This is a genomic window from Sphaerisporangium sp. TRM90804 (genome assembly GCF_029846175.1).
In the GTDB taxonomy this organism is placed as follows: domain Bacteria; phylum Actinomycetota; class Actinomycetes; order Streptosporangiales; family Streptosporangiaceae; genus Sphaerisporangium.
This window is the reverse complement of record NZ_JARWAC010000023.1, coordinates 115,344-166,046: the sequence shown is the minus strand read 5'-3', so window position 1 is coordinate 166,046 and position 50,703 is coordinate 115,344. Positions and strand designations below refer to the sequence as shown.

The following is a 50,703-nucleotide window of genomic DNA, read 5'->3' as shown; positions in this document are numbered from 1 at the left end:
ACTCGCTGCTGCAGATCCTGGAGGACGGTCGCCTGACCGACGCCCAGGGCCGCGTGGTCGACTTCAAGAACACCGTCGTCATCATGACCACCAACCTGGGCAGCCGGGGCATCTCCAAGGGCCCCGGTCTCGGCTTCGCGACGGCCGCCGGCGCCGGGGACGGGCACGCGCGGATGAGGGCCCAGGTGCAGGAGGAGCTCAAGCGGCACTTCCGGCCCGAGTTCCTCAACCGGATCGACGACATCGTGGTGTTCCACCAGCTCGCGCCCGAGGAGATCATCCAGATCGTCGACCTGATGCTCGCCCAGATCGCGCTGCGCATGAAGGACCGCGACATGGACCTGGAGGTGGCGCCGGAGGCCCGCCGCCTGCTCGGCGAGCACGGCTACGACCCGGTGCTCGGCGCCCGCCCGCTGCGCCGCACCATCCAGCGCGAGCTGGAGGACACCCTGTCGGAGAAGATCCTCTACGGCGAGCTGCGCCCCGGCCACGTCGTCAGCGTCGCCGTCGAGAACGGCGCGCTCACCGTCACCGGCGCCGACCGCCCCCTCATGGCCGGGCTCGACCGCGTGGAGCTCTCCCTCGACGCCCTGCTGACCGGCGACCGCCCACCCCCGCCCCCCAACGCCGAACGGATGCGGAGCTGACCGATGACCAAGCTCATCGCCCCCGGCCCCCGCACCGCCCCGGGCCTCACCTACCCCGGACGCACGTCCCACCGGAGGGAGCGGCCCCGGCCGATGGACGGCCTCGCCGGCACCCTCGGCCCGGGGCGCCGCGGCCGGACGTCCCCCCAGAGCGGGCGGGGCTGAGCCGTGGACGTGCTCGTCGTCGGCTGCGGCATCGGCGGACTCTGCACCGCGCTCGGGCTGGCCCGCCGCGGGCACCGTGTGCGGGTCTTCGACCAGAGCGACCCGTTCGAGCACACCGGGTCCGGCCTGGTGCTGTCGCCCAACGGGATCCGCGCGCTGGACCGCCTGGCCCCGGAGGCCGGGCGACGGGTGCGCGAGGAGGCCGTGCCGGGGCCGCACACGTTCAACTACGTCTCACACACCGGGCAGGTCAAGGTCCGCATCCCGCCCACCGACCTGGTGGCCCGGTGGAAGGCCCCCATGGTGGCCATGCGCCGCAGCCTGCTGCACCGCATCCTGCTGGACGCCCTGCCGAAGGGCGCGCTGAGGATCGGCAGCCGCTTCCTGCTCGCCACCGAGACCCCCGACACCGTCACCGCCACCTTCGCCGACGGCACCACCGCCCACGGCGACCTGCTCGTCGGGGCGGACGGCGTGTGGTCCATGGCCCGCAAGCACGTGGGCGCCAAGCGGCGCCCGCGCTTCCTCGGCATCAGCTCCATGCGCGGCATCACCCCGGCCCCCGAGCACTCCTACCCGGGCGGCTTCTTCTCCCAGGGCCCCGGCCTGCAGATCTTCGCCAACCCGCTGCGCGGCGGCGAGCTGTACTGGGCGGCCACGCTCAACGCCACCGAGTACGAGTGGCCGCAGCTCCACCCGGAGTACGCGCGCGAACGGCTCGCGGCCCTCGTCCGCGACTGGCACGCCCCCATCCCCGACCTGGTCGCCCACACCCCCGTGGACCAGCTCGTCGTCACCGACATCCACGACATGCCCACCCTCCCCCGCTGGACCACCCCCCGCGTCGCCCTGCTCGGCGACGCCGCCCACCCGATGGCCCCCTTCCTCGGCCAGGGCGCCAACGCCGCCATCGAGGACGCCGCCGTCTTCTGCCGCCTCGTCGAGGAGACCCTCGCCCACGACGACACCCCACCCGGCCGCCGCCGGGCCATGCGCGCCTACGAGGCCGCCCGCGTCTCCCGCGCCACGCGCATCTCCCGCATGTCCCGCAGGATCGGCATGGCCGGCCAGTGGGAGAACCGGGCCGCCATAGCCGCGCGGGACACCGCCATGAGACTCGCCTTCAAGTACGGCGGCGATGGCCCCGACACCTGGCTCTACGGCTACGAGACCTGAGGGCGTTCGGGGCTGCGGGCGGGGCGGTGGGGTGGCGGCGCTGGTAAATGGGTTTATCGCCGGGTGCCGGGTCCGGGAGGATGGCGGGGTGGACGTTCCTGTCGTTGACTTGCGGTTGCCGTGGCGTGATGTGCCCGAGGGGGTTCGGCGGGCGGTCGAGGCGCGTCTGGGGGCGCTGGTGGTGGAGGCGGTGACGCGGGTCGGGGGGTTCTCGCCCGGCGCCGCCGTCCGGCTGACGCTGGCCGATGGGCGCAGGGCGTTCGCCAAGGCCGTCGGGCCCGAGCCCAACGCGGAGAGCGCCGACATCTACCGGGCCGAGGCCCGCATCGCCGCCGCGCTCCCCGCGGGGGTGCCCTCGCCGCGGCTGCTGGCGTCGTTCGACTCGGGTGGATGGGTCGCGTTGCTGTTCGACTACGTGGAGGGCCACCCGCCCGCCGACCCGTGGCGGGCCGACGAGCTGGAGCGGGTGCTGGACGCCCTCGACCGGCTGAGCGTCACGCTCACCCCGTCCCCGATCTCCGCGCCGCCCCCCGAGGAAAGGTTCGGCGAGGCGTTCCGCGGTTGGCGGCTCCTGGTCGAGGCCCGCGACACGGGGACGGACGACCTGACCGGCCTCGACACGTGGGCCGCGCGCCACCTGGACGAGCTGGCCGGCCTGGAGGCGGGCTGGCCCGATGCCGTCAAGGGCGAGACGCTGGTGCACGGCGACATCCGCGCCGACAACCTCCTGCTCACGGCCGACGACGTGATGGTCGTCGACTGGCCGTGGGCGTTCCTCGGCGCCCCGTGGTTCGACCTGCTCCAGATGCTCCCCAGCGTCCGCATGCAGGGCGGCCCCCACCCCGAGAAGATCTTCACCGCCCACCCCGTGGCCCGCGACGCCGACCCGACAGCCGTGACCACCGCCCTGGCCGCCCTCACCGGCTACTTCGTCCGCCAGTCACGCCAGCCCCCACCCCCCGGCCTCCCCACCCTCCGAGCCTTCCAGTCCGCCCAGGCCACCCCCGCCCTCGAATGGCTACGCCTGCGAACCTCCTGGGCCTAGATCGTTCACGGGTCGGGAGGGGTGCGTCCGGGGGGTGTGGGGGTGGTCAGAGGTCGCCGGACTCTATGGCCTGCTTCAGGGCTGTCTGGGTCTGCTGGTGGGAGGCGGTGCCGTTGGTGACGACGAAGTCGATCAGGGTGGTGTCGGCGTCGAAGGTGAGGTGTTCGGTGACCCTGGTCCTGCCGCCGGGGAGCTTGGTGAAGACGATCTTCTGGTGGGAGACCACGTTCGGCTCCGACCAGGTGTCGGTCTCGTAGTAGAGCTTGTCGGGGTGCAGGCGCTGCTGGGCGTGCGTCTTGCTCGTGACGATGGCGCCCTCGTACGGGATCTCCTCGATGGCGGTGAAGTCGACGTACCGCGTGTCGTGGCGGCAGTAGTCCGCGTGGGTGACCACCCGCTTCAGGAACGAGTGCCGGCCGATGTGGTTATCGATGTCGGAGTACGCCGCGAACACCCGCTTGGCGGGCGCGGCGATCTCGATCGAGATGCTGCTGGTGGCCCGGCTGCGTCCCGAGCCCGGAGCCGGGGGCGTGGTGTCGGTGAACCGGTGCGTGTCCCACGCGACCTGCCACTCCTGAGCGAGCTCGGCGTCGCTCGGAGGGGTGTCGGCGCGGGCCGCGCCGGACAGGGCGGTGAGAACGAACGTCGCGGCGAACAGCTGTGCCGCGAGAACCTGGAGCAGTTTCTTCACGTGGACCTCGAGATGCGACAGTAGGTACAAATGATCTTCTACCGCATCCGGTACGCGATCTACGACAATTCTCCATAAATGGTCTTGTTTCTGCCAGATACGCGTGGCCGTGAAGGTCACCGGGACGGGCCAGCGCGTCGGGCGCCAGGCCGAGGTCGCGCCGACGGCGGCGGCGGCGGCGGCGATCAGACGTTCGAGTTCGTAGTAGCTCGCGCGGCCGCGGCCGCGCACCGTCGCACGCGGCGCGGCACGTGTGGGCCTACGTCGTGACGCGGTCGCCGGCCGCGCGCATCTGGGTGATCGCGGTGTCCAGGGCGGCTTCCAGGTGGGTGGAGCGGCCGGTGGAGAGCATGATGGCGACGCCGCCCTGGATGCCGGCCAGGAGGGCGGCGGAGGCCTGGTCGGGGTCGAAGTCCGGGGGGAGGTGGCCGGCGTCGCGCATCGCCCGCATGCCGGCGGCCAGTTCCCGCTGCCAGCGCTCCATGAGGGTGACCACGATGGCCCGCGCGCCGGGGGTGGTGCGGCCTGTCTGCAGGAGGAGGGCGCCCAGCGGGCAGGTGTCGCCCTGGGCGCGGTAGCGCTCGACGACGACGTCGCGCCAGCGCCGCCAGGCGTCCCAGGAGGTGAGGCAGCTCAGGTGCGGCTGCTGGTCGTCCAGCACCCGATCGGCCTCGTACTGGGCGACGGCCAGCAGCAGCTCGTCCTTCCCGCGGGGGAAGTAGTGGAACAACTGGCTCTTACTGGTGCCCGTCTGCCGGCGGATGTCGTCCAGCGTCGCATCCACCACGCTGCTCTCGCGCAGCACCTCCGCGGCTCCCTCGACGATGCGCTTGCGCGTCGCCGCGCCCTTCGGCGTCAGCGGCCGATCCATGGTCTCGCCCCTCGGAATGGACTGTCCGGTTCAGTTTAGGAGCGCCCGGAACCGGCGGCGCGCCCCGGGGCACGCGAAAGCCCGCCGGCGCGGCCGGCGGGCTTCCCGAGGGGTCAGGCCTTGCGCTGGATGAGGAAGAACTCGTTGCCGTCGGGGTCGACGAACGCGGAGTGCCAGGCCCACGACTGGTCCTCCGGCGGGGTGGTGAAGTGGACGCCCTGTGCGGTGAGCTTCTCGTGGGCGGCCTTGATGTCGTCGGTGACGAACTGGATGTCGGTGAAGATGCCGATCTTCTCCTCGCTGCCCACCGGGTAGTCGGCGGTGGCGATGACGATCGTGGTCTGGGCACCGGGCGGGGCCACCTCGATCCAGCGCATGGGGCCCATGGAGTCGTCTCTGCGCAGCTCGAAACCGAGCTTGCCGACGTAGAAGTCGAGCGCGGCGTCCTGGTCGCGGACGAAGACGTCGACGGTTCCGATATGACTGATCATGGACTCTCCCGGATCTCGGGCGGGCACGGAACGTACTGCCCGCGGTTCTATCAGTGACCGGCCCCGCCTGCCAGCCGAACGCGGAACGCGTCGCCGGGACGGCGAAGCCGGCCGTCCGCGCGAGGGGCGCGGGCGGCCGGCGGGCCGGACGGTCGTGGGGGTCAGCGGAACGCCTCCAGGTGGTCGGCGAGCCACTGGTCGAACGAGCGCGCCGGACGGCCGGTGAGCTGCTCGACCGTCGGGTAGACCCGCGCCCAGCGTCCGCTGTCGTCGGCGAGCACCGACTGGACGGCGTCGATCAGCTCCTCAGGGGCGCCGAGCATGACCCAGTTGTCCCGGGCCTGCTGCGGGGTGAGCTGGGCGAACTCGATCGGGCGGCCGAGCGCCGCCGAGATCTTGGCGACCCGCTCCTTCGGGGTGAGCGCCTCGGGCCCGGTCAGCGGGTACGACTTGCCTTCGTGGCCCTCGGTGGTGAGCACGACGGCGGCGACCGAGCCGATGTCGCGCGGGTCGACGAGCGCCTGCCTGGTGTCGCCGTGCGGCTCGCGGACGACGCCCTCGCCCTTGATGCCGTACGTCCAGTAGAAGGTGTTGGACATGAACTCGCCCGGCTGCAGGATCGTCCAGGCGATGCCCGACTCCTTCACCGCCCGCTCACCTTCCAGGTGCCAGCGGGTGATGGCGTCGGGGGCGTCGTCGATGGTGCCGAGGCCCGAGATCTTCACCAGGTGGCGGACCCCGGCCGCCTGGGCGGCCTTGACGATGTTGGCGTCGTGGGCGGGGGCGTGGTGGCTGGGGGCCAGCATGAAGACACGCTCGACGCCCTCCAGCGCCGGGGGCAGCGTCTCGGGCTTGTCCACGTCGGCGATCGCCACGTCGACCTGCGGGTCGAACCGCGCCTTGCCGGGGCTGCGGGTCAACGCGCGCACCTTGGCCCCGGCCTCGACGAGCTGGGCGACCACGTGGTTGCCGACGGCGCCCGTCGCCCCGGTTACGAGAATCATGGAATAGGTCTCCGATTTCGTCCGACGACCGGCCTCAGCCGGCGTCCGTCCAGTTCACGGGCAGGGAGGTCACGCAGCGCAGCACCGGGATGGGCAGGTAGAACTCCGGCTCGTAGCCCTCGTCCAGCCGCAGGCCGGGGAAGCGGTCGAGCAGCACCTCGATGCCCACCCGCAGCGCCATGCGCGACCAGCCGGCGCCGACGCAGTAGTGCGCGCCGCGGCCGAAGGCCACGTGCCGGCTGAGGCCGTGCCGCTTCGGGTCGTACCGCTCGGGGCCGGGGAAGGCCTCGGGGTCGCGGTTGGCGGCCTGTAAGGTGACGGCCACCGTGGCGCCCTTGGGGATGCGGACCCCGCTCAGCTCGATGTCGTCCGCGGCGGTCCTGGGCAGCCACTGGGTGGGGCCCTCCAGGCGCAGGCCCTCCTCGATGGCGCCGGGCAGCAGCTCGCGGTCGTCCCGGACGGCGTTCCAGCGCTCCTGATCGCTCAGCAGCACCAGCAGCACGTTGGCCAGGCCGTCCACCGTGTTGGCGGCGCCCGCGGAGATGAGTTCCATGGTGCACCAGGCGATCTCGGCCATGCTCAGCCGCTCGCCGCCGTCGGTCTCGGCGAGCGCGAGCCGGGTGAGCATGTCCTCGCGCGGGTCGGCGCGGCGCTCCTCCACGGCCTTGACGTAGTACTGCTGGTACTCCACGATCTTCGACGCGGCGCGGATCTGGTCCTCCGGCGGCAGGCCGGGGATGAAGAGCCGCTCCCACATCTCGTTCCACTCCAGCACCCGCGCCTGGTCGTCCCGGGGGATGCCCAGGTAGTCCAGCAGTGCCAGGTTGGCCAGCGGGCGCACGTACTCGTCCAGCAGCTCGGCCGTGCCGCCGGTGAGCCGGGAGGCGAGCTCCTCGGCCGTGGCCCGGGTCAGCGGCGCGTTCGCCGCCACCCGCTGCGGCGACAGGCCGGACCCGACGAGCGTGCGCAGCCGGGTGTGCTCGGGCGGGTCGGTGTTGTAGAGGGTGGTGCTCAGCGGCAGCCCCTTGGACAGCTCGGCCAGCACCTCCGGCGGGATGCCGGGCCCGTTCTTGTCCTCGCCGGAGGTGAACCTGTCGGGGTGCTCCAGGATGTAGGTGATGTCCTCGTGCCTGGTCACGACGTAGACGGCGCCGGCGTCGTCGGCGTCGTCCACCATCCACTCGTCCGACCCGAACGAGCTGCGGTAGACAGGGCACTCGCCGCGCAGCTGGTCCCAGATGGGGTACGGGTCCTTGGTCTGCTCGGGGTCGAACGGGCTGTAGGAGAGGTCGGAGCTCATCGGCCGTCCACCACCTCGGCCTCGACGAGCTGGTCGCCCGCCGAGGTCGGCGTGACGCGGGTCAGCCGCAGCCCCGCCTTCTCGAACAGCCGGGCGAAGTCCAGCTCGCTGCGGGCGCGCCCGCCGCCGACCGCCAGCATGTGCAGGTCGAGCAGCGCGACGTACTGCCCGTCGGGCCCCTCGGTGACGAGCTGCTCGATGGCGACGACGCGGGCGCCGGGGGCGGCGCTGGCGGCGACGTTGCGCAGGATCCGCGCGGCCCCCTCGTCGTCCCACATGTGCAGGACGTGGCGGAACAGGTAGAGGTCGGCCGTGACGGGCACGCTCTCGCGGCAGTCGCCGGCGATCAGCTCGGTGCGGGACGACAGCTCGCCGTCGCGCAGCTCGGCGTGGGCGTCGCCGAGCGCGGGCTCGATGTCGAACACGACCCCCGACAGGCCGGGGTTGCGCTGCAGGATCGCGCGGACGACGCTGCCCTGCCCGCCGCCGACGTCGACCACCTTGCGCACGCCCGTGACGTCGAGGGCGTCGACGATCGGCCCCACGGCCGACTCGCTGATGGCGGTCATGGCGCGGTCGAAGACCTGGCCGGCCTCGGGCTCGTCCTCCATGAAGTAAGAGAACAGGTCCTTGCCGTAGATCTCAGGGAACAGCGGCTTGCCGGTGCGGACCGGCTCGGCCAGCCGGCTGGAGAGCTTCCACCCCCACTCGGCGCCTTCGAGCAGGATCATGTCCAGCAGCCGCTCGGGGGCGTCGGAACGCAGGCCCGCCGACAGCTCGGTGTGGGCGAAGCTGCGCTCGCCGGACGCGCGGAACAGCCCGAGAGTGGTCAGCGCGCGCATGAGACGGAACAGGGCGTCGGGGTCGGCTCCGACCTTCGTCGCCAGCTCCTCGACGGGCACCGGCTCGTCGCCGATCGCGTCGGCCAGCCGGAGCTCGGCGGCCGCCACCACGGCGCCGCTGATCTCCTTGCCGGTCAGGAACTGCATGATCTGGCTGGTTATCGGTTGCTGGTCATTACTGGTGGTCAATTCGCCACCCCATTCGGCAGATCGGCGTGGAGGGCCCGGACAGCGCTTTGCCGCAGCGTATGAGGGGCCGGACGTCGCCTTCTTCTCATGGATTGCCTACGCGGACGGGCAATCCGTGAGAAGGAAACGCCCGTGACGCGCGGATACGTTCGCATCGAACGAGCGCGAAGGACGCGAAGGAGCTGCCGAGATGACGACCACGACCAATGAGCAGGCCGGAGTGGCGGAGCGCAACAAGGCGTTCGTCGAGGCCTTCCAGGCGGAGATCATGAAGGAGAACTGGGAGGAGGCGAAGAAGTACCTGCACCCGGAGGTGAAGGTGCACTTCCCGATCCCCGGGGCGTCGGTCGTGCCGCACGACCCCGACGGCGTGATCACGATGTTCAAGGACTCCGCCGCCTGGTTCAGCTTCCTCAAGGCCGAGCCGAAGGTGTGGCTCGCCGACGAGAACCACCTGTTCGAGGTGGTCGAGCTGTCGTTCGAGCACACCGGCGAGTTCTTCGGCGTGCCGCCGACGGGCAAGCGGTTCTCCATCAACGGCATGGGCGCCTGGCGGTTCCAGGACGGCCTCATCCACGACCACTGGGGCCAGTACGACATGGCCAGCATCCCCGAGAAGCTCGGCCTGGAGTTCCCGGCCGCGGCGCTTCCCATCCCTTCGGCCGACGACTGACCCGCACGGCCGGCACAGGACCACCCGGAAGGCCGGCCCGCCCCAGGGCCGGCCGCCGGCCTCGCACCCATCGGATGGCGAAGCGTTGATGTCTGCACCGCACCCTCCCGCACCCGCGGGCGTCCCCCTGCTCGGGAACGGGCCGGCCTTCCTCCGCGACGCCATGGGCACGCTGTGGCGCGCGCAGGCCCAGCTCGGCCCGGTGTTCGCGCTGCGGCTCGGCCCCAAGCGCATGGTCGTCGTGACCGGGCCGGCCGACGCCCTGGACGTCGTGAACCTCCCGGAGTCGACGCTGTCGCTGCGCCCGGTGTACCGCTGGGTGATCCCCATGTTCGGCGAGGTGCTGCAGGCCGCCGAGTACGAGGGCTACGTCGACCAGCGCGAGATGATGCTCCCGGCCCTGCGCTCCCGCAACCTGCCGAACTACCTGAAGTGCATGGTGAAGGAGGCCGGCGACTGGCTGGGGTCGCTCGGCGAGTTCGGGGTCTTCGACGCCACCAGGGGCCTGGAGCGGCTGTCGATGTCCATCGCGGTGCGGGCGTTCCTCGGCGAGGACTTCCTGCTCCGCTCCGGCGAGTACTTCTGGCGGCAGTACGTCGACCTGGCGGAGGGGATGGAGATCCTGCTGCCGCCCAGGCTGCCGCTCCCCCGCCTCATCCGGCGCGACCGCGCGCGCGACCGGCTGTTCACGCTGCTGGCGCCGAAGACGGCCGAGGCCAGGCTCGACCCCGACCCCGAGCGGCACGGCTTCCTCGCCACCCTGGTCGGCGGCCGGTACTCCGACGGGACGCCGGTCTCCGACGAGGAGGTGATCGGCCTGCTCCTGTCGCTGGTGTTCGCCGCCTACGAGACGACCGCCGCCCAGCTCGCGTGGTCGCTGGTGCTGCTGCTGCAGCACCCCGACCAGCTCAAGCTGGTGGTGGAGGAGGCCGACGGCGCGCCCGAGGAGCCGACCCCGGGCAGCCTGCACGCCATGCGGCGGCTGCACTGGAACCTGCGCGAGGCCGAGCGGCTGCGCCCGATCACCACCATGCTGTGGCGCTACACCGAGAAGCCGTACACGGTGGGCGGGTACACGGTGCCGGCGGGCTGGTTCACCGTGCTCTGCCCGCCGATCACCCACCGGTCCCCGGAGGTCTTCGACTCCCCCGGCGAGTACGACCCCGACCGGTTCTCCCCCGCCCGCGACCCCGGCGGGCGGGCGGCGGCCACGCTGATCAACCTGGGCGGGGGCCAGCACCGCTGCCTCGGCGCCCGGTTCGCCGAGTCGGAGATGAAGGTGGTGCTGAGCATGCTGCTGCGCTCCTACAGGCTGAGCCTGGTCGAGCCCGATCCTCCGCCGTCCAAGAAGATGGGGATCTCCAGGCCCGCCTCGCCCTGCCTCATCGCCTACCAGCGGCGCGGACCCGGGCCCGGCCGGGCGGGAACGGAGGTCCGGCCGTGACGGAGCCGATGATCCAGGTCGAGGGCCTGCGCAAGTCGTTCGGCAAGCGGGCCGCCGTGGACGGCGTGTCGTTCGGCGTCCCGGCCGGCAGCGTCATGGGCCTGCTCGGGCCGAACGGCGCCGGCAAGACGACCGTCATCAACTGCCTGACGACGTTGCTGCGCCCCGACGCCGGCCGCGTGTCGGTCGCCGGCTTCGACGTGGAGCGCGACCCGGCGGGCGTGCGCGCCTCGATCGCGCTCACCGGCCAGTTCGCCGCCGTCGACCAACTGCTCACCGGACGGCAGAACCTCGTGCTGTTCGGCCGGCTGCTGCGCATGAGCAGGCGCGCGGCGGGCGAGCGCGCCACCGAGCTGCTGGCCCGGTTCGACCTGGCCGAGTCCGGCGACCGGGGCGTCAGGGAGTACTCGGGCGGCATGCGCCGCCGGTTGGACCTCGCGGCGGCGCTCATGGTGCCGCGCCCGGTGCTGGTGCTGGACGAGCCGACGACCGGCCTGGACCCGCGCAGCCGCCACGCCATGTGGCGGGTGGTGCGCGAGCTGCGGTCGGCCGGGACGACCGTCCTGCTCACCACCCAGTACCTGGAGGAGGCCGACCGCCTGGCCGACGGCATCGTCGTCGTCGCGCGCGGGAAGGTGATCGCGACCGGCACGCCCGAGGAGCTGAAGGGCAAGGTCGGCGTCTCGGTGTGCGAGGTGCGGATCGACGACGAGCGGGCCCGGCGCGACGCGCTCGTGGTGCTGCTGGACCGCTGGCCGGACGTCACCGAGGGCGACGGCTCCATCGTGGTGCCCGGCGGCGACGCCCGGACGCTGGCCGAGATCGTGCGGCGGCTCACCGAGGCCGGGGTCGAGACGGACAACGTCGCGATCCGCCGCCCGAGCCTGGACGACGCGTTCTTCGCCCTCACCGGCCACGGCGCGCTGGGGCACCACGACGGCTCGCCCGCGGCCTCGAACGGGCGGGCCGGGGCGGGGGCCGGACGGTGAGCGGCGCGGCGGGGTTCGCCCCGGCGGTCGCGGTCGCCGAGGGCGGGCCGGTGAACCTGGTCAGGCAGTCGGCGCTGCTGGCCGGGCGCAACCTGCGCGTGTCCCTCGGCGCCGCCGCCGTCGCCGGGATGGTGATCACGCCGCTGCTGTTCTTCTTCGGGTTCCTCGCGGTGTTCCGCCAGATGTTCGCCGCGCACGGCATCGACTTCGCCCAGTACCTGCCGCCCGCGATCGTGGTCATGTGGGTGACGTTCACCGCGATCTCGGCGGCGGTGCTGTTCGCCCGCGACCGGCGCACGGGCATGCTGGCCCGCCTGCGGTCGATGCCGGTCAACAGCGGCGCCGTGGTCGCGGGCCGGCTGGCCTCCGACGGCGTCCGCGGGTTGATCAGCATCTGCGCCGTGATCGCGGCGGCGCACGTCACCGGCTTCCGGTTCGCCACGGGCGTGGCCGGGGCGGCGGCCTTCGTGCTGCTCGCCCTGACCGTGCTGCTGGTGCTCTCGGTCGGCACGGGCGCGGCGGGGCTGGCCTCCACCGAGCCCGAAGCGGTCGGCGCCACGCTGCACATGCCGGCGATGCCGCTGCTCATGCTGTCCACCGCCTTCGCGCCGGTCGGCGGCTTCCCGTCCTGGCTGCGGCCGGTGGTGGAGTACTCGCCGGTGTCGGCGGTGGTCGACGCGCTGCGCGCCGTCGCCGAGGGCACCGACCTCGCTCCGCTGGGACGCGCCGCCGCCTGGCTGCTGGTGCTGCTGGTGGTCTTCTCGCGCGCGGCGACCAGGGCGTACCGGAGGGCGACGTGAGAGGCGGCGCGCCCGCGGCCGGGCGGGAGGGGCCGGCGGCGACGGCGGCCGAGACGCTGCTGCTGGCCGGGCGCGGCGTCCGGCGGTACCTGCGCAGCCCGCAGCAGCTCGTGAACACCGTGGTCATGCCGCTGGTCCTGCTGTTCATGATGCTCGCCGTCTTCGGGGGCATCGTGGGCGGCGCCGGCGGCGGGCCGTACGTGGAGCGGCTGGCGCCGGCGGTGGTGCTGTTCGCGGCGGCGTCGGGCGCGGTGGTGACCGGGGTCGGCTTCCACCTCGACCTGCACACCGGGCTCGCCGACCGGCTGCGGACCATGCCGATCAGCCGGGCGTCCCCGCTGCTGGGGCGGATGGCCGCGGACCTGGCCCGCGTGCTGATCACCGCCGTCGCCTCGTCGGCCGCGGCCCACGTCGCGGGCTTCCGCTTCACGCAGGGGCCGCTGGCCGCGCTGGGGTTCTTCGCCGTGGTGCTCGCCTTCGGCTCGATCTTCATGTGGGTGGCGCTGGTGATCGCCCTGGCGGCCAGGAGCGTGCAGGCCGTCAACACCGCGCTGACCATGCCGGCGACGTTCCTGCTGTTCTTCTCCTCCGGCTTCGCGCCGGTCGACGCGTTCCCGGGCTTCCTGCGGCCGCTGGTCGGCGCGAACCCGCTCTCGTCGGCGACCGACGCCGCCATCGGGCTGTCCTCGGGTGGTGGGCCGGTCGCCGTGCCGGTGCTCCAGACCCTCGCGTGGGCGCTCGCCGTCACGGCCGTGGCCGCGCCGCTGGCCGTGCGCCTCTACCGGCGGCGCGACGTCGTCGTGGCCGCGTGAGAGCCGGGAGGGGCCCCGATGAAGGCAATCCATGAGAAGGCCGCGCTTGGACCGATGCGTAGCTTTCGACGTGTGATGCCCCCCGTCACGACGGGTCACACCCCGCAACCAGAGGGAGACAGAATGCTCGCGTACATCAACACCTTCGTCATCAAGGGCGACGACCGCGTGTTCGAGGAGCTCATGGCGGCGCACGAGGAGTACCTGCGCACGCAGCCCGGCTTCGGCGGGTTCGAGCTCAACCGGTCCGACACCCGCCCGGGTGAGTACGTCAACATCGTGCAGTGGTCGGACGAGGACTCCCACGCGCGGCTGAGGTCGACCAAGACGTTCCAGGTGCAGGTCACCAACATGCTGGGCATCGCGGACGTCAGCTGTAGCGAGGTCGTGGTGGCCGGCGCGGACGCGGACGTGCAGTCGTCGGCGCAGAGCGTCTGACGGCCCGGCCGCCTAGGCGAGCGGGCGTGGGACAGACATGATCGCGTTCATCAATACGTTCACGCTCAGGGGCGACCGGTCGCTGTTCGAACGGCAGGTCAAGGAGCACGAGGACTTCCTCCGGGGTCAACCCGGGTTCGGCGGCTTCGAGCTCACGCGGTCGGACCTGCGGCCAGACGAGTACATCATCGTCATCCAGTGGAGGGACGCCGCCTCCCACCGCCGTCTCATGTCCGTCAGGGAGTTCCAGATCCAGGTCACCGGCCTGCTCATGATCGCCGACGTGTCCTGTAGCCCTGTGGACCCTAATGTCGCGAAGGCCGACCTCGCTCGCGTGGTCTGACCTTCCCTGGCAGGGCCGCCGCCGAGCCTTAGACGGCGGCGGCCCTGGCTTGGGTGTACAGCATGACGGCTGGCTGTAGCAAGGCACGGGATGGCGAGAGGTAGCCGCGGATCACCATAGAAGATAGGACATCATCACATGTCAGCCGGTCCGGCCGGGAAAGTACTCGTGGTTGGCAGCGGTTGCCGGGTGTGCCGCGAGTACGGCCTTCGCAGCATGGCCAGCGGTTACCGCCTCACCCTGGTCGACGACGAGACTCCCACCTGGCAGCGTGCCCACATCAGCGACCACATACCGGTCCGCTTCGACGACACCGCCGCCGTGGTGCGCGCGGTGCGCGAACGCGCCGGGCCCGTCGACGGGGTCGTGACCTACGTCGAGCAGTACCTGGAGGTGACGGCGGCGATCGCCGAGGACCTCGGGGTGCCGCACAACAGCGTCCACACGGTTCGCGCGTGCCGCGACAAGCTGCTGACGCGCCAGGCGCTCGACGCCGCCGGGGTGCCGTCCGCGCGCTCGGTGCCCGTCGGCTCCCTGGCCGAGGCGCTGCGCGTCGGCGCCGACATCGGCTACCCCGTCGTGCTCAAGCCCCGCAACCTGGCCGGCAGCGTCGGCGTGGTGCGGGTGGACGACGCGGGCGCGATGACCCGCTCCTACGACCTGAGCGCCGCCTCCCGCCTGGGCGGGGTGGACGGCCCGGTGCAGCTGCTCGTCGAGGAGTACCTCGACGGGCCGCAGATCAGCGTGGAGTGCGTGACCGTCGCCGGGCGCACCGAGGTCGCCTGCGTCACCGACCACGTGGTGGAGTTCCCGCCGTACTTCGAGCAGGGCGCCCACGTGGTGGACACCGCGAGCCCGCTGGCCGACCCCGCCTCCCCGGCCGTCGACGTCGCGGTGGCGGCGCTGGACGCGCTCGGCGTCGAGTACGGGGTCACCCACACCGAGCTGCGGCTCACCTCGCGCGGGCCGCGGGTGGTGGAGGTCAACGCCCGCCTCGCAGGGGCGAGGATCCCGTACCTGTGGCGGCTGGCCTCCGGCGTCGACCTGGCCCGGGCCGCGGCGGACGCGGCCGTGGGCGTCGTCCCGGACCTGGCTCCGGAACGTTCCGGAGCGGCGGCCATCAAGCACATCTACCCGCACGCGGCCGGCGTCGTGACCGGCCTGCGGGGCGGTCCCGCGCTGGACGATCCGCCCTGGTTCCACGAGCTGGTGTGGGAGAAGTCGGTGGGCGAGACGGTGAAGCCGCCGCCCAACGGGCTGGACGACGTGCTGGGCTCGCTCATCGTCACCGGCGAGGACGCGGCGGCCTGCCGCCGCAACATGGAGGAGGCGATGCGGCACGTCACCGTCGACATCGCCGGGCCGGGGCCCGAACCGCCCGCCGAGCCCGAGGCGCGCGCCGCGAGCGTGGCCGGGGCGGCCGCCGGGGACGGTGCGCGATGAGCGCCATCGGGACGTGGTACCGCAAGGTGTCCGAGGTTCCGGACCTGCCGATCTGGGCCGAGCACATCACGCTGACGCCGGCCTGGGCCGCGGCCTGGGAGCAGGTCACCACCGAGCAGGTGCGCGACTTCCGCCACCTGCTGCTCGCCGACGGCGGCGAGGCGGAGCTGGTGTCGTACTACCTGGTCGACCACTCGCCGTTCTGGACGGAGAACGAGCAGGTCGTGGAGATGGACCCGGTCTGGCCGGGCCCGGTGGTGTACGCGCCCTCGCCCTACGCCGAGTACGGCGGGGCGGGGGCCAGCCGCACCGACTTCATCGCCGAGGCCGTGGACCGCGGCCTGGAGCTGACGCGCGAGTGGGGGGCCTCCGCGCTGGTCTTCAGCAACCTCACGCCAGACGTGCTGAGCCGCTGGTCGATGGTGCGGCCCACGTCGATGTCGGTGCTGTTCGACGTGGCGTACTACGCCCCGGTCGGCGACTCGGTCGAGGACTTCCTGGCGAAGCGGCCGACCTCCAACGTGCGGCGCGAGTTCCGCAGGCAGTGGCGGCGCGGCATGGACGCCGGGCTGAAGGTCCGCCGCCTGCACGACTACGACATGATCCCCGTGCTGGACGAGTTCGGCGCGCTCACCATCGACACCTCCCAGGCGCACGGCTACAACATGTACGGCCCCGACCTGTTCCACGCCGTCGCCACGGTGCCCGGGTCGGTCATGCTGGCCGCCGAGCACGACGGCACCCTGGCGGGCGGCTTCCTGTGCCTGCGCCACGGCAACCGCCTGTCGGCGTGGACGGCCGGCATCGACTACCCGCGGCTGCGTGACCTGCACACCTACGGGACGCTCGCCTACGAGGCCGTCTCCTACGCGGTGGACAGCGGGGCCGCCATCCTCGACATGGGAAGGTCCAACCACCTGTACAAACAGCGCCTGGGGCTCACCGGCGTCGACCTGTACGCGGCGGTGTACCTCGCCGAGGACGACTACGAGATCCAGGCGTCGCTGACCGAGCTGCACATCCGGCTGATCGCACGCAACCACGCCGGGAGGCGGCCGTGACGTCGGGATACCGCCCGCGGTTCGCCCTGATGATCTTCGCCATCGCCGGCATGAACATCGGGTACACCGCCATCCTGCCGTTCATCCCCGAACTGCAGGGCGAGCTGGGCCTCACGCCCGCGCTGCTCACCGTCTTCCTGATCGCCTACCCGGTCGCGAAGATCGTGAGCCAGTGGGCGCTCGGCGGGCGCCTCACCGACCGGTGGGGGCCCGCCCCGACGGCCGTCGTGGCGTGGCTGAGCGGGACGGCCGGCATGGCGCTCATCGCGGTGGCCGACGGCCCCTGGGCCGCCGTCGCCGGGCGGCTGGTGTGGGGCGTCGGCACCGGCCTCGGCATCCCCGCCATCTACAAGGCCACCGGCATGATGGCCGACCACTACGGGGTGCCGGTGTCCAAGCTGCGGTCGTTCGTCGGGGCGGGCGCGGTGCTCACCCTGGCGCTCGGCCCGGTGGTCGCCGGCCTGGTGCAGATCTTCGCCGGGTTCCGCGTGGTGCTGCTCGCCGGCGCCGCGCTGAGCGTGGCCGGGGCGGTCACCGCGGCGTACGCCATGCGCGTGCCGGCCGCGACGCCGACCGCCGGCGTCGCGGAGGCGCCCGCCCCGGCGGGGGCCCGGAGCGGCGGCTGGGGGATGCCGCTGCTGGTGTTCGGCCTCTACGAGCTGATCCTCAACCTGCTGTTCGCCGCCTCCGAGCCGCTCGTCCCGCTGTACGTGGCCGGGAGCCAGCACGACGCCACCGGGCGGTCCGCGCTGATCCTCGGCGTGGGCCTCGCCGTGTGGATGCTCGCCACGCTGCTCAGCGGCCGGGTGTCCGAGCGCCTGCGCTCCCCCGCCGCCGGCACCGTGAGCCTGGTCGTGCTCGGCGGGTCGTGCCTGGCCATGACCGAGATCGGCGACCTCGGGATCGGGCTGCTGGCCTTCGTGGTCTTCATGGTCGCCCAGGGGCACGGCTACCTGGTCGCCCGGGACGGCATCGACCGGTACACCGACGCCTCCGGCACGGTGTGGGGCCGGTTCAACGCGATCGCCGACGTCGGCTTCCTGGTGGGCCCGGTCGTCGCCGTGGCCGCGTACAGCTCGGTGGAGCGGCTGGCGTTCCCGCTGGTCGGCGCGGTGGCGCTGGTCGCGGCGGCCGGCTTCGCGCTCGCGGCCTCCCGCCTGCGCCGCCGGACCACGCTCCTGCCCGCGCCCGAACCGAGGGCCTCCGTCCACGTGTGACCTGATCCGCGCACGGCCCTGCGCCCCCGCTCCCGCCCCACACGCGGAGCGGGGGCGCTTCCATGTGCCCCGGGCGCGCAGAGGGACCGTCCATGGGGCCGCGCGTGCGGAGAGAGACGTGTGTGCCACACCCGCGGAGGGGGACGCCCCCATGGGCCGCACGCGCGGAAAGGGACGTCCTATGTGCCGCACACGCGGAGGGGATGGCCCATGGGCCCCGCAGGCGGAGAGAGACGACCCACGTGCCGCACATACGGAAACAGGGGGACGCCCCTGGGCCGCGCGCGGCGGGTGGCCGGCCTGGTCGTGCACGTCGAAACACGGCGGGCCCCCGGGATCCGGGGGCCCGCCGCGCCTTCCGTGACGACCGGCGCGCTCACGACGCCTGCCGCCAGACGCCGACGTCCGGGTGGCGGCCGGAGGCCTGGAGCAGGGCGTCCCAGGGGTCCTCGCCCACCCGGACGAGGCCGGGCAGCCAGTCGCCGCAGACGGTGGCCAGCGTGGCGCGGCAGTAGGGGCGGTAGGTCACGCCCGCGCTGGTGAACAGGTCCCAGGCGTGGACGTGCCATTCGAGGGCGCAGAAGCCGGCGTAGTCGCCGACCCGCCACTGCCTGCCCTCCATGCGGAACAGCGGCCGCTCCCACGCCTCCGGCAGGCGGGTCACGAACCGGCGGGCGGCCAGGCCGAACTCGGCCAGCCGCACCAGCGGCGCGGCCGGTCTCAGGCCGGCCATGCGCTCGGCGTTGTGCGTGGCGAGGTCCTCGTGCACCAGCAGCGGCCCCGTGCGGCCGTCCATCACGCAGTCGAGGAACCGGTTGTAGTCCTCGGCGATGCAGAAGGCGTGGTCCAGCAGGTCGGCGGCGTCCCACTCGTGGCAGGGCGTGGGGGCGAACCAGTCGTCGTCGGACATGCGGGAGGCGATGGTCTCGATCGCCTCGGCGCCTGACAGGCAGGCGCCGAGGACGTCGTCCCGGAGGGAACGCATCGGATCAGTGCTGGGCGCACAGGGCCGTGCAGGAGGCGCAGCCGCCGGACACGCCGCAGCCGCCCGCGGACGCCTTGGCGGGCGCCGCCACGGCGACCCCGCCGCCCTGCGGCTCGGCGTCGACGGAGATGCCCACGGCGTTGGCCAGCGCGGGCGGCGTCACGTTGTACACCGAGCGCAGGTCGATCTTCTCGCCGGCCAGCTCGGCCGGGATCGTCTCGCACAGGCACGCGAGGTTGTAACGGCGCTCGACGATGTACGGGGTCTCGTGCAGCAGCCGGTAGAAGTCGGCCCCCACCACGCGCCTGCGGTCCTGCGGGAGCTGGTTCTCCAGGACCGCGATGCGCGGGCTGAGGTAGCCCTGCACGGTGACCACGGCCTTGCACGTGCCCAGGGTGCAGCTCGTCGGCGACAGCAGCGGCGCGACGGCGTCGGCCTGCAGGTCGGTCATGTCGTACGACGGGTCCTGGAAGGTGCGGCCGTTGTGCTGCATCATCTCGACCAGCGTGGCCAGGCCGTGCCGCTCGGCGAACGGCACGATGGTCTGGATGACGTCGTCGGCGTTGCGGCGCTCGACGCACACCTCGATGCCCACGCGGTCGCGCGGCACGTACTCCATGAGGGTCTGCAGGCCGAGCGGCACCGGCACGCCGTCCACCTGCCCGTACGGCTGGCGCCGCTCCTGCACGTTGAGCAGGCGGGCCGACAGGCGCGAGTCGGGGGTCCAGTACTTGGAGTAGAGATAGACCGGGTAGTCGGCGATCTTCTTGGCGGCCTCCAGTGGCGTCATGCCCCAGGTGCGGCGGCACAGGTCCTCGTCGCCGAAGATCATGCCGTTGGTGAAGACGACCGCCGGCAGGTCCAGCTCGCCGCAGGTCTCCAGGAAGTTCCACCAGCCCTTGTCCAGGGTCGGCTCGCCCTCTCCGGGCACGTACACGTACTGCGCGCCCAGCGCGGCGGCCTGGGCCAGCAGGTCGTCACGCTCGGGGACCGTCAGCTCGTTCGGCTTGCGCTTGCGGTCGGTGAAGCAGATGCCGCAGTCGGCGTTGCACACGCCGGTGAGCATGAGCACCAGGAAGGCCAGGCTCTCCGACCGCCGGGAGGCGGCCAGCTCCTCCAGCTCCGGCTGGGAGGCGTTGCGCAGGCTGTCGTGGTACGCCCTCCACGAGGGGCGCCCGCTGAGGAAGCCGGAGACCACGTCCTGAAAGCCGTTGGCGTAATCGGCGGCGATGTTTCCCGCGGTCGCGCGCATCCAGGTCGACTCGGAAATCTGCTGTACCGGGAATCGACGGTCGACGGATTCACTGCAGCCACCCATTGAGAGTCCTCCGCTCACCACTGAAGATTGCCTTTCAGGCGCTCTTTCCTGAGCTGGAATCTACGGTGACGAATCCGGCGTGCTCTTCTCGCGGATTGCCCATCGCGGGGTGCCGGGAAAGACGACCGCCACCGCGGCCGCGGGCGTTTCCGGGCGCGCGGAACCGAGGTGGCGGGTCGTTTTTCTCAGCCGGACGCCCTCGCGGGGCCGTCCCTGTGACGCGCGGCGGCGCGCTACCTGATGACGGTGGCCTGGCTTCTGGCCGCCGCCCCGCTGCCCAGCTTCTCGCCCACGTGCCGGAAGTCCACGTCCGGCGAGATGCCGCGCACGGTGCCCTCCAGGACGAGGAGCGACATGAGCGGGAAGGCGAAGTCGGAGGCGGCGTAGATGCCGTGCTCGCGCTGGAGGTCGAAGATCTTGTTGCCGAAGGCGAACATGTCGAACTGCTCGCCGGAGCCGACCGAGGCCTGCACGAGGTCGGTGACCGCCTGCACGAAGGCGTCGACGTCGGTCTCCTCGCCGACCTTCACCGCGCTCTCCAGCACGATCTGCCCGCAGCGCCGGCCGTCCCCGGCCCGCAGTCTCGACCAGTACTCGCCCATCAGGCGGCGCACCCGGTCGGGGATCTGGACCGCGTACCCGGCGTCGAGGATGACCACGCGGGCGTCGGAGGTGAGGTACAGGTTGCCCGGGTGCAGGTCGCAGTGGACGAACCCGTCGACGAACATCATCTTCCTGGCGGCGGTCAGCACGGTCGCGGCCAGCCGCGCCCGCACCCCGTAGGGCAGCCGTTCGCCGGCGGTCGCGTCCAGGTCGGGGATGTAGTCGAACACCAGGCACTCGGGCCTGGAGTGCTCGCCGAGCAGCGCGGGCACCTGCACGTCCTTGACCGGCTTGAGGATGCCGCGCATGCGCACCGAGTTGGCGGCCTCCTTGGCGAAGTCGAGCTGGCCGAGGATGGCGGCGCTGACGTAGCCGGCCAGCTCGCCGACCGGCATGCCGCCCATCTTCGACGAGCGCTCCCCCAGGCGCACCATGCGGCGCACCAGGTCGAGGTCGGCCCGCATGAGCGTGTCGACGCCCGGCCGCTTGAGCTTCAGCGCGACCACGCGGCCGTCGGCCTGGACCGCCCGGTAGACGCAGGCGATGCTGCCGCTGGCCACCGGCTTCTCGTCGACGGTCGGGAACAGCTTGTGCAGGTCGTCGCCGTACGCCGCGCGCAGGGCGCGCCGCGAGGCGGCGACCGACATCGGGCCGACGCCGTCGTGCAGCACCGACAGCGCGTCGCACAGCTCGGGCGGCAGCGCGTCCCTGCGGGTGCTCGCGATCTGCCCGAACTTGACGTACGTCGGGCCGAGCGCCTGGAGCATCCGTACGACGCGCCGGTAGAGGAAGCTCCTGGCCCGGTCGCGGCCGCGGGCCACGCGGACCACGGCGACGCCGGCCAGGGCGGGGATCATGAAGGCCGCGGCGACGGCGACGACCGCGCCGGTGCGGGTGAGCGTCCGCCACAGGGGCACCTTGCTCTTGGTGCTCCTGCGCGAAGCGGGCGGGTACATCCTGGCGAGTTCATACATGTCGCACCTCAGGCCGTCGCGGCCAGGAACTCCTCGGGGATGAAGCCGAGCTGCTGGAGCAGCGCCAGCCCGTCGGCGACCCCCCAGTGCTCGACCACCTTGCCGTCCTCGATGCGCACCATCCCCTGCAGGGAGATGGACACCGGCTTGCCGGTGGGCGGCACGCCGAGGAAGGTGCCGGTGTGCGTGCCGCTGAGGGTCATCATCGAGACGACCTTGTCGTCCTCGGCGATCATCTCCTCGATGTTCATCTTCAGGTCGGGGAAGGCGTCCATGACGCCCTGCATGGCGCTGGCGACGCTGCCGGCGTCCAGGACCTCGCCGCGCGAGTAGTGCACCATGTCAGGCGACCAGTACCCGATCATGCTGCCGAGGTCGCCGTTGTTCCAGGCCTCGATGAGGTTGCGCACCAGCGCCTTGTTCTCGGCTGTCGACATGGTTCCTCCTGCTTTCCTCGTATGGTCAGGGGCGGATTTCGTAGAGCGCGTTGAACGGGTTCGCGGAGGGCAGCGCCCGGATCGACCGGAACCCGGCCTGGCCGCAGTACTCGCGGATCCGCGCCGGAGGCAGCCCCAGGGTGCCGAGGCCGGGGCCCCCTTCCGCCAGCGACGCCGGAAGGCAGTACAGGAGGCTGGTGCCGTACAGGACGGTGGCCGACGGGCCGGCGTTGTCCACGGGGTCGTCGGCGGCGGCGCTTTCGAGCAGCAGGAACACGCCGTCCGGCGCGACCGCCCGGTGGACGGCCCGCAGCAGCGGCAGGGGCTCGGGCGCGTCGTGCAGAACGCTGAACGCGGTCACCAGGTCGAACGTGCCGCGCAGCCCGCCGGTGGCGTCCCGGCGCTTGAAGGTGACCCGGTCGGCGACCCCGGCCTCCTCTGCGGCCTCGCGGGCCTCCTCGACGTTGGGGCCGTAGGCGTCGAAGCCGACGAACCGCGACTCCGGGAACGCCCGCGCGCAGGCGATGAGCGCGCGGCCGTGCCCGCAGCCGATGTCGGCGACCCGCCCGCCCCGCTGGAGGCGGGCGGGCAGGCCGTCGATCGCGGGGATCCACTGCTGGACGAGCATGGTGTCGAACCAGCTCGCGCTCATCTCCTCCATGGCCTGGTACAGCTCGGCCGGGTAGCGGTCCTGCGCGACGCCCTCGCCGGTGACGAAGGACTCGCACACGTCGCCCACCATGCCGGCCAGGGCGGGGATGAGCTGGTACCCGGCCGAGAGGTCGAACGGCGACCCCTCGGCCGCGACGACCATCGCCAGCGCCGGCGGCAGGACGAACCTGCCGGACGCCCGGTCCGCCTCCAGGTATCCGGCGGCGGTGAGCCCGAGCAGCCACTCGCGGACGTGACGCTCGTCCAGCTCGGTGCGGGCGGCGAGCTCGGCGCTGGTGGAGGGGCCGGAGGCCGCCAGTTCCCGGAACAGTCCCAGGCGGCCTCCGATGGCACACAGGAGCCCGGTCATCGCGCCGCCCATGTCCCGCATGACGCGGTCCATCAGCTCCACGACTTTCGCGGGATCCACCGCCGGAAAACCGGCCGGCGGCATTCTTTCCTGCTCTACGGCGGTCACGGTGCCATCACCCCTTCCCCGCAATTACGCGTTGATTTTCCTCGAACCTACGAAGTGTTTCGCATTCCGTTCTTCTCGCGGATTGCCAATGTCTCTCAGCCGGCCCACGGTGCGATCGGATACCACGGCAGGATCTCCCGCCGGGCGAGCAGCCGGACGTCCCAGTACAGGAAGGTGAAAACGCCGACGATAATGAAGGAGACCCCGACCATGACGGCCGCTCTGGTGGGGTTCGCGGCCACCCAGCGGCCGATGGGGCCCCCGGCGACCAGGACGAGGACGGCGGCCAGCGCCACCATGATCAGGATGTTGCCGACGGACTGCAGGACGAACGCGCCCGCGCCGTACAGCGGGTTGCCGCTCTCGGCCGCGTCCCGGAAGAGCTGGCGGAACAGGCCGAACGGGCGTCCGATGAGGAAGCCGCCGATGAGCACGCCCAGGACCAGCATGCGCGCCCCGGGGAACCGCTCGGAGGCCTTGGCCAGCGGGTCCTTCACCACGCCGAGGGCGGCGAGGCCGAGGTAGACGAAGACCAGGCCGATGATGCCGAACACCACCATCGACTGGATGCTGCGCGGCGACAGCCCCACCGAGTTGGGCGCGGTGGAGAACTGCGGCATGCTCGTGCCGACGATGCCGACGATCGCGCCGTAGACGGCCGAGACGCCCACCATTCCGACGACGAGCCAGCGCATCGGGCCGAGCACCGCCGCGAGGCGGCTGCGCGCCGTCCCCGTCTGGCCGAGCAGGGGCGCCACGGTGCCGAAGACGGCGATGTTGCAGGCGGTGAAGCTGCCGGCCAGGCCGGTGGCGAAGGCGAACGCCAGCCCGGCCAGGATGCCGGAGATCGGCACCTCCTTGGCGTCGTGCCCGAGCACGGTGTTGGCGATGTTGTCGCCGATGGTGGCGTCCACGAAGGTGGCCGACCAGACGACGGTGAGCAGGAAGCCGGCCAGCACGCTGAGCGCGATGATCAGGCCGAGTCGGGGCGGGCGGGCGGAGGAGGGCGGGGCGGGCGGCTGTGGGGCGAGGTCTACCATCTGGGGTTCTCCGTTTCGCGCGTCAGATGCCGATGCCGTCCAGGGAGAGTCCGGCCGGTGCCTCCATCCCCCGCCGCAGCAGGAGCTGCGGCAGGTACTCGATCCACCTGCTGCTTGAGAGCGGACCCGCGTCCGCGATGTCGAAACCGGCCACTTCGAGGATCACCCCGATTCGGGCTTTGGTCGAGAGGTGATCGCCGGCGATCGGCACGGTCACCTTCGCGCCACCCTCGCCAACGCCTGCGACGCGTTTGGCGGCGACGCAGTTGAGGGCCTTCACCACGTGGGCGCCGGGGAGCAGCGCCGCGATGCGCTCGGCGAACGACGTGCTCCCGGGCATGGTCGTGGCCTCCGCCCAGGCCGCGGGCGGCCCGTCCGTGGGCAGGTGCGGGCGGGGCGCGAACCCGGGGTTGGACACGTCGATGACGGCCTTGCCGCCGACCAGGTCGCGCACCCGCGGGGCGATCTCGGCGCAGGTGACCTCGATCGGGGTCGCCAGCACGACGATGTCGGCGCGGGCCGCCAGCCATTCCAGCGACCCGGCGTCCGCGTGCGGCACCTGACGGGCCAGCTCGGTCGCCGAGCGCCGCGTCCTGCTGGTCAGCAGGACGCCGAAGCCCTGCGCGGCGAGCAGCCGCGCCAGCGCCGACCCCATGCGCCCGCAGCCGACGACGCCGAAGGTCGGCGGCGCCGTGTCCATGACCTGGTCGCGGTAGAGCGGTGCCGCGTGGGGGGAAGGCATGATCGGCTCCATCTGCGCGGGTGGCGCCTTCGGGGCCGCCGAGGACGGCTCCAGGTGGACATCCATGGCGTTACGTCGCCCTGACCAAGCCGGCGGCGGAGTAGCCCTCCAGCGCCAGCCGCAGCTCCTCGGGCACCTCCACCGGCGCGAGGGCCCCGGCCCCGTCGCGCCGCATGCAGGCGACCGCCTGCTCGCCGCGGGCGACGAGCTGCGCGGGGCCCGAGCCGACGCGGTAGTAGGTGAAGTCCATCGTCACCTGGTTGAAGGCGACGGCGCGCAGCGACATCCGCACCGACACCCGGTCGAGCGCGTACAGCTCGCCGAAGTAGTGGCACGAGCAGGACACCGTCACCAGGGCCAGCTCGCCTGCGGTCAGATCGGCCACGACGCCGGGGGCGTGCTCGGCCAGGAACCGCTCGCGGCACTCGCCCTGCCAGGCCACGTGGTTGGCGAAGTAGACGTTTCCCACCAGGTTGGTGTCGGAGAACGTCACGAAGTGCTCGTAGGCGAAGTAGGGCTTCACCGGGCCACCTCCACGGGGAACGCCGGGGCGCGGTACGCGTCGCCGGGCGGCGGATGCGCCTGCGCGCGGGCCGGGTCCCGGCGCGCGGCGCCGTTGGGCCGGGGCGCCGCCTCACGCGCGGGGGACGCCAGCACGGCCACCGCGACCGGCGAGGGCCGGCCGTCGACGTCCACGACGGCCGAGACCACGTCGTCGGCCCCGGCCCTGAGCAGCACCCATCCCTGCTCGAAGGCCCCGCGGACGGTGAGCGGGCCGTGCGCCGTGCGGCCGGTCTTGGACAGGCACTCCTGCACGGTCCACAGGCGGGCGAGCACGTGCGCCTCCGGCTCGCCGGTGAGCCGTGCCAGCTCGGCCGCCTGGCCGGGCCAGGGGATGAGCGGGCGGACGCCGTCCAGGTCGTCCCGGGCGGGGACGGGTTCGGCGTCGCAGGCGATCGTGGCGCCGGCCGGGCCGGACACCGTGATCACCATGCCGTCCAGGCGGGTGCGGCTCCAGGCGGACCCGCCGGACGGCAGCGGACGGCCGCCGGGCGCGTGCCCGTCTCCGCCCCTGCCCGCCGTGCGCGCGCCGCCGTCGGCGACGGCCACCCGCAGCGCGGCGCCGGGCAGCAGGCCGCCCGCCACCCGCTGCAGGTAGGGGCCGAGCAGCAGCGGCGGCAGCGACCGGACGCCGTCGAGCGGCCCGACGTCGCGCAGCCGCAGGCCCTGCCAGCTCACCACCGGCCGGCCGCCGGAGTCGCGCACGACGACGTCGTAGGTGTAGTCGGCGCCGGTGTGGGCGCGCTCCACGGCGGCGAGCGTCAGCGGGCCGGGGGCGGCGGCGCCGTGGACGGTGAGGCGGTCGCACCCCACGGGCAGCAGCCGCCGGTGCGGCACGCAGGCCTGCAGCACGTGGATGGAGGCGTCGTTGCGGTAGACGTCCCCGAGCTGTCCCGCGAGCACGGCGTCCGCCGCGTGCCCGGCGAGGGCGGCGCCCTCCCGCGCGGCAGTGCCGCCGCCCGACGGGGCCGCGGAGCCGGCGACGCCCATCACGGAGCCGGCGTTCCCGATCACGGAGCCGGCGTCGCCCATCACGGAGCCGGCGTTCCCGATCACGGAGCCGGCGTCGCCCATCACAGAGCCGGCGTCGCCCATCACGGAGCCTGCGTCGCCCATCATGGAGCCGTCGTCGCCGGTCAGGACGGCGGTGCAGCCGGTGGCCTCCAGGTGGTCGTAGTGCCGCAGCCGCTGGTACGGCGGGCCGTGGAAGAACAGCGGCCCGTAGAGCCGCCGCCCCTCGTGGGCGGGCACCGGCGCCTCGCGGGCGGGGACGTCGGGCGGCGCGGGCGCCGTCGCGGCGAGCCGGCAGGCGAAGTGGTCGACGGCGAAGCCGCTCTCGTCGCTGCGCAGGACCACGTCCACGTCGCCGTCCTCGCGGACCAGCGCGCACACGCGCACGACCCGCGTGCCGTCCTCGGGCACGACCACCGGCCGGTCGAACCGCCCGTCGCGGATCGCCGTCGCCCGGCGGCCGGTGAGCGCGGCGCCGGCCTGCGCCATCGCCTCCAGCGCCGCCACGGCGGGCAGCACGCGCAGCCCGTCGATGCGGTGGTCGTCCAGGTAGGCGTCGGCGGCGCCGCCCAGCCCGGCCTCGGCGACCAGCTCGACGCCCGGCGTGTGGGTCACGATCCGCTCCAGGAACCGCCGGCCGTGCGCCGCGCCGGACGGCTCGGCGGCGTCCACCGTCGGGTCGGGCGGGGTCGCGGTGCCGGAGGCCCCGGCTTGGAGCGCCGGGCCGGCGGCGTGGGTGGACAGGTCGGGCAGGCGCCCGGTGGCCAGCACCGACGAGGCCGGGACTCCGGTGGCCAGCAGGCCGGCGAGCAGCCGGACCCCGAGGTCGGCGGGGATCGGGACCACGCCGGCGCGCACGAGGCTGTCCAGGACCTGGAGCCGGTGGCCCATCCCCGCGCCCGACCACGCCGTCCAGTCGACGTTGCAGACGAACGCGCCGGGCAGGTCGCGGGCGAGCACCCGCATCAGCTCGCGCATCCGGCCGTTGGCCAGCGCGTAGTGCGCCTCGCCCTTCAGGCCGAACCTGCCGATGACCGACCCGTAGCTGACCACGGCGCGCAGGCGGCGCCGCTCCAGGGCGTCGAGCACCGCGCGCAGCCCGTGGTACTTGGGCGCCGCGTGCTCGGCGAAGGCGGCACCGTCCAGGTCGGCGAACCGGCCGGGGTTGTTGATCCCGCTGCTGTGGACCACGGCGGTGACCGGCCCGAGCGCCCGGGTGATCTCGGCGACCGCGCGGCGCACGGCGCCCGGGTCGGCCACGTCCGCGCTCGCGTAGTGGAACCGCGCCCCCGAGGCCGCGAGATGGTCGAGGTTGGCGCGCAGCTCCTCGTCGCGGTCGGGCGTGGAGCGGCCGAGCAGCCCCAGCCGCGCGCCGGCCAGGGCGGCGAGCGCCGTCGCCGTCTCGAAGCCGATGCCCTTGCCGCCGCCGGTGACGAGCACGACGTCGTCGCCGCCGATCGGGAACGGCTGGTCCCGCTTGAGCGGGAGCGGCCGCTGGGACTCGACGGCCGTGCGGCCCCTCCTGTCGATGACGACGTCCTGGTGGGCGAACGAGGAGGTCCGCAGCAGGTGCGCCACCGAGATGGCCGCCGTGGGCGAGGAGGCGCGCACCGACCTGACCGGGTGCCCGGGGTACTCCTGGCGCAGCGTGCCGAGGAAGCCCGACGCGGTGTCGCCCTGGTCGACGACCGCCAGCGGCGCGCCGGACATCATCGCCTCGCGGGCGCCGCAGACCAGCTCGTCGATGTCGGCGTCGCCGGGGTCCTCGGGCAGGAACACCGCTATGGCCTGCGTGGCGGTCTCCCCGCGCGGCAGCAGCGGTTCGACGGCCCTGCGCATCGGCCCCGAGCCGCGGACGTCCCAGGTGTACCGCTCGGGGGCGTCCTCGGGCAGCTCCACGGGGGTCAGCACGGGGACCAGCACGCGGTGCCAGTCGGCGACGCCGGGCGGCACCGGCCCCTCGGCGCCGGCGTCGTCCCCGGCCGGGGGCAGGGCGTCGATCGTCGAGGCCAGCTCGCCCACCCGGGCGTCGCCGAACGACAGCGGCGCGGCGGGGATCATCCTGCCGCAGGCGGTCGCCGCCTCGGTGGCGAGCTGGGCGACGCGCAGCGAGTTCAGGTGCAGGTCGCTGAGCAGCCGATCGTCCAGTCCGACGGCGTCGGCCGGCAGCTCGACGGCGCGGGCGACCAGCAGGCGCACCGTCGAGGACGCGCCGGCGTCCCCGTCGTCGCCCTGCTCGGCGGTCCCGGCGTCACGCTCGGCCGGCGCCTCGGGCGTGACGGCGGCCTCGCAGGGGTTGGCCAGGAACCGGGGATCGCGCCACAGGTCGAACGGCCGCGTCAGGCGTTCGGCGAACAGCGGGCGCAGGTCGGCGGCGGCGCCCGCGGCGAACAGGGCGGCGGTCGCCTGGCACAGTCCTTCGGCGGACCGGGCGCCGACGTCCATGGCGACGGCGGGGACATCGGTGATGGACGCCGCCAGCGACGCCAGGCCGCGCCCGGGGCCGACCTCGACCAGCAGGGCGGACTGTTCGGCCAGCGCCTCGACGGCCTGGCGGAACAGCACGGGCGCGGTGACCTGCTGGGCGAGCATCCGCCGCAGGTCGCACGCCGAGGTCAGCAGCCGCCCGCTGACGGTCGAGAAGACCGTGCGCTGCGGCGCGGACACCGGCAGCACCGCCAGGTAGGTGGACAGCGGCTCCTCGGCCGCCGTCACCGCGGCGGTGTGGAAGGCGTGGCTGACCGCCAGCCGGGTCGCGGGGACGCCCTTGGCGGCGGCCAGCTCCAGGACGCGCTCCAGGTCGGCGACGCGCCCGCCGACCACCTGGGAGGCGCCGTTGTCGGCGGAGACCACCAGGTCGGTGGCGTCGATCAGCCCGGCCACGACCTCGCGGGAGGCGGCGATCGACACCATGCCGGTGCCGGGGGCGCCGGACTTGCTCATGACCTCGCCGCGGAACCCGACCAGGCCGAGCGCCTCTGTCTCGGTGAACGACCCCGCCCAGCACAGCGCGCCGATCTCGCCGAGGGAGTGGCCTGCCGCGGCGTCCGCGTCCACCCCCAGCTCCGACAGCCAGCGCAGGCCGGCCATGGAGGCGGAGAAGATCGCGGGCTGGGCCACGGCGGTGTCCACCGGCCCCTCGGCGCCGTCCGCGCCGGCGCGGAAGTAGGACTCCGCGCCGGGCAGCACGGTGGCGAGCGCGCCGGGCCCGGCGGGCACCGGGGCGCCCTGGCCGGTGAACAGCAGGCCCACCCGGCCGGGCGCGCCGTGGGAGGCGTAGACGCCGGGCGCGGTCAGGACGGCGCCGGGCGCCGCCCGCTCCAGGTCGGGCAGCAGCCGCGACGCCTGCCGTGCGCGGCGGGCGAGCTGGCCGGGGTCGCCGGCGACGACGGCCAGCCGGAAGCCGGTGACCGGCTCCCCGGTGTGGCGGGCGGCGAGCGCGGCGGCGAGGTCGGCGTGCTCGGCGAAGGACATGGCCGCCGCGACGGCGGCCGTCCGGTCGAGCACGGAGGCCAGTTCGCCCACCGTCTCGCCGGAGAAGGCGAACACCTCGTGGCCGAGCGGGCGGCGGGCCGTCCGGCGCTCCACGGGCGACAGGGCGCGCCGCCTGCGCGGCGCCACCGACTCCAGCACGACATGGGTGTTGATCCCGCCGAAGCCCATCGCGCTCACGGCCGCGCGCAGCGGCGCGTCCGGCCACGGCTCGGCCTCGGCCGCCACGCGCAGCGGCACGCGGGAGCCCCGCAGCAGCGGGTGCGGGTCGTCGCACCCGGTGGTGGGCGGGATGACCTGGCGCTGCAGGGCCAGGGTGGCCTTCAGCAGCCCGGCGATGCCGGCGGCGGCCTTGGTGTGCCCGATGTTGGCCTTCACCGAGCCGAGCGCCGCCGGGGGCAGGTCGCGCCGGCCGCGCTGGGCGTCGATGAGACTGGCGATCTCCACCTCGTCGCCGACGGCGGTGCCCGTGCCGTGGCCCTCGAACATCGCGACGGTCTCCGGGCCGAACCCGGCCCGCTCGTACGCCCGGCCGATGGCCAGCAGCTGGCCCTTGCGCTCGGGGCGGGTGATGCCGCCCTGCCCGTCGGAGGAGACGCCCCAGCCGCGGATCAGCGCCAGCGGGGTCCGTCCGCTCGCCAGGGCGTCGTCGGCCCGCATCAGCGCCACCATGCCGCAGCCCTCGCCCGGCCAGAACCCGGTGGGGTCGGCGTCGTAGATGCGCATGGCGGAGGTCGCCAGCGCCCCGGTGCGGGCGAAGCCGACCAGCTCGAAGGGGTCGAGGCTGAGGTCGACGCCGCCGGCGAGCACCAGGTCGAGGTCGCCCTCGCGCAGCGCCGTGCAGGCGGTGACGATGGCGAGCAGGGACGACGAGCAGGCGCCGTCCACGGTGTACCCGCCGCCGTTGAGGTCGAAGTGGTTGCAGACCCGCCCGGCGATGGTGTTGGCCAGGCCGCCGGCGAGGCTCTCGTCGGTCGGTTCGGGGAACGGCGCCTTGTAGGTCTTCTCCAGGCGGTCCAGGAAGGCCGCGGCGGCGGGCGCGTCCCAGCCCTCGGCCGCCAGGCCCTCGCCCACGACGCGCCGCACGTACGGCCAGCGCAGCCGCATCAGCGAGGACCGGCTGAACTCCCCGGTCAGCGTGTTGCCCAGCACCACGCCCGTGCGGGCGGTGTCCAGGCCGCGCCCGCCGGGGAACCCGGCCGACGCCAGCGTGTCGGCGGCGACCTCCAGCGCGAGCCAGTGCGTCAGGTCGGTGGAACGGTAGGCGGCGCCGGGCACCTTGAAGCGTGCCCGGTCGAACTCCCAGCCCTCCAGGACGGCGGCGAACCGGGCGTAGGTGCGGTCGGGGTCGCCCGCGTCGTCCGACACGTACCCGGCGGGGTCCAGGCGGACGTCCGGGATGTGGCGGAACGCCCGCCTGCGCGACAGCACCAGCTCCCACAGCCGGTCGGGGTCGGGGGCGTCGGGGTAGCGGCAGCCGATCCCGACGATCGCGTACGCCTCGGGCGCGGCCCTCATCGGGTCCCCCCGGCCACGGCGAGCCCGGGCTGCGGGACGGCGGCCGGGCGCGCGGCGGCGCGGGGGTCGGGCCACGCCGTCTCGCGCAGGAACGTGCCGTACGCCACCAGGGCGCCGCGGAACACGCAGACGATGACCAGCGCGAAGAACATGCCGAACACCACGTGGAAGGCCACGAGCACCCCGTAGGTGGCCGCGGTGGCGAGCCCGAAGGCCACCTGCCGCGCCGGGGCGACCGGCGTGGTGCCCGGGTCGGTGATCATGTAGTTGGTGAACAGCACGAACGCGACGCCGGTCATCACCGTCAGCGCGTTCACCGTCGAGGTTCCCTCGATCGCGGTGCGCACCACCGCCTGCAGGGCGAAGCCGCCCACCCAGGCCAGGATCAGCGGCATCTTCTTGGTGAGCATGGCGTTCAGCATCGTGCCGGAGGCCAGGATCGCCGCGGGGATGATCCAGTCGAGCGGGCCGGACACCCACTCGGTGAAGTGGTACGGCGGCGCGATGCCGACCCAGGGGAACAGCAGCAGCACCGCGACGATGCCGAAGTTGGACGGGTTGAGCACGTGCCGCCGCGAGGCGCCGATCCTGACCCGCACCACGTACTTGGACGCGATGCCGATGACCACCGCGGCCATCACCGGCTCCACCCGGGCGTTGGCGTAGAGCAGCATGGCGCAGGCCAGGCCGGTGATGTGCGCGGGCAGCAGGAAGTCGACCATCCCGCCGACCGAGCGCGGGAACTTGGCCGGCCGCCGCCTGGCCCACGCGTCCAGCGCCTCCAGGCCGATCTCCATGGCGTAGGCGGTGAGGATCGCGGCCACGGGCGTGAGGTACGCCTGCTCGAACCCGAGCAGCGTGTGCCCGACGATCGTGAAGACGCTGATCGACATGGCGAAGCGACGCAGGGCGATCGTCCTGGGGTCCTTCTTGGGGCTCACGGGGTCACCTTCTCGATCGAGCCGTCCGCGCCGAGGGCGAGGCTGTGCCAGCCGGGGGTGAGGGTGGTGTCGGCGGAGTGCCGCGCTCCGCAGGCATCGCGCCAGGTCAGCGTGACCGCGGCGGCTCCGGTGCCGGACAGGCCGAACAGCAGCTCGGGCGAGGAGACCCCGCCGTGGCCGTTGGCCGGGTACACCTGGCCGACGCGCAGGCCGGCGGCGCCCGAGCGCAGCGTCGCGGTCGCGCCGACGGCGGCCGTGCGCGCCGCGCCGCCCGCCGTGCCGCCCGCGGCGCAGGAGGCGGGCCGCAGCAGGGTCAGGCCGAGGTACGGCCGCTGGGCCGTGCGCACGTTGCGGTAGGAGTACGACTGGCGCCACTGGTTGGCGACCGCGAAGTCCAGGCGGCCGTCGTGGTCGACGTCGGCCAGCGCGATCGAGCGCGTGGGGCCCGGATCCTCGACGCCGAGCCGTTCGGCGACGTCGTGGAAACGGCCGTCCGCGCCGCGCGCCCAGAACGGGTTGGTGTCGTGGCCCGACAGGTCGTCCCCGGGGCGCAGGCGCGGCCAGTTGGCCGGGTTCGCCAGCAGGTCGTCGTTGGTGAGCGCCAGCTCCTGGAGCTGGGGCCACCGGTCGACGGTGCCCTGGATGAAGCCGGTGGCCTGCACGAGCTGCACGTCGCCGTCGCCGGCGAAGTCGCCGGCCTTGACGTCCCAGCCCCATCCCGAGCGCGACACGCCGAGCGACTCGCTCTCGTCGTCGTAGTGCGCCACGCCGTCGTCGCCGAGCGGCTTCTGGCGGGTGCTCAGGAAGGCGAAGTTGCTCTCGTGCAGGGCGTAGTTCTCGGTGATGTTGCTGACGAACATGTCCGGCACCTCGTCGCCGTTCAGGTCCGAGAACACCACGCCCATGCCCTTGAAGGAGTCGGCGCCGACCACCTTCGACTTGGGCGTGCCGAAGTGCCGCACGCCGCGCATGAGCTCCAGCCGCACCTTGCCGGGGGTCGACAGGTTGCGCAGCAGCCGGTCGGGGCCGAAGTCGTTGCCCATGTACAGCTCGGGGCGGCCGTCGCCGTCCAGGTCCTGCGCGCCGAGCGCCAGCGTCCAGCCGTCGGCGACCTCGGGCGCGAAGGCGCCCTTCGCCTCGGCGTAGCTCACGGTGTCGCCGCCGGCCGAGCGGAACAGCAGGACGCGGTCGGTGCCGCCGTTGTGGGCGTCGGACATGGAGCGCTGCATCCGCAGCTCCTGCTGGTGGGCACGCGGGTCGAGCACCCGCGCCCGGTCGGGGAAGTAGTTGCCCACCACGATGTCGACGTGGCCGTCGGTGTCCACGTCCGCCAGGGTCAGCGCGTTGGTGCTCCACACCTGGTACGGCGAGACCAGCTCGCGCGGGGTGAAGGCGCCCGCGCTGACCTGGGCTCCGGCGCCGGAGCGCAGGAACACCACCGGGGACCTGCCCCAGTAGTAGACGAGCACGTCGGTGCGGCCGTCCTCGTTGTAGTCGGAGGGCACGCAGCCCATCGGCGCCATGGTCGCGTCGTACGGCAGGCCGGCGGGCGCCAGCGCGGCGACCGGGTAGCGCGTTCCGGTGCCGGGCACCGGGCGCAGCGTCACCGAGTCGTCCCGGGGGTCGACCAGGCACGCGTCGTCGGCGCGGCCGTTGCCGTCCAGGTCGGCGAGGGCGACGCCCGCGCCTACGGAGGAGATCCAGTGGTCGATCTTCTGGAAGGCCGGGGCGACGACCCGGACGCTCCGGGCGCCTGCGGCCCCGTTGAGCGGCTCGCGCTGGAAGGCGAACCGCTCGGCCACGTGCGCCCGCTCGGCGTCGGAGCTGGCCGGCAGCTCCGCTAGCCGCCAGCTCGCGACCGCCAGGACCACCGAGCAGATCGCCGCGGCGCTCGTTCTCAGCCTCGTCACGACACCACACCCCCCTGCCGCGCCCACGCGCGGCGGATCCCTGCACGCCATGCTTCGTAGGTGGCCGGATCGTCCGGACGGCGCAGCGCCTCCTTCAGGGAGGCGTCGGTCCAGTCGGAGGCGTCGTCGACGCCCGCGCCGGTGAGCGCGGCGACGGCGTCGGCCGAGCGCTCGGGGACGATTCCGGAGATCTGATGCGCCTTGGCGGCGAAGGCCGCCCCCTGTGCCAGGTGCTCGCGGTGGCCGCCGGCCCGCGCCAGCAGGTCCTCCAGCCGCTCGGGCGGCTGGGCGCCGGTGTAGGCGGCGGCCAGGCCGATGCCCGCCCACAGGTCGGGGCGCCGACCGGCGGGGAAGGCGTCGATGACCTCCGCCACGAGCGCGGGGTCGGCGCCCGCGTAGAACCACAGCGCGCGGCCGACGCCCTGGTCGCGGATCGGGCGCACGTCGCCCCGCGCGGCCCGCTCGACCCGGTGCTCCACCAGGACGGCCCGCGGGCGGAAGAACGCCTGGTGAAAGCCCCAGCCGTCCCACGCGAGCCAGCGGAACAGCCGCTGCCCGACGGGCATGCCCGTCCACGGCCGCACCCGGAGCCGGGCGAAGGCCCAGCCGGCGCCGACGTGGATCAGGTGGACGTACGGCCGGCCGGGCCCGTCGAGAAGGGCCCGCATCCGGCGGCCCCGGGCGAGGGTGAGCTCGTCCACCAGGCCGATGCTCATGGCCGCCCCCTCGTACGCGAAGCCCCGCAGGGGGCCGGGCAGGTGCGAGAGGTCGAGCGCGCCCGGGGGCGCGCCGAGCGCCGCGTTGTAGCCGGTGGCGAAGCTGTGCACCACCGTGTCGAGGGTCCGCCCGACCTCCGGGTCCCCCACCGGGGGGCCGGGGCGCGAGCGGATGAGTTCCTGCGGGTCTAGGGAGAGCAGCCGGCGCAGTGATCTCGCCGTCATCACCCACCTCCAAGCCGGTCAGCGACCGGCGGCGTCCTACTCAGCCGGAAACAGGATGAAATGGCGGCTCCCCGTACTGGTTTCACCGGGGAGCGCGCACGTCGCGGGTTAAAGGCTCAGAAGGGCAGCTGGCGCCCGGAAGGCGCGCGCAGGTCGAGCGGAACCACGCGTACGCTTCTCACGGATTGTGTTTTTCTGACTCGACGCATGGCCGGCACTCCCTGTTCGTCCCCGGCGGGCGCGGCCGCCGCCTCCGGCAGCGCGTCACGGGGCATTTCACAAATCGCCTTGTCTGACCTTACGAGCCTGGTGGTAGGCTTCCGGCCCGGCGGGTAACCGCTGTCCGTCCAGGCCTTTTACCGGATGCTATGGACAGGCGTGATGGATTTTCAACAAATAGCGACGCAAGTGCGCGGGGCGTATCGAAAGGAGCAGCGCAGGGGTATCGATCGGTATTCTCCCGGCTGAACCAACGGTTCCCCGCGATATCCAGGGGCCTTTTGCCGGCGAAAAGGGCCGCCGGGGATGGAGGTTCGCCGAATGCGTGGCTACGCTTGTTCTCCGTGCCCGCCCCATGCCGGAACGAGCCGGGAGCGAACCCATGCGTGAAAAGGAACCGCGAGGGTTGACGGTGATCCGCTCACCGCACCCCACGCCGAACGGCCCGCTCCATGTCGGCCACCTTTCTGGGCCCTACATCGCGGCCGACGTCGCCGCGCGCGCCGCCCGCGACCGCGGTGAACGCGTGCTGGCGATCTGCGGCACCGACGACCACCAGAACTCCGTCCTGGTGAAGGCCCGGGCCGGCGGCGAGCGCCCCGAGGACGTCATCAACCGCCACACCGAGGTCATCCAGCGCACCCTGACGTCCACCGGCGTCGGCTACGACGTCTTCACCCGGCCCTACGGCGACCAGACCCACCACGCGGTCATCCGCAAGCTCGTCGACGAGATGGCCTCCTCCGGCCTGCTGGCGACCGCCGACCGCGCGCTGCTGGCCTGCGGCGACTGCGGCAGGTCGATGCACAACTCCTACGTCTCCGGCACCTGCCCGCTGTGCGGCGCCGGTAAGGACGGCGGCACCTGCGAGGTGTGCGGCGGGTTCACCTCGGCCGCCGAGATGCTCGACCCCACCTGCGCGTCCTGCGGCACCGTCCCGGTCGAGGCGCGCGGGCCCGGGCTGGTCTTCCGGCTGGAGGACTACCGCGAGGAGCTGACGTCCCTATGGACGCGCGCCCTGCTGCCCCCCTCGGTGCGCGCGCTGCTGGGCCTGCACCTGGCCCGTGAGCTGCCCGAGCTGCCGGTCACCCACCCGACCGACTGGGGCATCCAGATCGGCGGCGAGCGGCTGGACGCGTGGTTCGAGATGGGCCTGTCGTACCTGACCACGGTGGGCGGCCACCTCGCCCCCGACGTCCGCGCCCTGGGCGACTACGCCGCCGCCTGGCAGGGCGTCTCACGCGCCTGGTCCTTCCTCGGCCTCGACACCGCGTTCTACTACGCGGTGCTGTTCCCGGCCGTCTTCACCGCCGCCGGCGTGCCGGGCGCGGCCCGCCTGAACGGGCTGACCGTCAACGAGCTCTACCTGTACGAGGGCGGCAAGTTCTCCACCAGCCGCGGCCACGCCATCTGGGCCGCCGACCTGCTGCGCGACGCCGACCCGGCGATCGTCCGCCTCTTCATGTGCTGGGACCGCCCCGACACCCACTCCACCGACTTCACCATGCAGGCGTTCACCCGCTTCCAGCGCCGCTGGGCCCCCCTGGTGGACGTCGTGAGAGCCACCGCCCCCGCCATCCGCCCGGCGGCCGGCCCCTGCCCCGAGACGGCGAGAGCCGCCCAGGCCCTCCGCCTGGACCACTTCGACCCGGCCCTGGCCCTGCGCTGCCTGTACCTGGCCATCACCGAACACGACGACCCGGAAGCCGCCCGCCTCCTCAAACTGATCATGTGAGCCCGGAGGGAGAACCCGGCGGGCCCCGAACGTCGACGGCACACACGGAGCCCGCTCACCTGAACGACATACGTGGAGCCGCTCACCTGACAGAACGGCAAAGCGCCGTCGGCCACCGAGCCGCGACCTCAGCGAGGACGGCGAACCCGGCTCCGGCCGCCGGATGCCGGCACGCTCAGACGAGCGACGCGCACAGCTGCGGGATCGCCAGGCCGATAGGTTCGCGGACCACCTCGTCGGCGAGGTGGTCGAACGGCGTCGGCTCGGCGTTCACGATGATCACCCGAGCCCCCGCCCGGGCCGCGACCCGGGGCAGCGACGCGGCCGGCTGCACCTGCAGGGAGCTGCCCACGGCGAGGAACACCTCGCACTCCTCGGTCAGCTCGACGGCCCGTTCGAGCAGCTCGTGGTCGACCGACTGCCCGAACATCACCGTCGTCGTCTTCAGGATGCCGCCGCAGGCCAGGCACGCGGGATCACGCTCCCCGGCGAGCACCCGGTCGACCGCCTCCCGCGTGCGCGACCGCGCCCCGCACGCCGTGCAGAGCGCCCCGAACATGTTGCCGTGCAGCTCCAGCACCCGCTCGGCCGGCGACCCCGCCCGCTGGTGCAGCCCGTCGACGTTCTGCGTGATGATCCAGGCGTCCGGCAACCCGGCCAGCGCCCGGTGAGCCGCGTTCGGCTCCGCCCGCCACGCCGGATTGTCCCGCCGCGCCAGCCACGACCGCCGCCGGATCTCCGGATCGCCCATGTAGTACCGGTACGTCACGAGCTTCTCGTGATCGGGATCCCTGCGCCAAAGCCCGTCGGGCCCGCGATAGTCGGGAATCCCCGAATCGGTGGACACCCCCGCCCCCGTAAGCACGGTCACCCTCATCTCCCCGATCCTAATCCGCCCGGCACCCCGCCCAGCCGCAGACGAGAGCGACCACCACGCCCAGCCCCCGGCCCTGTGCCCTTACCCTTCCGGCGCCGATACGGCGAACACAGGTACGACGAAGACGGCGCCGCCATACGACGGCCCGCCAGAAGAAAGAGCGACCACCACGCCCACCCCCCGGCCCTGTGCCCTTACCCTTCCGGCGCCGATACGGCGAACACAGGTACGACGAAGACGGCGCCGCCGTACGACGGCCCGCTGGGAGGACCGGACGCGGTGCGCCGAGGTCTCAGGAGATGGCGCGCGGGGCGCGGGGAGAGGAGGAACCGGGGCCGCCGGGGGACGAGCCGCGGTGGACGACGCCGGGCGGGCGGGCGATCTCCAGGCGCATGCGGACGTCGTCGAAGCGGTCGCGGCCGACGGCGATGGAGTTGGGGAGCACGCCCCACACCAGGAAGCCGGCCCGCTCGTACAGCTCGATCGCGCCGTGGTTGTTGCCGCGGACGCCCAGGGTGAGCAGCTCGATGCCCGCCTCGCGGGCGTGCGGGATGAGGGCGCGCACGATGAGAAGACCGAGGCCGAGGCCGCGCGCGGACGGGTGGGCCATGACCTTGCCCACCTCGGCGGAGTGCCGGTAGACCGGCCCCGGGCCCCGCCGCCAGAGCCCCATGCCCTCGACCCGGCCCGCCACCTTCGCCAGCACCAGCCCGGCGTCCCCGCGCCCGGCATCGGCCACGACGGCGTCGAGAAGGGAGTCGGTGACGCCGCGATCGGGCGGTTGGAGATACCCGACCGCGCCCCCCTGCTCCACCACGGCGTGGATCACCCGGTGCACGGCGGCGCGCAGGGCCTCGTCCGTCTTGGTCGGCCATATCAGCCTGGTTCCACCCGACATGACCGCCGATTATCCCCCACCTGCGCCGGACCGGCCGAGGCACGGCCCGGCGGGCGTCCTCAGGGGGCGACTCGGTCGAGGGCCGTGGCGATGCCCTGGCGCAGCATGTCACCGTACGGGTCGTCGGGAAGGTCGCCCGCGTGGTCGGCCGCGAGGCGGAAGTAGCGCTCGGCCTCGGCGGGCTCGCCCAGCAGCTCGTGCGAGGCGCCCATGTTCAGGTAGAGGGAAGGGAAGAACGCGCGGACGCGCCCGTCGCCCGCGGCGTTCGCGTGGTGCAGCGACACCGCGTTCCACAGCAGCGTCTCCTCCGCCGACTCCTGCTGACGGGCGACGTAGTGCGCCGCCACGCAGGCGTCGTAGTCGTCGGTGCGCCGCTCCCACGCCTGGGCGAAGAGCAGACGGGCGTCCTCGGGCCGGTTCTCGGCCTCCGCCCGCATGCCCTCGGCGCACAACCGCACGACCTCGTTGTCGACATCCACCGCAGCCTCCTCAAAGTTCGGCTCGCAGGAGCCTAGGACGGGAGTACGACAAAACGCTTTCAAGCGGCTGAACGGCCGCCCGAGGTCAGGACCGGCCGGACGCGCAGGCCGGGCAGACGCCGAAGATCTCCACGGTGTGGTCGACGTCGACGAAGCCGGCCTCCGCCGCGACGCGGTCGGCCCAGCGCTCGACCGCCGTGCCCTCCACCTCGACGCTGCGCCCGCAGGAACGGCAGGTCACATGGTGGTGGTGGCGCCCCGTGGCGCACCGGCGGTACAGGGTCTCACCGTTCTCGTCGCGGATCGCGTCCACGACGGCACGCTCGCTGAGCACCTGAAGGTGGCGGTAGACGGTCGTGAGCCCCACGCTCTCACCGCGCCGGCGCAGCTCGGCGTGGATGTCCTGGGCGCTGTGGAAACCGGGGAGGTCGCCCAGCACCGAGACCAGCGCCTCGGACTGCCGGGTACCACGCACGCGGGTGCCCCGGGTGGCCTGCGCCCGCTGCGGCTCGGCGGAGCCCGCGATCGTACCGGCCTCCCGCGGCGCTGCCTGCGAGGCCTGCCGGGATGACGACTCAGAGACCATGTTCATCGTTTCCACCGCCTCCGCGTACGCCTGCCGGCCCGCCCGGCATCGCTGTGGGCACCACTAGGAACACTACAACCGGCGCCGAAGTTCCCGCCCGCCCCGCGACGCCGGGCACGCACCGCCGGACGCACACCGCCGGGCACGCACCGCCGGAAAGGCAGCCCGGGCGCGCACCGCCGGCAAGCGCCGCCGGACACGCGGCCCCGGACATGCACCACCGGACGCGCGCCGCCGTCCGAAGGCCCCGGCCAGGCACCGGGAGAGCGGCCCGGCGTGCGATGCTGGCGCCGTCCTGCCCGCGCCCCGCCGCCGAGGAGCCGATGAGCGTGAACCCCTTGCCCCAGCCCGCACGCGCCATCGCAGAGGCCGCCACCGACGCCGTCGCCGCCGCCGGCGCCCGCGAGCCCGAGGCGTTCGAGCGGGCGGCCGCGCGGCTCGCCGCGCTGGACCACGAGCAGACCGGCCTCGTCCTTGGCGCCGTCGTCACCCTGCTGCTCCAGGACCAGTACCCCAGCGGCCCGGCCGCGGACGACGTCCAGGCGCTGGTCGCCCGCTGCGCGCGGTCGGCGGCGGCGTGGTTCCCCGGCGTCGACCCGCACGTGCTGGTGATGCTGGTGGCCGGCGCCCTCGGTCTGCACCAGCCGGACGGCGACCCCTTCCCGCTCGACGGCGTCACCGTCGCCCACCACGGCCCCCTGCTCGTCGCCGACCTGCTCGCCGCCTCGGGCCACCCCCTGTCCGCGCTCCTGGACGCCGCCTTCGCCGACATCCGGCTCACCCAGACGTCCGACACGCCCTAGAAGCCGGGCCGGCGGGCGGCCGGGTGCGCCGGTCACTGTCACAGTCCGGGAGAATGGGGTCGTCACACTGTCGAGGAAGGACGTACCCCATCGTGGCTACGAGTGCCGAGGCCGACTGGGTCTCACGATTCGCCGACGAGGTCATCGCCGAGGCGGAGCGTCGCGCCCCCGGCAAAACGATCGTCTGCGCGTCGGGCCTCAGCCCCTCGGGCCCGATCCACCTCGGCAACCTGCGCGAGGTCATGACGCCCCACCTGGTCGCCGACGAGATCAGGCGCCGGGGTCACGACGTCGTCCACATCATCTCCTGGGACGACTACGACCGCTTCCGCAAGGTCCCGGCGGGCGTCGACTCCTCCTGGTCGGAGCACATCGGCAAGCCGCTGACGTCCGTGCCCGCGCCGCCCGGCAGCGAGTACCCCAACTGGGCCGAGCACTTCAAGGCCCCCATGATCGCCGCGCTGGCCGAGCTGGGCATCGAGTTCCACGGCATCAGCCAGACCTCGCAGTACACCTCCGGCGTCTACCGCGAGCAGATCTTGCTCGCGATGCGCGAGCGCGAGCGCATCGACGCGATCCTCGACCGCTACCGCACCAAGGAAAAGCCCGCTCCGGCCAAGAAGCAGCAGAAGGGCGCGCTCGACGAGGCCGAGGCGGCCGCCGCCGAGGCCGCGGCCGAGGGGTCCGGCGCGGCCGGGGAGGACGACGGCAAGGTCGCCGCGGGCTACTTCCCGTACAAGCCGTACTGCTCGGTGTGCGAGCGCGACACCACCACGGTCACCGGGTACGACGACGAGACCACCGAGCTGTCGTTCACCTGCGCCTGCGGGCACGCCGAGACCGTCCGGCTGTCGGAGCACAACCGCGGCAAGCTGGTGTGGAAGGTCGACTGGCCCATGCGCTGGGCCTTCGAGGGCGTGGTCTTCGAGCCCTCCGGGGTCGACCACAGCTCGCCGGGGTCGTCGTTCGTCGTCGGCGGGCAGATCATCCGGGAGGTCTTCGAGGCCGAGCAGCCGATCGGGCCGATGTACGCCTTCGTCGGCATCAGCGGCATGGCCAAGATGAGCAGCTCCAAGGGCGCCGTGCCGACCCCGGCCGATGCCCTGCAGATCATGGAGGCCCCGCTGCTGCGCTGGCTGTACGCCCGGCGCCGGCCGAACCAGTCGTTCAAGATCGCCTTCGACCAGGAGATCCAGCGGCTGTACGACGAGTGGGACTCCCTGGAGCGCAAGATCGCCGAGGGCGCCGCGCTGCCCGCCGACGTGGCCGCGTACACCCGGGCGGTCGGCACCGCCGCGGGCCCGCTGCCCGTGACGCCGAGGCCGCTGCCGTACCGCACGCTGGCGTCGATCGTCGACATCACCACCGGGCACGAGGAGCAGACCCTGCGCATCCTGCGCGATCTGGACCCCGAGCACCCGATCACCTACCTCGACGAGACCCGCCCGAGGCTCGACCGGGCGGCACACTGGGTCACCACGCAGGTCCCGGCCGAGCAGCGCACCCGCGTGCGCGACGAGCCCGACACCACGCTGCTGGCGTCTTTGGACGACCGTCGGCGGGAGTCGCTGCGGCTGCTGCTCGACGGCCTCGACGACCACTGGTCGCTCGACGGCCTGACGACTCTGGTGTACGGCGTGCCGAAGATCCAGGCGGGCCTGGCGCCCGACACCAAGCCGACTCCCGAGCTGAAGGTCGCGCAGCGCGAGTTCTTCGCCCTGCTCTACGAGCTCCTGGTCGGCCGCGACACCGGCCCGCGCCTGCCCACCCTGCTGCTGGCCGCCGGCGCACCCCGCGTCCGCACCCTGCTCGGCGGCTGACCTCGCCCCCCACGGGCGCCCGGCCGGCGACTCTCCGTCCGGGCGCCCTGAGCGGCGTCCCAGCCGGGTCACCCGGCACCCGGCCGCCCCGGGCGCCCTGAGCGGCGATCTCCATCCGGACCGCCCGGCGCCAGGCCGACCGAGGCGCCCTGAGCCGCGATCTCCATCCGCGCCTGCCCTGCCGGCGGCCCCCGTCCCGGACCGGCGGGCATCCGCTCCCGCCGGTCATCGCCCACTCACAACCGGGGACGCTCAACCCGTTGGCGTTCGTCCAGATAGGCACCCTCCGTCACTCTGTGTCCCTTAATGCGGGAACAAGATCTGCGATGGGGCACAGAGGCCCTACGATGCTGGATGTACTACTTCAGCGGGCGAGGAGTGGCGTGGGCGAGTTCGAGGTGCCGGCCGGTGTTGATCCGTACACGCCGAGCGTGGCGCGCATGTACGACTACTACCTGGGCGGCAAGGACAACTTCGCCGCCGACCGCGAGGCGGCCGAGAAGATCATCGAGCTGCTGCCGAACGTCCGCGAGATCGCCCGCGAGAACCGCGAGTTCCTGATCAGGGCCGTCACCTACCTGTGCGAGCAGGGCGTCCGCCAGTTCCTCGACGTCGGCGCAGGACTGCCGACCCAGCGCAACGTGCACCAGGTGGCCCAGGACCTCGCCCCGGAGTCCCGCGTGGTCTACGTGGACAACGACCCCATCGTGATGACGCACGCGCGGGCCCTGCTGGCCGAGAACGCCCGCGTCATCGCCGTCGCCGCCGACATGCGCGACACCCAGGCCCTGCTCGACCGTGCCGAGATCCACGAGCACCTGGACTTCTCCGAGCCGGTGGCCGTCCTCCTGCTCGGCGTCCTGCACTTCATCCCGGACGACGACGAGGCCCTGAAGATCGTCACAGCCCTCCGGGCCCCGCTCGTCCCCGGCAGCCACCTGGCCGTCTCGCACGGCTCCATCGACACCGTCGACAAGGACCGCGACCGCAAGGGCCAGCAGATCTTCAGCCGCACCTCCGTCCCCGGCACCACGTCCCGAAACCCCGCCCAGCTCGCCGCCTTCCTGGATGGCCTGGAGATCGCCGACCCCGGCATCGTCTCCCTGAGCGAGTGGCGCCCCGAAATCAACCTCGCCCTCCCCACCCCCGGCGGCGTAGGCGCCATAGGCGCCGTCGCCCGCGTCATCTGACACCCCACCCACCGAACCAACCGCCCACCCAGCGGCACCCATCGGCCTAACCGCCCACCCGGCTCCATCCACCGGATGAACCACTCACCGTCCCCCGGACCGGAGTCTTCGGCACTGCCTTCCTAAGAGCGACCCCCACGCGGCCCGCCCCCCACCACCGCGCAAGACCCCGCCGCTCCTCCCCTCAGGCACGCTGGCGCCCCTCCCCCCGGCTCACGCCACCCCCGCCAACACGGCGACGATACGGCGGGGGCTTGTACGGCGAACCCGGCGCCGCCGTACGGCGCTCCACCGACGCGCGCCCCAGGCCAGGTTCCGGAGACTCATGGAGTGCTGCTCTACACCGTCATGCGCGCGGTGTCCTTGACGCCGTAACGCAGGTAGAGCACGCCGTTGCCGAAGCGCCGCTCGTCCAGCAGTTCGAGGTCGACGCGCACGTCGTCGGGGAAGAACCGGTTGCCGCCGCCGACGATCGCCGGCCCGACGAAGAGCTGGTACTCGTCGACGAGCCCGGCCCTGATCGCCTGTGCCGCCAGGTGAGGCCCGTCCACGCTGATGTCGAGGTCGGCCTCGGCCTTCAGCTTCAGCACCGCATCGGGGTCGAACGCCCGCTCGATCCGAGTCCGCTCGCTGGCCGCCTCGTTCAGCGTGGTGGAGTAGACGACCTTGTCGGCGGCCTGCCAGATCCGCGCGCACTCCAGCATGAACGGCGGCTGGTCCGGGACCGTGTGCGCGGTCTCCCAGTAGACCATCGTCTCGTACATCCGGCGGCCGTACAGGTACGTGCCGAACGAACGCATGTGCTCGTTCATGAACGTGTGCGACTCCTCCTCGGGAGCCCCCCAGCCGAAGTCGCCGTTCGCGTCGCTCACGTAGCCGTCGAGTGACGTGATCATCGAGTAGATCAGCTTTCCCATGGCGGGCTCCTCACATCCGGACGACTGCTTGCATTTCGCAAGCGGTTTCCCAACCTAGGCTAGACTGCTTGCGATACGCAACCAGTCCGCGGAGGAAGAGGATGCCGATGACCGACGCGCATCGCTCCGGATGTCCGATCAACCTGTCCCTTGAGGTCTTCGGCGACAAGTGGAGCCTGTTGATCCTCCGCGACATGATCTTCGGCGGGCTACGGCACTTCCGTGAGCTGCAGAACGGCTCCCGAGAGGGCATCGCGTCCAACATCCTGGCCAGCCGCCTGAGACACCTGGTCGACCTCCGCATGCTCACGAAGCGCTCCGACCCCGGCCACAAGCAGAAGACCATCTACAGCCTGACCGAGGCGTCCATTCAACTCGTGCCCGTGATGGCCGCCCTCGGCACGTGGGGCCGTCGCTGGCTGCCGGTCACCGAGGACCTTGCCATCCGGGCGCGACTCCTGGAAGAAGGCGGCCAGGAACTCTGGGACCGCTTCATGGCCGAACTCCGCGAGGAACACCTCGGCATCCCCGCCGCCCCGCCCCCCGACGGCAAGACCGTACGCGCTCGCCTGCACGAGGCCTACCTGGCCACACTCACCGCCTGAACGTCCCCACCCTGGGCAAAGCCCTTCCGGCCTGAGTAACCGTCTACCGCGCGAGCAGCGGGAGCGCCGGGAAGGTGTGGTCCCGCCACAGCGACCGCGAGGCCTCTTCCGGGTAGGCGGTGACCGTCGACGGCGTGTCGAAGAGCTGCGCGAGGCGGTGGCCGGCGTCGTACGGGGGCCAGCCCGGGTCGCCGTGCGCGGCGAACGCCGTCCACGCGCCGCGGATCCGCGCGGACAGCTCCCGGGCCCCCGGGGAGGGCGGGTCGCCGATCAGCGCCGCGGTCTGTCCGCTGCTCAGGTTGCCGAAGACGAGCGGCACGTCAAGGCCGTGGCAGGCGCCGAGGGCGCCGCCCAGCCCCGGGGCGGGCCAGGTCAGTTCGTACAGGTGGGCCTGCCCGCCGCCGGCGATCTGCGCGTCGGCGAGGTGCAGGCTCGGCATGCGGAACAGCCAGTCCCCGTTGACCAGCTCGTACAGCTCCTCGTCGGCCGCGGCCGGGAACGTCTCACGGTACCGGCGTGCGCCGTCGGGGCCGGGGGCGAGCGTGCGCAGGGCGGTCTCGGTCTGCTCGTGCGTGACCTGGCCCAGCACGCCGTCGATCAGGCTGAACAACCGGTGCTCGTCACGAGTGTGCCCGACGAGAAGCGGGACGTCCCGGGCGGCGCCGTCGGCCAGCGCCCGCCAAGGGGTCGCCGGCAGGACGTCGCCGTCGACGACCGGCGCGAACGGGATCGGCCGGTGGGTGATCTGCCCCCAGCGTTCCCACCCCTGCGCCATCTTGGCGAAGAGCGCGTCGCCCGCGGCGGGCAGCCGGCCCGGGGCCACCGCCGACAGGCCTGCCACCGTGGGCTGCGCTCCCAGCTCGGCGGCGCAGGCGGCGGTGATGTCGGCGGCCAGCTCGGGTGAGAAGAACGTCCCCGGCACGCTCTGCGCGACCGCCCGGCGGAAGAGCCCGGCGGCGCGCGGCATGGCGAGCAGCGCGGCGACCGATCCGCCGCCCGCCGACTGGCCGAAGACGGTGACCCGGTCCGGGTCGCCGCCGAACCCGGCGATGTTGTCCCGCACCCACCGCAGGGCCGCGACCTGGTCGAGCAGCCCTCGGTTGGCCGGGGCTCCGCCGATCTGCGCGAACCCCTCGATGCCGAGACGGTAGTTGAGGGTCACGACCACGGTTCCGCTCCCGGCCAGGTGCCCCGCGTCGTACTCCGGGCGGCTGGAGTCGCCCACGGCGTAACCGCCGCCGGGGATCCACACCATCACCGGCAACCCTGCCGCCGCACCCGGTTCCGGCGTCCAGACGTTGACCGTCAACCAGTCGACCCCGGTGGCGTCTTGGGACCCCCCGAGCACCCCGGACTGCGGAGGCGGCGGCCCGAACGCGACCGCCGGCCGCACACCGTCCCACCCGCGCACGGGCTGCGGCGCGGCGAACCGAAGCGCGCCCACCGGCGGCTCGGCGAACGGAATGCCACGAAAGACCGCCAGCCCCGCCTCCCACCCCCCGCGCAGCACCCCGGCCACCGTACGAACTTCCGGCCCGGAATCGGACGACCTGCTGGATGCGGTGACGGCCACTGTGACGTTTCCTCTCCGTTCCGGCCGAGCATCCCAGGGCACACCAGCGGCGAGCAAAGCATTTAGGAGCAGCCCGCATGAGACTGACTGAACCACAGAAATGACCTTGAGTGCTTCAATGCCGCCTCGGCCGTCCTCCGCACCCGTTCACCGAAGATCGCACCAGTCTCTGGGGCTCATCGCCATCAGCCGCACTCCTTGGCCCTACGCGCCTCCGCCCGCTTCACAACGCGATCCTCCCACTGGCTCTTGGTGAAGGGCTCGAAGGATGCCATGGCCTCGTATGAGTCACCCAGCGCCCTCGCCAACGCCTCGATCGCCACTCGACGGTTGACATCGTCATCGAACGAGGTCGCCTCATCGATAAGACTATTGAGCAGTTCACAGTCGGTGATCTTCCTCAGCAACTCCCCCGCAGCCGATACAGCGACCCCCTTGACATCATCATCGGAGTCCCAGTCCACCCCCTTCACGAACAAGCGCAGTTCATGGAGGTACTGCTCGCCTTTGCCCCAGAACGCGCAGAGAGTCTGCAACGCCAATCGGGCGACAGTGGGATCCTCGCGGTGCCACAAGAACCCGGGGACCAATCTTTCATAAGACTGCGCCCGAGAACGCGCGATGACGTAAAGCAGTCGATAGACCTCGTCTGGCGGAGGAGTCGTGCTCAACACCTCCGCCACGCGCCTTATCTCCCCATCCTTCAACGTGCCGTCCTTGGCTTTCTCGACAAGCACGTCAACATCAACTTCCGGGGTCATCTTCTCCCTCTATAGCCTTGCCCGCAGATCAACCCGCACGGTCGCCGTCACTTCCCCGACGGCGCCCTTACCAGCATCGACCCCGCGGACATCGCCACCCTGGCCCTGCGCGAACAAGCCCGCACCGGCCAGACCTAGACCCTCACCGGCCCCCCTCCCCATCTCCCCCCGAGCCCGCGCCAGGCGATAGAAGACGCCCTCGGCACCCCCATCCGCTTCATCGAGCAATCCCCCGCCGAGGCCCGCGAACAAATGCTGCACTTCATGCCCGAGTCAGTAACAGACGCCGCGCTCCCCATCCTCGGTTCCCCCACGCCAACCGAACAGCACCCAACCCCCGACGCCCACCAAATCCTCGGCCGGCCTCCGCGCCCATTCACCGAATGGACGAAGCAGAATGCCGCCGCCTTCAGATGACCGTCCAGCAAACCATAGAAGCCGTTCATTCGTCCCCCTGCTAGCGGCGCGTCAACCTCCGCCATGACGGCCACCCCGACCAAGGGCTCCCCGCGCGCGAACGCCGCATCGACCTCGAGGGTCATCACATCAGAGCAACTCGGTCGCGTCTTCCCAGCCCATGCCGATTTCGTACACCCTCATGGATCGGGCTCGTCTGGTCAGACACATGACTTCCTGGCATTCCTCAGCCCTGCGTATCTTTGCATCTTCTCGCGGATGCCTCTATGCGCTCGCGCAGTTGAGAAAATCTTAGCCCCTCCTCGCGAAGAGCAGCACCCATACGCCCAGCGGCTGGTCACGTGGTCGAGCACGACACGCACCGGTCAGGTGATGTGAAATCAAGTCTCCAGATAAGGATAGCGACGCGTCATCTCTGTACGGAGACGGCCCATCTCATCCACCATATGTGACTGACCGGTATGGTGAGCTGCCTCGGTCAAACTGTCAATTCTCTTCATTATCGCGTGAAGCACTCTAGGACGCTGCGAGTCATCCAACTGGTTCTCCGGCCACAGACCTCCAATGGCTAGGGCCTCACTAAGCGACTCACGATCCAACGGCGTGGCGCTCGACTTTGCTATGGGGGCAAGGAGCTCCTCGAAAGTTGTACTCCTTAGAAATACTTCCCCATCATCCCAGGCTATCAACGAAGACATATGGTCCCTTCAATTGATAATCTTAGCGTCATCGAGGACGATCAGACGATTCTGCACTTTACGAGGCAGAGTTGATATGTACTTCATAACTTCTCGTATCTGCCCTTTGGTAAATCCAGTCAGGTCAACCACGGCGTAGTCCGACTTTAAGGCATGGCGCCTAATCTGTGCAAGAAAATTGCCTTTCTGTCGTGACCAGTGTGCGGACGCCTGAGGGGCGCCCATCGCATCAAACTTGCCGCTCTTGCCGATGAAGTCACCATCAGGCAGGTTGACTCCAACAAGGTTTTCCTCCGGAAATATCTTTTGGAGTCGACTCAGCGTAGCTTGCTCCGCGGCATTCAAGCACCCACTGTTGTGAACGAGAACGACCTCAGATCCGACAGAGACATGGTACGTGTGGTAGTCCTCGATCGTCAGGTTGTACACCTGTTGCGCAACCTGCCGGTCTACCGAGATACCAACGATCTGCAGGGTGTCCCCGCCCGATGTCTGAAGCCGCATGCCCACTCGTAAGTCCGACGCATTGAACCAACGGCTGGCACCATCGACCCAGAAGGGGTGTTCACTCGTAGCGACCACCTCTCCCAAGCGGCTTCCTGTGGGACCGTCGATGTCAACCGTGATCCGGACAAGATCCTTGTATCCGCCGCTAGTTACCAGCCCAACCACGAACTTCGCCGATGTGTCGCCCGTATCTGGATTGGTGGCGACAACTTTTTCGCCAACCTGAACTAGTTCGATGGCTTTTCGTGTTCCGTCGCCCATTAGGACACCGGTGCCAGGGATGAAGCTACTGCAACCAATCCACCCAAGAGTTTTCGCCGAGCTCTTGAACACCGAACCCAGGTACTTCAGTGCCCGAGAACCCGGACCTCCTATTCCGTCTTGCAACATCGAAAGACAGGACGCGGCATTCCCGTCATGGCAGGCCATCGCATCTCCGGCGAAGATCTCTACGGCCTTATACAAGGCCGTCCGCTTCACCTTACTTTCCAGAATCTCGTCGACCTGATCATTCGTCAGGCCAAGAAGCTGACGCATGGTGCCGCACACGTTTATCTTGCCTGCAGAGGGAGGAGCACAGTCACGGATGAAGTCTTTGATCAGCCTCACTTCACCGGCGGCGCGCCACATTTGCTGACAAGTACTCTTGCCGTAAAGCTTCGTACATTTTCTACGGCTTTCATCCTGCAAACAGGCATTGTAGTCAGCGTCTTTATTACTACAGTGCGACAACCCGGTGGGATCGGAAAAACCGACGGGGTTGTTGCCAGCATACGCATATGGGTTCGCCCACTGCGGGCGACGAGTATCGAGCAAGGGATCAGTCGAGATAAATTTGCCGATGGCAGCATCATAGTATCGGGCGGAGAGATAGGTCAGTCCGGTGTTGTCGTCTTGGACTTTTCCGAGGAATCCACGCTCGGTGAAAGGAAGATCGTGGACACCACGACGCGCACCAAACGGCAGGTAACGTTCACGACCTACCTCGCCTGTGACGTCGTCTATACTCATCTGCATACTGCCGTGCAAGCCCGAGAACAACCATTTAACGCCAGTGGACCGGCCGATACGCATGGCGACGACAGCGCCATCAGCGGTGGTGTAGTAACGCTTGGCTGTAAGCACTCCCTCTGAGGACTCGATCTCCATTGAGCCGAGATAGAGGGTAGATTTCCCTTCAGGGTCCCGACGAATAAGCCGTTCACCATCGGCGTCATACACCATCGAGGTGTCCTTGCCAGCCACTGTGACCTTGGAAACTTGACTAAGCTCGTTCCAATGGACCGTTGCCGTCTTGCCAGCGGTAGTGCGCTCCGTCTGCTGCCCAGAGGCGTCATAGGCGTACCCGTCGACATTTCCATCTGGGCGAGTTATC

Annotated in this window: 45 protein-coding genes (1 of these 45 cut by a window edge); 19 read left to right on the top strand and 26 right to left on the bottom strand. The window is 72.0% G+C overall.

The genetic code is table 11. From position 1 onward, the window contains the following. The 4 genes from PYR91_RS27610 to PYR91_RS27595 form a co-directional block, all read left to right on the top strand. On the top strand, positions 1-647 hold a 647-nt coding region (locus PYR91_RS27610), incomplete at its 5' end, for an AAA family ATPase (RefSeq protein WP_279784354.1). Between the two features lie 3 nt (positions 648-650). After that, positions 651-812 carry a hypothetical protein gene (locus PYR91_RS27605; protein WP_279784352.1) on the top strand — a complete coding sequence of 54 codons (162 nt, stop codon included), beginning with the start codon at positions 651-653 and terminating at the stop codon, positions 810-812. Positions 813-815: 3 nt separating this feature from the next. After that, complete coding sequence (locus tag PYR91_RS27600) at positions 816-1,988, top strand: FAD-dependent oxidoreductase (protein WP_279784350.1); 1,173 nt, start codon at positions 816-818, stop codon at positions 1,986-1,988. A gap of 130 nt (positions 1,989-2,118) precedes the next feature. Further along, positions 2,119-3,033, top strand: a complete 915-nt coding sequence (locus PYR91_RS27595; protein ID WP_279784348.1) for an aminoglycoside phosphotransferase family protein — start codon at positions 2,119-2,121, stop codon at positions 3,031-3,033. Positions 3,034-3,079: 46 nt separating this feature from the next. Here the strand turns inward: PYR91_RS27595 and PYR91_RS27590 are convergent, their stop codons facing one another. The 6 genes from PYR91_RS27590 to PYR91_RS27565 form a co-directional block, all read right to left on the bottom strand. Continuing rightward, a complete protein-coding gene (locus tag PYR91_RS27590) occupies positions 3,080-3,724 on the bottom strand; it encodes a hypothetical protein (protein WP_279784347.1) in 645 nt (214 codons plus the stop codon). Between the two features lie 259 nt (positions 3,725-3,983). Next, on the bottom strand, positions 3,984-4,595 hold the full coding sequence (locus tag PYR91_RS27585) for a TetR/AcrR family transcriptional regulator (protein WP_279784345.1): 612 nt from the start codon (positions 4,593-4,595) through the stop codon (positions 3,984-3,986). Between the two features lie 113 nt (positions 4,596-4,708). Further along, positions 4,709-5,086, bottom strand: a complete 378-nt coding sequence (locus PYR91_RS27580; RefSeq protein ID WP_279784343.1) for a VOC family protein — start codon at positions 5,084-5,086, stop codon at positions 4,709-4,711. Positions 5,087-5,247: 161 nt separating this feature from the next. Beyond that, on the bottom strand, positions 5,248-6,090 hold the full coding sequence (locus PYR91_RS27575) for an SDR family oxidoreductase (protein ID WP_279784342.1): 843 nt from the start codon (positions 6,088-6,090) through the stop codon (positions 5,248-5,250). Positions 6,091-6,124: 34 nt separating this feature from the next. Next, positions 6,125-7,390, bottom strand: coding sequence for a cytochrome P450 (locus PYR91_RS27570; protein WP_279784341.1), 1,266 nt, complete (start codon positions 7,388-7,390; stop codon positions 6,125-6,127). Next, entirely contained in the window at positions 7,387-8,421 is a 1,035-nt protein-coding gene (locus PYR91_RS27565; RefSeq protein WP_279784339.1) for a methyltransferase, read from the bottom strand. The genes PYR91_RS27570 and PYR91_RS27565 overlap by 4 nt, the downstream gene beginning before the upstream one ends. Positions 8,422-8,611: 190 nt before the next feature. Between PYR91_RS27565 and PYR91_RS27560 the strand changes: the two genes are divergently transcribed. The 10 genes from PYR91_RS27560 (at position 8,612) to PYR91_RS27515 (ending at position 17,641) form a co-directional block, all read left to right on the top strand. After that, positions 8,612-9,094 carry an ester cyclase gene (locus tag PYR91_RS27560; protein WP_279784337.1) on the top strand — a complete coding sequence of 161 codons (483 nt, stop codon included), beginning with the start codon at positions 8,612-8,614 and terminating at the stop codon, positions 9,092-9,094. Positions 9,095-9,182: 88 nt separating this feature from the next. Next, on the top strand, positions 9,183-10,538 hold the full coding sequence (locus tag PYR91_RS27555) for a cytochrome P450 (RefSeq protein WP_279784336.1): 1,356 nt from the start codon (positions 9,183-9,185) through the stop codon (positions 10,536-10,538). Beyond that, the gene (locus tag PYR91_RS27550) at positions 10,535-11,527 is read left to right on the top strand and encodes an ATP-binding cassette domain-containing protein (protein WP_279784334.1); all 993 of its coding nucleotides are present in this window, start codon (positions 10,535-10,537) and stop codon (positions 11,525-11,527) included. Before PYR91_RS27555 ends, PYR91_RS27550 begins: the two co-directional genes overlap by 4 nt. Further along, a complete protein-coding gene (locus tag PYR91_RS27545) occupies positions 11,524-12,327 on the top strand; it encodes an ABC transporter permease (protein ID WP_279784332.1) in 804 nt (267 codons plus the stop codon). Before PYR91_RS27550 ends, PYR91_RS27545 begins: the two co-directional genes overlap by 4 nt. After that, complete coding sequence (locus PYR91_RS27540; protein WP_279784330.1) at positions 12,324-13,139, top strand: ABC transporter permease; 816 nt, start codon at positions 12,324-12,326, stop codon at positions 13,137-13,139. Before PYR91_RS27545 ends, PYR91_RS27540 begins: the two co-directional genes overlap by 4 nt. A 123-nt stretch (positions 13,140-13,262) precedes the next feature. Then, positions 13,263-13,577: an antibiotic biosynthesis monooxygenase gene (locus tag PYR91_RS27535; RefSeq protein ID WP_279784328.1), complete on the top strand. Its 315-nt coding sequence runs from the start codon at positions 13,263-13,265 to the stop codon at positions 13,575-13,577. 37 nt (positions 13,578-13,614) lie between these two features. Continuing rightward, positions 13,615-13,920, top strand: coding sequence for an antibiotic biosynthesis monooxygenase (locus tag PYR91_RS27530; protein ID WP_279784326.1), 306 nt, complete (start codon positions 13,615-13,617; stop codon positions 13,918-13,920). Between the two features lie 168 nt (positions 13,921-14,088). Then, entirely contained in the window at positions 14,089-15,363 is a 1,275-nt protein-coding gene (locus tag PYR91_RS27525; RefSeq protein ID WP_279784324.1) for an ATP-grasp domain-containing protein, read from the top strand. Next, a complete protein-coding gene (locus tag PYR91_RS27520) occupies positions 15,360-16,424 on the top strand; it encodes a GNAT family N-acetyltransferase (protein ID WP_279784321.1) in 1,065 nt (354 codons plus the stop codon). Before PYR91_RS27525 ends, PYR91_RS27520 begins: the two co-directional genes overlap by 4 nt. Then, positions 16,421-17,641 carry an MFS transporter gene (locus PYR91_RS27515; protein WP_279784319.1) on the top strand — a complete coding sequence of 407 codons (1,221 nt, stop codon included), beginning with the start codon at positions 16,421-16,423 and terminating at the stop codon, positions 17,639-17,641. Before PYR91_RS27520 ends, PYR91_RS27515 begins: the two co-directional genes overlap by 4 nt. A 376-nt stretch (positions 17,642-18,017) precedes the next feature. Here the strand turns inward: PYR91_RS27515 and PYR91_RS27510 are convergent, their stop codons facing one another. From PYR91_RS27510 to PYR91_RS27455, 12 genes are all read right to left on the bottom strand, one after another. Next, positions 18,018-18,626, bottom strand: a complete 609-nt coding sequence (locus PYR91_RS27510) for a maleylpyruvate isomerase N-terminal domain-containing protein (protein WP_279784317.1) — start codon at positions 18,624-18,626, stop codon at positions 18,018-18,020. 4 nt (positions 18,627-18,630) lie between these two features. After that, on the bottom strand, positions 18,631-19,878 hold the full coding sequence (locus PYR91_RS27505; protein ID WP_279784315.1) for a hypothetical protein: 1,248 nt from the start codon (positions 19,876-19,878) through the stop codon (positions 18,631-18,633). A 299-nt stretch (positions 19,879-20,177) separates the two neighbouring features. After that, complete coding sequence (locus PYR91_RS27500) at positions 20,178-21,521, bottom strand: AarF/UbiB family protein (protein ID WP_279784313.1); 1,344 nt, start codon at positions 21,519-21,521, stop codon at positions 20,178-20,180. Positions 21,522-21,529: 8 nt separating this feature from the next. Then, positions 21,530-21,958 carry an ester cyclase gene (locus tag PYR91_RS27495; RefSeq protein WP_279784312.1) on the bottom strand — a complete coding sequence of 143 codons (429 nt, stop codon included), beginning with the start codon at positions 21,956-21,958 and terminating at the stop codon, positions 21,530-21,532. Between the two features lie 25 nt (positions 21,959-21,983). After that, the gene (locus PYR91_RS27490) at positions 21,984-23,039 is read right to left on the bottom strand and encodes a methyltransferase (protein ID WP_279784310.1); all 1,056 of its coding nucleotides are present in this window, start codon (positions 23,037-23,039) and stop codon (positions 21,984-21,986) included. Positions 23,040-23,182: 143 nt separating this feature from the next. Next, complete coding sequence (locus tag PYR91_RS27485) at positions 23,183-24,127, bottom strand: hypothetical protein (protein WP_279784308.1); 945 nt, start codon at positions 24,125-24,127, stop codon at positions 23,183-23,185. Between the two features lie 22 nt (positions 24,128-24,149). Continuing rightward, positions 24,150-24,869, bottom strand: a complete 720-nt coding sequence (locus PYR91_RS27480; RefSeq protein WP_279784306.1) for an NAD(P)-binding domain-containing protein — start codon at positions 24,867-24,869, stop codon at positions 24,150-24,152. A gap of 70 nt (positions 24,870-24,939) precedes the next feature. After that, entirely contained in the window at positions 24,940-25,392 is a 453-nt protein-coding gene (locus PYR91_RS27475) for an acyl-CoA thioesterase (protein WP_279784304.1), read from the bottom strand. After that, positions 25,389-31,451, bottom strand: coding sequence for a type I polyketide synthase (locus tag PYR91_RS27470; protein ID WP_279784302.1), 6,063 nt, complete (start codon positions 31,449-31,451; stop codon positions 25,389-25,391). The genes PYR91_RS27475 and PYR91_RS27470 overlap by 4 nt, the downstream gene beginning before the upstream one ends. Beyond that, entirely contained in the window at positions 31,448-32,392 is a 945-nt protein-coding gene (locus tag PYR91_RS27465; RefSeq protein WP_279784300.1) for an enediyne biosynthesis protein UnbU, read from the bottom strand. Before PYR91_RS27465 ends, PYR91_RS27470 begins: the two co-directional genes overlap by 4 nt. Next, positions 32,389-34,302 carry a VCBS repeat-containing protein gene (locus PYR91_RS27460; protein WP_279784297.1) on the bottom strand — a complete coding sequence of 638 codons (1,914 nt, stop codon included), beginning with the start codon at positions 34,300-34,302 and terminating at the stop codon, positions 32,389-32,391. Before PYR91_RS27460 ends, PYR91_RS27465 begins: the two co-directional genes overlap by 4 nt. Continuing rightward, positions 34,299-35,243: a DUF1702 family protein gene (locus PYR91_RS27455; protein ID WP_279784295.1), complete on the bottom strand. Its 945-nt coding sequence runs from the start codon at positions 35,241-35,243 to the stop codon at positions 34,299-34,301. Before PYR91_RS27455 ends, PYR91_RS27460 begins: the two co-directional genes overlap by 4 nt. Positions 35,244-35,844: 601 nt before the next feature. Between PYR91_RS27455 and PYR91_RS27450 the strand changes: the two genes are divergently transcribed. Further along, a complete protein-coding gene (locus PYR91_RS27450; RefSeq protein ID WP_279784293.1) occupies positions 35,845-37,197 on the top strand; it encodes a class I tRNA ligase family protein in 1,353 nt (450 codons plus the stop codon). Between the two features lie 175 nt (positions 37,198-37,372). Here the strand turns inward: PYR91_RS27450 and PYR91_RS27445 are convergent, their stop codons facing one another. The 4 genes from PYR91_RS27445 to PYR91_RS27430 form a co-directional block, all read right to left on the bottom strand. After that, on the bottom strand, positions 37,373-38,074 hold the full coding sequence (locus tag PYR91_RS27445; RefSeq protein ID WP_279784291.1) for a Sir2 family NAD-dependent protein deacetylase: 702 nt from the start codon (positions 38,072-38,074) through the stop codon (positions 37,373-37,375). A gap of 292 nt (positions 38,075-38,366) precedes the next feature. Beyond that, the gene (locus PYR91_RS27440) at positions 38,367-38,972 is read right to left on the bottom strand and encodes a GNAT family N-acetyltransferase (protein WP_279784289.1); all 606 of its coding nucleotides are present in this window, start codon (positions 38,970-38,972) and stop codon (positions 38,367-38,369) included. 59 nt (positions 38,973-39,031) lie between these two features. After that, positions 39,032-39,451, bottom strand: a complete 420-nt coding sequence (locus PYR91_RS27435; protein WP_279784287.1) for a hypothetical protein — start codon at positions 39,449-39,451, stop codon at positions 39,032-39,034. An 85-nt stretch (positions 39,452-39,536) separates the two neighbouring features. Next, positions 39,537-40,043 carry a Fur family transcriptional regulator gene (locus PYR91_RS27430; protein WP_347943519.1) on the bottom strand — a complete coding sequence of 169 codons (507 nt, stop codon included), beginning with the start codon at positions 40,041-40,043 and terminating at the stop codon, positions 39,537-39,539. 323 nt (positions 40,044-40,366) lie between these two features. Here PYR91_RS27430 and PYR91_RS27425 point away from each other — a divergent pair, with 323 nt between their 5' ends. From PYR91_RS27425 to PYR91_RS27415, 3 genes are all read left to right on the top strand, one after another. Beyond that, positions 40,367-40,840, top strand: coding sequence for a hypothetical protein (locus PYR91_RS27425; RefSeq protein ID WP_279784285.1), 474 nt, complete (start codon positions 40,367-40,369; stop codon positions 40,838-40,840). A gap of 92 nt (positions 40,841-40,932) precedes the next feature. After that, complete coding sequence (gene lysS / locus PYR91_RS27420; protein ID WP_279784283.1) at positions 40,933-42,660, top strand: lysine--tRNA ligase; 1,728 nt, start codon at positions 40,933-40,935, stop codon at positions 42,658-42,660. Between the two features lie 383 nt (positions 42,661-43,043). Then, on the top strand, positions 43,044-43,850 hold the full coding sequence (locus PYR91_RS27415) for an SAM-dependent methyltransferase (protein WP_279784281.1): 807 nt from the start codon (positions 43,044-43,046) through the stop codon (positions 43,848-43,850). A gap of 338 nt (positions 43,851-44,188) precedes the next feature. Here PYR91_RS27415 and PYR91_RS27410 read toward each other — a convergent pair whose 3' ends face one another. Further along, positions 44,189-44,767 (bottom strand): dihydrofolate reductase family protein, encoded by a 579-nt coding sequence (locus PYR91_RS27410; RefSeq protein ID WP_279784279.1) that lies wholly within the window; start codon positions 44,765-44,767, stop codon positions 44,189-44,191. A 107-nt stretch (positions 44,768-44,874) separates the two neighbouring features. Here PYR91_RS27410 and PYR91_RS27405 point away from each other — a divergent pair, with 107 nt between their 5' ends. After that, positions 44,875-45,372, top strand: a complete 498-nt coding sequence (locus tag PYR91_RS27405; protein WP_279784277.1) for a helix-turn-helix domain-containing protein — start codon at positions 44,875-44,877, stop codon at positions 45,370-45,372. 43 nt (positions 45,373-45,415) lie between these two features. On the opposite strand, the gene PYR91_RS27400 is transcribed toward PYR91_RS27405, so the two are convergent. The 3 genes from PYR91_RS27400 to PYR91_RS27390 all read right to left on the bottom strand — a co-directional run. Then, positions 45,416-46,945, bottom strand: coding sequence for a carboxylesterase family protein (locus tag PYR91_RS27400; protein ID WP_279784275.1), 1,530 nt, complete (start codon positions 46,943-46,945; stop codon positions 45,416-45,418). Between the two features lie 185 nt (positions 46,946-47,130). Beyond that, complete coding sequence (locus tag PYR91_RS27395) at positions 47,131-47,706, bottom strand: hypothetical protein (protein WP_279784273.1); 576 nt, start codon at positions 47,704-47,706, stop codon at positions 47,131-47,133. Between the two features lie 1,124 nt (positions 47,707-48,830). Next, positions 48,831-50,703 carry the end of a polymorphic toxin-type HINT domain-containing protein gene (locus PYR91_RS27390; protein WP_279784271.1) on the bottom strand. Its footprint extends 5,306 nt past the window's final position, so 1,873 of the gene's 7,179 nt are visible here — the last part of the coding sequence; its start codon lies beyond the right edge, outside the window; its stop codon occupies positions 48,831-48,833.

Coding starts and splice junctions, on each gene's coding strand:
- PYR91_RS27445 (WP_279784291.1), bottom strand. CDS start 38,074: ATGAGGGTGACCGTGCTTACGGGGGCGGGGGTGTCCACCGATTCGGGG.
- PYR91_RS27455 (WP_279784295.1), bottom strand. CDS start 35,243: ATGACGGCGAGATCACTGCGCCGGCTGCTCTCCCTAGACCCGCAGGAA.
- PYR91_RS27535 (WP_279784328.1), top strand. CDS start 13,263: ATGCTCGCGTACATCAACACCTTCGTCATCAAGGGCGACGACCGCGTG.
- PYR91_RS27605 (WP_279784352.1), top strand. CDS start 651: ATGACCAAGCTCATCGCCCCCGGCCCCCGCACCGCCCCGGGCCTCACC.
- PYR91_RS27510 (WP_279784317.1), bottom strand. CDS start 18,626: ATGCGTTCCCTCCGGGACGACGTCCTCGGCGCCTGCCTGTCAGGCGCC.
- PYR91_RS27500 (WP_279784313.1), bottom strand. CDS start 21,521: ATGTATGAACTCGCCAGGATGTACCCGCCCGCTTCGCGCAGGAGCACC.
- PYR91_RS27555 (WP_279784336.1), top strand. CDS start 9,183: ATGTCTGCACCGCACCCTCCCGCACCCGCGGGCGTCCCCCTGCTCGGG.
- PYR91_RS27495 (WP_279784312.1), bottom strand. CDS start 21,958: ATGTCGACAGCCGAGAACAAGGCGCTGGTGCGCAACCTCATCGAGGCC.
- PYR91_RS27480 (WP_279784306.1), bottom strand. CDS start 24,869: ATGCCTTCCCCCCACGCGGCACCGCTCTACCGCGACCAGGTCATGGAC.
- PYR91_RS27405 (WP_279784277.1), top strand. CDS start 44,875: ATGACCGACGCGCATCGCTCCGGATGTCCGATCAACCTGTCCCTTGAG.
- PYR91_RS27560 (WP_279784337.1), top strand. CDS start 8,612: ATGACGACCACGACCAATGAGCAGGCCGGAGTGGCGGAGCGCAACAAG.
- PYR91_RS27440 (WP_279784289.1), bottom strand. CDS start 38,972: ATGTCGGGTGGAACCAGGCTGATATGGCCGACCAAGACGGACGAGGCC.
- PYR91_RS27430 (WP_347943519.1), bottom strand. CDS start 40,043: ATGAACATGGTCTCTGAGTCGTCATCCCGGCAGGCCTCGCAGGCAGCG.
- PYR91_RS27450 (WP_279784293.1), top strand. CDS start 35,845: ATGCGTGAAAAGGAACCGCGAGGGTTGACGGTGATCCGCTCACCGCAC.
- PYR91_RS27570 (WP_279784341.1), bottom strand. CDS start 7,390: ATGAGCTCCGACCTCTCCTACAGCCCGTTCGACCCCGAGCAGACCAAG.
- PYR91_RS27470 (WP_279784302.1), bottom strand. CDS start 31,451: ATGAGGGCCGCGCCCGAGGCGTACGCGATCGTCGGGATCGGCTGCCGC.
- PYR91_RS27585 (WP_279784345.1), bottom strand. CDS start 4,595: ATGGATCGGCCGCTGACGCCGAAGGGCGCGGCGACGCGCAAGCGCATC.
- PYR91_RS27410 (WP_279784279.1), bottom strand. CDS start 44,767: ATGGGAAAGCTGATCTACTCGATGATCACGTCACTCGACGGCTACGTG.
- PYR91_RS27505 (WP_279784315.1), bottom strand. CDS start 19,878: ATGCGCGCGACCGCGGGAAACATCGCCGCCGATTACGCCAACGGCTTT.
- PYR91_RS27485 (WP_279784308.1), bottom strand. CDS start 24,127: ATGGTAGACCTCGCCCCACAGCCGCCCGCCCCGCCCTCCTCCGCCCGC.
- PYR91_RS27395 (WP_279784273.1), bottom strand. CDS start 47,706: ATGACCCCGGAAGTTGATGTTGACGTGCTTGTCGAGAAAGCCAAGGAC.
- PYR91_RS27575 (WP_279784342.1), bottom strand. CDS start 6,090: ATGATTCTCGTAACCGGGGCGACGGGCGCCGTCGGCAACCACGTGGTC.
- PYR91_RS27580 (WP_279784343.1), bottom strand. CDS start 5,086: ATGATCAGTCATATCGGAACCGTCGACGTCTTCGTCCGCGACCAGGAC.
- PYR91_RS27530 (WP_279784326.1), top strand. CDS start 13,615: ATGATCGCGTTCATCAATACGTTCACGCTCAGGGGCGACCGGTCGCTG.
- PYR91_RS27520 (WP_279784321.1), top strand. CDS start 15,360: ATGAGCGCCATCGGGACGTGGTACCGCAAGGTGTCCGAGGTTCCGGAC.